The following is a 43,852-nucleotide window of genomic DNA, read 5'->3' on the forward strand; positions in this document are numbered from 1 at the left end:
TCACCCCCACTGATAATCGTCTGCCCATCCGGGCTAATGGCGACAGAATAGACCCTACCCCAATCACTACCGAAGGGTTCAGCCAAGGGTTGACCTTGGAAATTCCACAACCGCACTCTGCCGTTTTCACCCCCACTGACAATCGTCTGCCCATCCGGGCTAATGGCGACAGAATTGACCCCACGCTGATGACTACCGAAGGGTTCAGCCAAGGGTTGACCTTGGAAATTCCACAACCGTATTCTGCCGTCACTACCCCCACTGACAATCGTCTGCCCATCCGGGCTAATGGCGACAGAATTGACCCCACCCTGATGACCACCAAAGGGTTCAGCCAAGGGCTGACCTTGGAAATTCCACAACCGCACTGTGCCGTCTTCACCACCACTGACAATCGTCTGCCCATCCGGGCTAATAGCGACAGAATAGACACCACGCTGATGACCACCAAAGGGTTTAGGCCTTGGCTGACCTGGGAAATCCCACAACCGTACTCTGCCGTCTTCACCCCCACTGATAATCGTCTGCCCATCTGGGCTAATGGCGACAGAATAGACCCTACCCTGATGACCACCAAAGGGTTCAGCCAAGGGCTGACCTTGGAAATTCCACAACCGCACTGTGCCGTCTTCACCCCCACTGACAATCGTCTGCCCATCCGGGCTAATGGCGACAGAAGTGACCCCACCCTGATGACCACCAAAGGGTTCAGCCAAGGGCAGACCTTGGAAATTCCACAACCGCACTGTGCGGTCATCACCCCCACTGACAATCGTCTGCCCATCCGGGCTAATGGCGACAGAAGTGACCCCACCCTGATGACCACCAAAGGGTTCAGCCAAGGGCAGACCTTGGAAATTCCACAACCGCACTGTGCGGTCATCACCCCCACTGACAATCGTCTGCCCATCCGGGCTAATGGCGACAGACAAGACCATACCCCGATCGCCACCGAAGGGTTCAGCCAAAAGCTGACCTTGGAAATTCCACAACCGCACTCTGCCGTCTTCACCGCCACTGACAATCGTCTGCCCATCCGAGCTAATGGCGACAGAATTAACCTTACCCTGATCGCCACTGAAGGGTTCAGCTAAGGGCAGACCTTGGAAATTCCACAACCGCACTCTGCCGTCACTACCCCCACTGACAATCGTCTGCCCATCCGGGCTAATGGCGACAGAATTGACCCCACGCTGATGACCACCGAAGGGTTCAGCCAAAAGCTGACCTTGGAAATTCCACAACCGCACTGTGCGGTCATCACCCCCACTGACAATCGTCTGCCCATCCGGGCTAATGGCGACAGACAAGACCATACCCTGATGACCACCGAAGGGAGTTAAGACCTGCATCGCTTGTTGCAGGCTATTCTGAACTGGAGTGAGAATTTGCTCTGGCATTTTCTCCAGATTCTCACCTATGACTTGTATTGCCATAACCGAAGCTTTGAGAGGTTGGACAGGGAGTATCTTCTTGATAGTTGCTGTTTTCTCTTGCAAAAGGGCTCTGAGAGCAAATTGCCGTTCGGCACTCCGTTGTTCTTCATAAGCAAGGCTGCGCTGATAAAAGTCCTTGGTTTGAGATGATAAATCAGGCTTTAACTTTTCCCAGTTGTTCTGCACCTCGGCTAACAATCCTCTTGGCATAAGGTATTTTTCATCTTCTTCCTTGTGCAACCATTCTCGCAAAGCATCGGCGAATTTATCATGTAACCGCCGTAAGTCTCGGTCTTGTTGTCGCCATTGGGCAAACCTCTCCCAACCCTCAATTAAAGCTTCATGGGCTAAATCAATCCACGCTTTTTCTTGTTCATCTTGACCAGCTACCAACAAACGTCCTTTCACCAATCCTTCATCTAGCAATTCACTTAATGCTTCCTGCTTTTCTTGGTCATTACCAGCAATGGCTAATAGCTCAGTTTTTGCTTGGCGTTGTCGCGTATCCTTTTCTCCCTCTCCCGTTCGCACTAATCGCAGGAAAATTTGCTTAATCCAGTCCTTCTGTTGTTCATTTCGTTCTTGAGTCGGGCAATCCTGCTGATAATCTTCGTAAAAATAAACATTTTCTGCATGAAAATTCAGCGCCCCTGTCAATCCTTGGAAGTTTTCATACTGTTCTAGGGTGAGTTGATGCTTTTGTTGGTTGCGTTTTTCCCAGAGTCTAGTTAAAGCAAACTCCATCAACGGCAAGTATCCCGGTTCTTTACCAACATCTTCTAAAATTTTCAGTAATAGTCCTTCTTCAACACTATGACCTTGAAGTTTAGCAGGTTCGGTTATTGTCTCTTTTAAATCAACTCCAGTTATACGCGGCATTAAAACAAGCTGATTTTCAATTAATTTATTTAAAGAGGGATAATCTGAACATGGTTCGAGAAAATCCGATCGCATGGTAATCACAACTTTCAACCGCGAATCGGTCATCTCTACTACCTGAGTCAGCAATTCAATAAATCTCTGCTTTTCTTCAGCAACAGAGACAGTAAATAATTCCTCAAACTGATCTACTACCAATAAAAATTTGTCTGCACCTGTGAGATGCTCTAAAATTACAGGTAAAGGATTCGCTTCATTAGTAATCAACTCCCAAAGCAATTTTTCTTTTCTCGTCCCTGGAAAAAATGCTTTCAAAACTGCTCTCAATTCCTGCAACGGCTGAAATCCTGGCTTGATTAGCGGTAAAATTTGCCAGACTTTATCATCTAATTCTGGAATTAAACCCGCCTGAACTACAGAAGATTTACCACTCCCGGAAGCGCCAATAATCGGGACAAAGGGCTTTTGTGCCAGTTTCCCTAGAATCTTCCTTACAACCTGCTTGCGCCCAAAGAAAAACTGTTTTTGTTCCGCTTCAAAGGCTTTTAAACCTTGGTAAGGACATTCTTCTTTTACCTCAAAGGTTTGAGCTTGGGTTTGAATGTTGTAGTTAATTAGAGTAATGGAACGCCCCCAACCCATGCGGATTGGTTCTTGTCCACTACCTTTGAGTTCTGTAGCAAGTATATCGAAGAGGCGATCGCCTGTCACCTGTCCGCGATCGTTAGTGTTCTCTGCTGATAACCCAGCCAGCAAAGCTGTTGTAAAAATACTGTGTTCTTCGCTTTTTTTGGCATAAGCTTGTTGAAAACCTCTGCAAGCAGCAATAAAGTAGTAATCGCGCTGTGAAATAAAGGCAGTCAGAGTTTTTTCGATGAGATTGCGTTCTAAAAATTCACCGCTATGACAGCAATCTAACAGCACTACTAAACTACTCAAGTCGGAGTCTCTAATTAAATTGTTGAGACTTAAAAGACTAATCCCGCCTGTTTGTTCAATAATTTGCTTGCCTTGAGTGACAATTGTCAAGTCAGAGGTTGCTAGATATGCTTGTTGTGTTCCTAAGCTGTCAGAAACGGTGATGCCATGCCCTGTAAAGTAAATTAGCGCTTCGTTTTTAACTGCTTGTTGTTGCAAAAGTGTTTTGAAAGCTTCAGCCAACTTATTTGTACTAACTTTCCCTTTGAGAACAACGATATCCTCAAAATCACCATGCGCCTTTAGTACCTGCGCGACTGCTTCGGCATCCGTAGCTGGTTTTGTGAGGTTGGAAAGCTGATTTATATAATCTGTAATGCCAACTACAAGCGCGTAACGAGCCATCTATACGTATTTAAATTGTCTGTTACAGAATAAGATAACTTAAATACACCTAAACTCTGAGGGCTTGATGTCGAACATAGAACGTTTAGTCTTTGAAGAAGACGGAGAAATCTATACAATTCTGTTCGAGTCCAAGGAAACACCAACTGTTCCAGAAATAGTCACACCGGAAGTTGATGAGGAGAAAGAATCCTACGGCTTTCGAGAAGAGGCATTTGTCAAAATTGAAGAAGTTCACCATCAAATTCGAGCTTATACCAAATATGCCATTGGCGCTTTTAAAAATTTAGGTGCTGCTGAAGTCGAAGAGGTAACTCTGAAGTTTGGCTTGAAGATAGGCGGAAAAACTGGTATCCCGTTCGTAACTGAAGGTTCGGCGGAGAGCAATTTTGAAATTGAGGTGAAGTGTAAGTTTCCTGAAAACAAGCAAAATTCCAGCACTTAAAGTTTTGCTTTGCCAAAGATAAGCTTTGTACCTTCAACTCTGCTAAGAATTATGGAAGCGATGTTTCCAACGGGCTACGCCTACACCTTTCACTCACCATAATTCACCCTTGAATCTCGGCTGTTGCAGTTCAAAACACGAAGTTCCGAGTTCAAAGGGAGAGCGATCGCCTTTTTTTCACCATCATTTACCTTTGGATCTCAGATGTTGCTGTTATAAGCATGAAACTCCGAGTTCTGAGGTTGAACCTTTGAGTTCAGAACTCGGAACGCCGAGCAATTTACTCCAACATCCGAGTTCTTAGCCTCAACATTGCACCTTAGAAGTGCGTAGGCGTAGCCCGTCGTAGACATCGCAAAGCTATTTTCTACAACGCTGCGGCTTGAGGCTTGGACTTCCGAGATTTACGGGCGAACCTTTGCCCCATTTCCTCAACTACCCCATCTAAACCAGCGCCTTGTCCACTAGCTTTGGCATAGTTATACACCTGCAACGCGGCTGCATAAGCTTCACTACCCACTGCTATAGATGTATCATCCAGCAACTCTTGTAATTGTGACAAAGACAGCAGTACTGGATACAAAGCTTCAAATAATTGTACGTCTTTCCGCATCTCATTAAGGTCAAACGATCGCGGTAAAAACTCTGGGTTCTGTGTCGCCACCTCCAATGCTTTACTGACAAAGGCGCGGCTTTTATCTCCCATCTTGGGTAAAGCTTTCCGCTCCTCGTTACTTAAATCAATCAAAAATGGTAATTTGTCTTTAATGGTGGCGATCGCTTGCAACACAGCATCTCTATCTGATTGCGCTAGTGTTGCACTAATTGGGGCTGTGGACATAGAAATTAGTCTCCAGTATGTTGTTTAATTTTAGAGTGCCCACATATACAAACTAAATTTCAATAACACCAATAAAAATTCCAAGGTCAAAAGGTGAGCGTTGTCAAAGTGCGGGTTACGCCTAAGCCTTTCGCTCACCATAATTTATACCAATTTGAAAAAAGAATGCGACAAATAGACCACTTGTAGAGACGCGATTCATCGCGTCTTTACCCAAAGATGTGTTACTACTGCCTTGATAGCCGTTTGCAATTGAGTCGAGTGCAGACCTTCTGAGAGGCACAGCAATGCCGTGTTTTTACCCGCTTACTTTACTCCAAACATATTTTTGGCAGGTTTCGCAGGCGGCTTTTGCTTCCTCTGTTTGCGGATTGGTGAAGACAGGATGGTAACGTAACCTGTCACAACAAACTTGCAACCATGCACGCCAGTCACCGCGCCACAACCGTACAGTGCCATCTTCACCGCCGCTAACAATCGTCTGCCCATCGGCGCTAATGGCGACAGAATAAACCCAGCCCTCATGACCGCGTAAAGGTTCAGCCAAGGGAAAACCTTGCAGGTTCCACAACCGCACAGTGCCGTCATCACCGCCACTAACAATCGTTTGCCCATCGGCGCTAATGGCGACAGAATAAACCCAACCTTTATGACCGCGCAAAGGTTCAGCCAAGGGCAGACCTTGCAGATTCCACAACCGCACAGTGCCATCAGTACCGCCACTAATAATCGTTTGCCCATCAGCGCTAATGGCCACAGAATTGACAAAACCCTCATGACCACGTAAAGGTTCAGCTAAGGCAAGACCTTGACGATTCCACAACCGCACAGTGCCGTCATCACCGCCACTAACAATCGTCTGCCCATCGGCACTGATGGCGACAGAATTAACGTAACCCTGATGGCCGTGCAAAGGTTCAGCTAAGGCAAGACCTTGCAGGTTCCACAAACGCACCGTACCGTCAGTACCACCACTGACAATCGTCTGACCATCGGTACTGATAGCGACAGAATAGACCCAACCCTGATGACCGCGCAAAGGTTCAGTTAAGGGAAGACCTTGCAGGTTCCACAACCGCACCATGCCGTCAGTACCACCACTGGCAATCGTCTGACCATCGGTACTGATAGCGATAGAATAAACCCAACCCTTATGACCGCGCAAAGGTTCAGTTAAGGGAAGACCTTGGTGGTTCCAAAACCGCACGGTGCCGTCAGTACTACCACTAACAATTGTCTGACCATTAGTGCTGATAGCAACAGACCTAACATTGCCTTCATGACCACGCAAAGGTTCAGCTAAGGCAAGACCTTGGCGATTCCACAACCGCACCGTACCATCAGCACCGCCACTGACAATTGTCTGCCCATCGGTGCTGATGGTTACAGACCTCAGATTACCCTCATGACCGCGCAAAGGTTCAGCTAAGGAAAGACCTTGGCGATTCCACAACCGCACCGTACCATCAGCACCGCCACTGACAATCGTCTGTCCATTGGCGCTAATGGCTACAGACCTCACATTACCCTCATGACCATACAAAGGTTCAGCCAAGAGAAGACCTTGGGAATTCCACAACCGCACCATACCGTCGGCACCACCACTGACAATCGTCTGCCCATCGGCACTAATAGCCACAGAAGAGACATCATTTTTATCCCCACGCAATGGTTTAGCTAAGGGAAGACCTTGGTAATTCCACACCCGCACAGTACCGTCAGCACCGCCACTGATAATCGTCTGTCCATCGGCACTGATGGCGACAGAAGAGACATTACCCCGATGACCGCGCAAAGGTTCAGCTAAGAGAAGACCTTGGTAATTCCACACCCGCACAGTACCGTCAGCACCGCCACTGACAAGCGTCTGCCCATCGGCGCTAATAGCGACAGAAGAGACATTACCCTGATGACCGCGCAAAGGTTCAGCTAAGGGAAGACCTTGGTAATTCCACAACCGTACAGTGCCGTCAGCACTGCCACTGACAATCGTCTGCCCATCGGCGCTAATGGCGACAGAAGAGACATTACCCTGATGACCGCGCAAAGGTTCAGCTAAGGGAAGACCTTGGTAATTCCACAACCGCACAATGCCGTCAGCACCGCCACTGACAATCGTCTGCCCATCGGCGCTAATAGCCACAGAAGAGACATTACCTTCATGACCACTAAAGGGAATCGAGACTCTTGCTTTATTCACTACCCGATTCAAACTGTTCTGAACTGATGCAAGAATCTGCTGGGGTAGTTTCTCTTGATTCTCCCCCATAGCTTGAATTGCCAAAACTAGACTATCTAGAGGTTGTAAGGGCAATAAATCGTCTACTCTAGCCGCTTTTTCTCGCAACTGGGATTCAGTAAGCGCTCTTTCCATCTCCGCAATCCGGTCTTTGTCGTTGGCATCGCTACGCTGGTAAAAATCCTCATCTTGTTGGAGTGATTGCAAATCGGGCTGCAACTGTTGCCAGCTATCCTTAACTTGGGCCAGCAATCCCTTTTGGATTAAATATTTGTCATCCGGCCTTTCGTTCAACCATTCCCGTCGCGTATTTTCTAATGACTCGCTCAACGGTCGCAAGTCTCGGTCTTGTTGTCGCCACTGGGCAAACTGCTGCCAACTTTCAATTAAAGCTTCATGGGCTAAATAAATCCAGACTTCTCCTTTTTCATCTTTCTCAGAAACTAATAAGCGTCCCTTAACCAATCCTGTTTCACCATCTAGCAACTCACTAAGTTGTTGCCGTTGATTGGCATCATCACCTGCAATATTTAATAATGTGGCTTTGGGTTGGCGCTGTCGGGTATCCTTTTCTCCCTCTCCCGTTCCCACTAACCGCAGAAAAATCTGCTTAATCCATTCCTTTTCTTGCTGAGTGCGTTCTTGAGTTGGATATTCTTTCTCATAATCTTGGTAGTGATAAACATTTTCTGCATGGAGATTTAACACCGCAGTTAATCCTCCCAAATTTTCATACTCTTCTTGGGTAAGTTGATATTTCTTTTGCTCGCGTTTCTCCCAGAGTTTAGTTAAGGCAAACTCTAACAATGGCAAATTCCCTGGGTCTTGTTGAAGATTTTGGAGAATTTTTAATGCTCCTGCTTCTTCAACACTGTGAACCTGAAGCTGGGCAGGTTTGGCGATTGTCTCCTTGAAATCAACTCCAGTTAAAGGCGGTATAACAACTACTGGGGTTTGAATCAGGTGAGTCAGAGAAGGATTATCTAAACAGGATTGAAGAAAATCACCTCGCATAGTAATTACAACAGCTAACCGCGAATCATGAATTTCTACTACCCCAGTCAGTAGTTCAATAAATCCCTGCTGTTCTTCTTTATTTATACAAACTGTAAATACTTTCTCAAACTCATCTACCACCAGCAAAAATTTTTCTGTGTTAACCACAGCCTCTGCATCATCAATAGGTTTAGTCAGGCTGCCGAAACTGTTGTCATTCTGAGCAATTTCAACCACAAGGGCGTATTGTGTCATCTTGTTTTATTAAAACTATTGAGAAAATTACCTCTGTGCTTTAAAATACCCAAATTAACGAGTTATTTACCCATTAGAGTTAAAAACTCTAGATTTAAAGTTCAAGTAGCAGTTGAGTAACACGCAGTAAAAGCACAATATTAAAGTCTTAGTGACTGGGATAAGCTCTATACCTTGTAGTTCAGTAGTAATTACGGCAGCAATGTCTAAGGGCGGGCTACGACCAGTTAGAAAATTTCAGCTTAAGTAGACACCAATGGGCATACCGTGCTACTACCTTGAGAAAAATCTCACATCGCGCTAGTCTTCATTGACGTAACTGCACGCTGTAACATTAGGCGATGACAAATCAACTCTCTCTAAAAATTCCCTCTTGCACTTGGAGCCGTCCCATCGGCTTAGGCTGGGATAAACCTTATACCGTCCGCTATGCAAGTAATATTGATGATGGCCCTTGGCATGGTATGCCTTTAGGCGGCTTTGGTGCAGGTTGCATCGGTCGTTCTTCACGGGGAGATTTTAACTTGTGGCACATCGATGGCGGTGAGCATACCTTCAAAAACGTTCCCGCTTGTCAATTTAGTGTGTTTGAATCCAATAGCACATCTTCCCAAGCCTACGCTTTATCTACCCAAGCGCCCGATGATGGTACTCTCAAAGGGTGGCAATGGTATCCGACAACTCCCAACACAGAGGGGACGGGCAATTATCACGCGCTATATCCACGTAGCTGGTTTGTATATGAAAATGTATTTCAAGCACAGTTGACTTGTGAGCAATTTTCCCCTGTCTGGGCAGGTAATTACCAAGAAACTAGCTACCCTGTGGCAACATTCCTCTGGAATGCCCACAACCCGACAGATACACCGATTACTCTCAGCATTATGCTCACTTGGCAAAATATGGTGGGCTGGTTTACAAATGCTCTCAAATCTCCCGAAGTGCGGGTGCGTGATGATGGTAGTCCGGTTTACGAATATCAACCGCGCTGGGGCGAAAGTCAAGGAAACTACAATCAAATAGTTGAAAATACACAACAGTTTGGCTGTGTTTTAGATCGGGTTGGTAGTCATGAACCTTTGCAAGAAGGCGACGGAACTTGGTGTATTGCGACGCTGAAACATCCACAGGTGGAAGTATTTCATCATAGCCGCTGGAATCCTGAAGGTACGGGTGAGGAAATATGGCAAAGTTTTGCTAAAGATGGTTCTCTGCCTAATTATGTTGATACTACTCCAGCAACAGAGAATACACAATTAGGGTCTGCGATCGCAATCCGTTTCACTCTCCAACCAGGCGAAACTCTGGAAATTCCCTTTGTCGTCGCTTGGGATTTGCCAATCGTAGAATTTGCGGCTGGAGTCAACTACTACCGCAGATATACAGATTTTTTTGGTAAAAATGGCAACAACGCCTGGGCGATCGCATCCACTGCATTACAAGAATACCAAACCTGGCGATCGCAAATTCAAAGTTGGCAAAAACCCATTCTCGACCGGGAAGATTTACCCAACTGGTTTAAAATGGCTCTATTTAATGAGCTTTACGACCTTACTAGCGGCGGTACTCTCTGGAGTGCTGCATCAGAACTTGACCCCATCGGTCAGTTTGCGGTGCTGGAGTGCTTAGATTACCGTTGGTATGAAAGTCTAGATGTACGGTTGTATGGCTCTTTTGCGCTGCTGATGCTGTTTCCAGAATTAGAAAAGTCGGTGATTCGGGCATTTGCACGGGCAATTCCTCAAAGTGATGATACTCCCCGAATAATTGGCTATTACATGACAATTAAGGCCGAAAGCCCGATTGCAGTTCGCAAAGTTGCAGGTGCAACACCCCACGATTTAGGCGCACCGAACGAACACGTTTGGGAGAAAACTAACTACACCAGCTATCAAGACTGTAATTTATGGAAAGATTTAGGTAGTGATTTCGTCTTGCAAGTATACCGTGATTTTTTACTCACGGGTGCTGACGATGTGGAATTCTTGGCAGATTGCTGGAATGCGATCGTTCAAACCCTCGATTACTTGAAAACTTTTGACCTCGACGGCGATGGGATTCCTGAAAATTCTGGCGCACCCGACCAAACTTTTGATGATTGGCGATTACAAGGTGTTAGCGCCTATTGTGGTGGGTTGTGGTTGGCGGCGTTAGAAGCTGCGATCGCAATCAGCGATATCTTATTAACTTACCAGACAGGTAACACAACAGAGTTGGCAGCGCAAAAATCCACTTATGAAACTTGGTTACAACAATCTCTTCCTATTTACCAAGAAAAACTTTGGAATGGAGAATATTACCGACTTGATAGCAAAAGTGGTTCCGATGTGGTGATGGCAGATCAATTGTGCGGACAATTCTACGCCCGTCTGCTGGACTTACCTGATATTGTACCAAGCGATCGCGCCCTCTCTGCCCTGAAAACTGTTTATGATGCTTGCTTTTTGAAATTCTGTAATGGTGAGTTTGGTGCTGCTAATGGTGTTCGTCGTGATGGTTCACCAGAAAATCCCAAAGCTACTCATCCCTTAGAAGTTTGGACGGGGATAAACTTTGGGCTAGCGGCTTTTCTCGTGCAGATGGGAATGAAGGATGAAGCGTTGAGGTTGACGCAAGCTGTGGTGCAGCAAATTTATGAAAATGGTCTGCAATTTCGCACGCCAGAAGCTATCACCGCAACTGGTACTTTTCGCGCTAGCACTTACCTGCGGCCAATGGCGATTTGGGGAATTTACTTAGTTATTAATTGATTGAGTATTAAAGCGATTCTCGTTTTGATCCAACACACGTAGATGTCATGGGTGTCAACTTAACGTGAGTTCGATGAACCTCTCCCTCCCAACCTCCTTTTCCCCGTGGGAAAGGGAGAAGCAACGAGAAATTAGGGTTTTGGCTCCCCTCTCCGATGCGGAGAGGGGTTGGGGGAGAGGTCAAAAAAGGGCTTGTCGAACTCAGGTCAACTTAAGCTGAAATCTTCTGACTGTATAAGTTTTGTCCTAACCCTCAGCCCCTCGCTCATATTGGGAAAGAGAGGAGCGAATTCTCTAGTTCCCCTTCTCCCATATTGGGAGAAGGGGTTAGGGGATGAGGGCATAGAACCCTTACTCTTACCTAACTTCTACCTTAAGTTGACACCTATGACAGATGTGCGTCCCTACCAAATTTAACCTACCTTCATCTGGAAAAGCAAAATTTAGATTTGCGATTTTATTTTCCGAGTGTTTCCGGAAGCGAAGGAAAATTTCAGTAATGGTAAGAGTTGAAGCATTGAGAATTTAAGACTAATGTTTCAAAAAATGCAAATATTACTAGCTTTAGCAATAAATATTGCTGATAGTTCCTAAACTACGTTCACAATCAAAAGCTAGATTATGACGTGCCTATTAGTTTACTCAACAGCAAAGTTCATCAGATTGTGGCGCTTTGTGTTTGGCAATGATTAGCCAACACTGGTGCATACGCTTAAACCCCTACAGCTTACGTAACTTAACGCCAGTAAATTTCACAGGTGTATTTCATCAGCCTTTATTAGAAGCAGCCCAAACTTTGAGGATGTGAAGCGTTATCAGTGAGGACTAGTTTTAAGTAAGGTGGACTCATACTATAACCCTTGGATAGCTCGTTGTCAAGTAATTCATTGTGTAGTTGTCTGGAGAGATAAAGGCGATCGCATATTGATTTTTGATCTTGTACCACCATTTAGCCCAATTGTTACTACCTTTGTAATCTCAATTTTTTAAATCTGCTATAGGACTCGCATTTAATTTTTGCAAAAACTTCCCTGTTCCCTGTTCTCTGCCTACGCAAATAATTTCTCCGAATCAGAACGGATTTCTATAGATATTCAGACATTAGAGAAATCACTGCTAAATCAACTTCATAATATTCTTTGTTAATTAGCTTTATCTCTATTCTCAAATTTTCTAATTTTGTACAAAATTAGACCACTAATTTTTTAATACAAGTATCCATTTGCAGATATTTTTATTAATTCCGCTAACGAACATTAGAATTATCTATATATATTATTAGCCAAAACTTATATTTGAAGTCTGGGCTATTTTAAGATGACTATCCAAGCATGATGAAATATTCACGCTCGGTTTACAGCAATTTTCTTGAGATACGCTAAAGCTGTAGCTTTTGCAAACCAATCAAGACCAGGTTAATAAGTATTATTATCCAATTGAACTTATTTAAATAATAGGTTCAATCCTATGGCTGGCAATGGTTTTATAACTGATTTACTAATATTTTTATCGAGTTGTTTTACATTCTAGTTAATGGTACTATTTTCTAGTGACTCGATAATAATAAAGGTTTTAAAATAATATCGGGTGAGGGGTAACACCCCTCAAAAATTAACCTAAGGGGACAAAACTAAAAGCTGCACAATCCACAAGTAAGTATCTGAATACATTCAGTAAATTTAACCTATAAATAGACTAAATTAGCAGATGACACGAACGACAAAAAATAGTATAAATACGAATGGTGCTAGTACCGCTCAAAGATAAATATATTTTTTCTGTTAGTCTAAAAAAATATGCAAACTTCCCGGAAATTGCCTAATTCAACAGTAGTAAGAAATATAAGCGTGTGAACCAAGAAAATTCATTTACTTATGGATTTTTATCTTTTGTAAACATCTCACACCGCTCTATTGCTAATAATTGACCACAAGCAATTCAACCTTTTCAAAAAGGCTAGTGCAGTCTGTACGCCTCAATTGAAACACCAACAATCGCAAAAAAAGAAAATAGTTTACTTCATCCAGGATAACTAAAACTATGATGAATCAAGACATTGCTGGTATTAGTAGTAACTTAGATAAGACAGTAAAAGCTCAACAATTTGACAAAGTAGTTGAGGCAATTCTTGCTGGAAAGTATTCCTGGGCATGTGTTTTAATGCTGCGATTTGGTGGTTATAATCCTCTCCATTACATTCCATATCGCACCTACAATCGATTGCTCAAAGAAAATTCTCAAGCCGATAGGACAAAACAACAGCAAACTGAAAATCTAAAAATGCTGAAACACGCTCATGATTCTCGGTCTGAGAATAATGTGTCATCAAGCTGCTTAAGCAAAATTAAAGACCTAGCTTATCTAGAAGTAGCTAGAAAGCAAAAAGCATAAATCCTTGGTGGGAGTTTAGACCAGAGATTGACATAGCAAATTAACGAACATCAATCAAGCACATCGCCATTAAAACCAGAAAATGTTCAAGACGTTTCCTTGAAATCCTGTGGATTCAATTAAAAAGTATTTGGAATCAATAGATTCTGCTCTAAAGCTGATTGATTATCTGAAAGCCTGCGATGCTAATTTAAAATTTATAGCATGGCAGGTTTTCTATCGCTGTCATTAATTTTATAGATTTGGCAAAAATCTGCCAAAATGGCAAATATATACTAATGATATTGGTAAACTAATAACAACTACAACTTCAACCAAAATAGAGGTGATTTGGCAAGCAAGTTAATTTAAAAAATAAAATCAACGATTAGTTCTAACTATGAAATAAATCAAACTGATTACAAAAGTAGTCAGCATTTCATGGAGTTATTTACTCCATGACCAAGACCAATAATCCAACTGTTACTACTGGTGGTTCTTTTTCTGAGGAAGTCTGAGCAAAGAGAATTTGGGGAGGTGGATTCCCCCAAGCCAAATTTTACACAGCTTTCACTGACTGCAGACGGTGCGAGTAATGCTCATAAAACTTTCTATCCTGTGATTGGTGTTGCTTTAGTTAATAAAGCAAACGCTTAACATCAATTCCAGGAACGGAAATAGAAAAGTTACGGTGAAATTGTTGTCCTTGGCTGATAGAACTAGTAGCTTATACGCTTCTCTTTCGGCTATTGTAATCCTAGTCCTCCCAACCGGGATTATCTTTAGTTTCTAAACTTTCAATTTATATAACACTACTGGAAGTTCAAAACTTGAATAGCTTCCAGTTTTTTATCTGTATATAAAAAAAATAAGCTAGGCAAATTGCCCACCTTATTTTTTGTGAAGACTAGACATCTGGTGAAATTCATCTAGAATCCTTGTAGAGACCTAGCACAGCTACGTCTCTACATTCTTTTTGACTTCCATATTTAATAATTGGTTAATTCAAAAAGGAATTAAACCTTAGCTAATTCGGGAGTAGGACTCTTGCTGTTGCGAATTGCTGTAATAGCCTCAGCATAATCTTTAGCATTAAACACAGCTGAACCAGCGACGATCGCATTGGCTCCCGCTTCCAAAACTTGCCAGGTATTATTTGCCTTCAGCCCCCCATCCACTTCAATCCAGGGATCGAGACCGCGTTCATCACACATTTGGCGTAGCTTGCGGATTTTGGGTAACACACCAGGGATAAAGCTTTGACCACCAAAACCAGGGTTGACGCTCATAATTAGTACTAAATCGCACAAATCTAGAACATATTCAATTAGCTCTAGAGGGCTACCAGGATTAAGTACAACTCCAGCTTTCTTACCAAGCTCTTTTATTTGCCCCAAGGTGCGGTGTAGGTGTGGAGAGGCATTATGCTCGCAGTGTACGGAGATAATATCGGCACCCGCTTTAGCAAATCCTTCTACATACTTTTCTGGCTCCACAATCATCAAATGGACATCCAGAGGCTTAGTTGTAACCGGACGAATCGCCTCCACAATCAGAGGGCCTATCGTAATATTAGGTACAAAACGACCGTCCATTACATCAACATGAATCCAATCTGCTCCGGCTGCGTCTACGGCGCGAATTTCGTCACCCAGACGGCTAAAATCGGCTGATAGGATAGATGGAGAAATTACAATGGGCTTTTGAGATAGGTTTTGGGTCATGGCTAGTGGGTTTTTAAGCGTCCTCGTCTGTAAGCATTGTAACAAAGCATTGAGCAAGACTCATAAGTTTGATCCCGGTCTTTTGGGGAGTAGGGACTGGGAGGCAAGGGAGACAAGGGGGACAAGGGGGACAAGGGGGACAAGTCTCCCCCCTCTTCTTGGTCTACCTTGTCTCTTCACCATGCCCAATGCCCAATGCCCAATGCCCCATACCCAATGCCCAATGACCAATGACTAATGACAAATAACAAATGACTAAAAAACTAACCTGGATAATTTGGGGATTAACTGCTTCTTGTCTGAGTGCGCCGGTAATTGCTTCGGCTTTAGAGTCTGCTTTGGGAACTAACGGTATTGATGCTTTGAAGCTACACCAAGCTCCTTATAATTTAATCGGTCGCAAAATTGCTATTGGTCAAGTGGAAATTGGTCGGCCGGGAATGTTTGGGTGGGATAAGGCGGTGTCTAAAAATCGTGCCATATCTTTAGCAGCGGTTTTCTTACGCAATGGCCCAGCTAAGTCTAATACTGGTGTTGATCCCCATGCCTACAATGTCGCTGGTGTGATGGTGAGTCAAGACAAAGCTTTGCCAGGAGTTGCGCCGGGAGCGCGATTGTATTCATCAGCAGTGGGTTCCACTAAAAACATGGGTCAGCCAGAAGAGTGTTTATCGGCACAGCACATAGCGCTGCAAAATGGTGGCGATGTCCGTGCGATTAACTTTAGCTTTGGGGAACCTCTAAGCCGCGATCCTCGACCGGAAGCTACTTTAGACGGTAATGCTTTACTAACTTTATGTGTTGACTGGTCTAGTCGCGCTCATGATGTTTTGTATGCGATCGCAGGCAACCAGGGCAAAGGCGGCATTCCTATTCCTACAGATAATTTTAATGCAATCAACGTGGCTTTTTCATCCCGCCGAGGGGGAGTTTTTAACAAAGTAGACGTGGCTAATCTGGCGGGTGTTAACCAAGGGGTGAATCAAAGACTAGCTGGAAAAGAATTTGACCTTGATGGGCGTCGCGCTATCAGTTTAGTTGCTCCTGGTAATAATATTCCTTTGCTCAATCCAGATGGCAAATTGAACAAGGTTACAGGTACTAGTTTTGCCGCGCCTCAAGTTACAGCTACCGTTGCTCTGTTGCAGGAACTTGCAGACCGACAGATGCGGACAAAACAACCCCACTGGAGCATTGATTCTCGGCGTCATCAAGTGATGAAAGCTGTATTGCTGAATTCAGCAGACAAACTTCTAGATAGCGGCGATGGCTTAAGGTTGGGAATGACTCGGACGCTAATTGATAAGCAAAATCAAAACTGGCTAGATTCTGATGCTTATAAAGATCCAAAGATTCCCTTGGATGCCCAAATGGGAGCGGGTCATTTGAATGTATTTCGCGCTTATCAGCAATTTAGTGCTGGTCAATGGCAAGCATCAGCTGCGGTACCGGCTAATGGTTGGGATTATCGCACAGTTGATGTTGGAGCATCTGTTGACTATATATTAGCAAAACCGTTGAAGCAGGGAAGTTTTGTTGCTGTCACCCTGAGTTGGGATCGATTGGTAGAACTCAATGATAAAAATAAAAACCAGCAATATGATGTAGGCGAAAATTTTCGCGATCGCGGCTTAAATAATCTCGACCTATACTTAGTAAAAGCTGATGCTCAAAATTCGGAAGCTGGTGCTGTTTGCTCCTCAATCAGCCAAATTGATAGTGTAGAACATATTTTCTGCCCCGTTACTGCTACTGGCAATTACAAAATCCGCGTCCAATTTCGTCAAAAGCTCAATGAAGCGACTCAACCCTACAGTTTAGCTTGGTGGAGTGTACCTATTAATTGAAATAGGTTAGCACAAATATCTGTGTAAAATTACAGCGTTTTTCTCGTTTCCATGCTCCGTATGGGAACGAGATTTCCAGCCTCTGATAAATTTGATTCGATCTATAAAAACCTCACAGAAGTGCTTATTTTTCGAGCGCGTAGCTTACAATACGTTTATACGTAAAGATAAAAATTCTTACAAATAAAAATTTTTTATAAGTCGTCTGTATAGCCGTCTCAATCAAGAATTAGCAACTCCACAAGTTGTGTTTAATTACTCTAAGCTACTAATTTGCTGTTACGAAAACTGTAACAGTCCCATTTTTCTATTGGAGTAAATGCAATAGTTAATCATTGACACAGGATCTGCGTCAACTCTGAGCACAAATCGGGAATTTTTGGCAAGTGAGGTAGCAGAATGAATCGCCATAAATTGAGTGATGCGAAAGAAAATTTCTTGCAAAGACGTTACGGTGTTAGTCTAGGCAGACGTTATGCTTTGGCAGCTGCAAGCGTTGTTCTATTCAGTGTATTAGGGTGTTCTCAAGTCGATAGTAATAAAAGTGCCATTGCCCAATCTAGTTTACCTCAGCCAGAAACTCCATTGCAAAAAAAAACAGCCAACACTGATACAAAAATTGTTGAGTCTAGCAATAAGTTTGGCTTCAAACTATTTTCAGAAGTTCTGAAAAACGATCGGGGTGAGAAAAATATTTTTATCTCACCTTCGAGTGTTGCGATCGCTCTTGCTATGACTTATAACGGCGCTAGCGGTTCGACTCAACAAGCAATGGCAAAAACCCTAGAATTACAGGGGATGAATCTACCAGAAATCAACTCTTCTTACGCGGCGGTATTAAAACAGCTTTTAGACAATTCGGATACGAAAGTGCAATTGAAAATTGCTAACTCACTTTGGGCAAATCAAAAGGTTAGCTTTGCACCAGACTTTCTCAAGAGAACCCAGGACTTCTATCAAGCCAAAGTCAGCAATTTAAACTTTCAAGATGCCGCCGCATCTAGTATTATCAATAACTGGGTCAAAGAAAATACTAACGGCAAAATTACTAAAATAATTGAAACCATTGAACCAAATCAGGTATTATTTCTGATTAATGCCATATATTTTAAAGGTAATTGGAGTAACGAGTTTGACAAGAAAGAAACTGCTTCATACCCTTTTTACATCACATCTAACAGGCCAAAACAACACCCAATGATGTCACAAGAGGGTGATTATAAATACTATGAAAGCGAAAAATTTCAGGCAGTTAGTTTACCTTATGGAAAAGATAGTAAGATAAGTTTTTATATATTCTTACCCAAAAAGAATTCCAACCTCAAAGCATTTTATCAAAACTTGAATGTTGAGAACTGGGAAAAATGGATGACTCAGTTCAACAATCAAAAAGGGTTTATTCGCCTACCCCGCTTCAAAACAGATTACGAGATTACACTTAATGATGCTTTAAAAACTTTAGGTATGGGGGAGGCTTTCAGCAACAAGGCCAATTTTTCTGGCATGGGTAAAAATTTTGCCATTAGCCAAGTTAAGCATAAAACTTTTGTCGAAGTAAACGAAGAAGGCACTGAAGCGGCCGCGGCTACTTCAGTGGGAATAGTAGCAACATCTGCAAGACAAGAACCAGAACCATTCCGAATGATTGTCGATCGTCCCTTCTTCTGCGCCATCAGGGATAATCAGACGGGAAACATTTTGTTTATGGGTTCAATTATCGAACCACAATGAGGATGTAGGAGGGATTGAAGACTTCATATTTTAAAAAAAACTTCCAAAAAATAAAATTTTCAGTGAATATAAATAATTAATTTACATTCATTGTATATGCGGATAGTAATTTTTATAAATCATTATCTGTAAAAGGAACTATCGATGGTGAAAATATTTTTAGTGATGGGGAAAATTCTAACCTTGCGGCATAATCATCTATTTGTGATAGTTCCAGTTCAATTGTTTGCTGCTCTTTTTCATCAAAAAGCAACTGAATTTGATAACTTGTCCAGAATTGTTCGCCTAGTTCATCTTCTAAATCAAAAGGCTGTTCTTCATCACCCCATATATTCGACCAAAGGACTATTTGATTAGCCCGAAAATGGTTTTGACCTTTTGTATCTCCAACTACAAAATATACTTCGACATTTAAATTAAATCCCAAATCATCGACTTCTGCCTCTGTTATCTGACAGCTAACGACAATTAAACTATCTGGGTTAATATCTACTACTTGCTGTTGGCGTTGTAATAATTCTTGAAATACAAAACTAGGTAACAACTTTGAACTCTCCTCAAGTAAGTTTTTTTGAGTTTCTGGAGAGTAACGAGTTTTTAATTCTTGCACGATCAAATTTAAAATATCTTTACTAGCTAAATTAACAACTATCTGTTTATTTGCAGGATTAAGGAAACATCCTTGATTAAGATTAATGTGTTTTTTAATTGGCATAGTTCTCTAAAATCCTTTGAATGCAAACGGATAATTCACAAATCAAGCTCAAACAAAGGTAAGGAATAAATATTACTTTAGCTTCTGTTCTATATCTTTAGCAAGATAACAAAACCATGACTAAAGTCACAGATCAAACATACACAAGATAAACAATAATTGTTAAATTAGTAATGATTTGCAATAATTGTCCAGTTAAAAGGTTCGATTTCTATCGGGACTTGTGACTGATTTTTCTTACTCTTTCAGCAACATCGTTTTTTTATGTGTAGATTAATTGGCTATCTTGGTAACGCCATCCTCTTAGATGAGTTGCTGTATAAACAAGAGCATTCGCTCTACAAACAAAGTTACAGTCCTTTGGAATTAAAATCAGGAGTAGTTTGTGGAGACGGAGTAGGTGTAGGCTGGTACGACGAAGTGGGTAAACCTTTTATTTACCGAAATACTATCCCGTTGTGGAACGAACCGAATCTGGAAGAGTTGAGTAACTATGTACAATCCAGTTGTACTGTAGGCTATGTCCGATTAGCTGGGACAGGTGAATCGCTCGACATTAGCAATTGTCAGCCATTTCGTAGTGGGAAACTTTTGTTTGTGCATAATGGCGAGATATCAAACTTTCAACAAACTCTTTGTAGACCAATACGTGAGAGCCTTTCTGATTCCACATACCGCCTGATTAAGGGCACGACTGACTCTGAACACATTTTCGCCCTACTAATGGAAATATGGCAGTCGTCTCCAGACAGCACTCTGTTGTCAGCATTAAGTAAAACAGTTCAAAAATTGACTAAGTTGGCATCAGAACACGACACCAGCTTTAGTGCCAATGTAATTGTCAGTGATGGTCAAGCAGTTGCAGCAATTCGCTATGCTTATCGCACACAAGCCCCTACTCTTTATTGGTCTTGCGATCAACTCAAGCAGCCAAACCAAGTTATTGTTGCTTCTGAGCCTTTATCCAATCACCAAAATTGGACTGCTTTTGGTGAGCAAAGTGCGCTATTTGTTGAAGCCCAATCATTACAACCAACAATTAGCCTGTTGGAGAGATTTGTTCCGATTGGGGTTTAAAAAAGCATTGCGATTTTGTGGAAATTGAGTTTTTCTCTCTAAAGTTGATGCGATGGTAGACAAGCAACAGCAATGCTTGTGCCAAAAGACAACAGTTGGAGGCAAGTCAGAGAGACAACATACGTCTTTCAACTCTTTTGGGAGCTAGACGCGAGTGCGTCTTGTAGAGTTGCGTCACCGATGATATCATGTCCGCCAAATTACCCATAATAAAAGAACCCCACCCCCAACCCCTCCCGAAAAGCGGGGAGGGGAGACAAAGCACAGCTTTGGCGGGGTGGGGTTCTTCGGGTTTAATAAGCAATCAAGCGGACATAATATCATCGGTGACGCAATCATCATTCCTCTATGGCTCGAATGGCACTAAGTTAAGATACAGCCCTTATCGTGACTGGTTCCCAGCCTGGAGGCTGGGAACTCATTCTGGGAGGCTCCGCCTCCATAGCTTGACAAGAGGTAGAACCTCTTTTGAATACATTCCCAGCCTGGAGGCTGGGAACGAGTCTAAACAAGCTTTTGGGCTTTACAAGCGTGCCATTCGGTCATGCATTAATTTTCGGAGATGTCTCTTGTACTCTGTCCACCACTATACTCATGCAAGCTAGAGCGATCGCATACTTACTTATAATTCGTAAGGAATGCCCTGTTGCCTGATTCAATCCAATTTTAGTTACCCTGAATGACCCAAATAGTTTTATGATTCTCTACGAAAGTATATTTGAAATTATTTTAGGTCTACCACCAAAATATTCTCAAGCTGATTCTGGAACATGATAAATCACCTTTAAGTGATTCGTGCAATACTGGTTTTGAACCTTCTTCCAGGGTCAAATAAAGTACAGGGAGATGCAAAAGTATGGCTGAACACTCATTTCACGACCAACTGAGTTTAGAGGAACAAGCTGAAAAACTCGGCAAGCAAGCATTAAGCTTGGGTTTGATTCCCAGCTTTGTAGTGCATTACTTTCCTGATACTTGGGTATTTTATATACCCAATGAAACTAAATCGGAACCGCTGACACCAGAAGAGGCATACTTTCGTTTAAAGCAACTGGTTAAACAGTAGATATTTTGACGACAAATTTTTGAAGACAACGGCTAGACACTGCAATTGTTAAGTAACAGTAGTTATGGCGAAACCAGCAATTTTAACCGTCGATGACGATCCAGAAGTATTGCAAGCGGTGTCACGAGACTTGCGTCATCAGTATGGCGATCGCTTCCGCATTGTTCGGGCAGATTCCGGGATCGCGGCTCTGGATGTGGTGCAGCAACTAAAATTGCGGAATGACCCAGTTGCTCTATTTCTAGTGGATCAACGTATGCCCCAAATGGGAGGCGTGGAGTTCTTAGAACGAGCAAAAAGTATTTTTCCCGATGCGAAACGTGCCTTGTTGACGGCTTATGCAGATACGGATGCTGCTATTAAATCGATTAATAGTGCCAAACTTGATTATTACTTACTCAAGCCTTGGAATCCACCAGAAGAGAGATTATATCCGGTTTTAGATGATTTGCTAGATGACTGGCTAGCAGGATTTCGCCCACCCTTTGAAGGCATTCGAGTCATTGGTAATCGCTGGTCGCCTTTTTCACATCAGGTGAAAGACTTCCTAGCACGTAACCAGATTCCATTTAAGTGGTTAGATGTTGAACTGGAGCCGGATGCAGAAAAATTAGTGGAATTCGCCCAAGCTGATTGTAGACAACAATTACCCTTAGTGCTATTTCCCGATGGTTCCCGATTAATTCAACCATCTAATTTAGAAATTGCCGCCAAAATTGGGCTGCAAACTCAGGCAGAGCGTCCCTTTTATGACTTAGCGATCGTCGGTGCTGGCCCTGCCGGATTAGCAGCCGCCGTTTATGGCGCTTCTGAGGGATTGAGTACTGTCTTAATTGAGCGGGAAGCGCCAGGAGGACAAGCAGGTACGAGTTCGCGGATTGAGAACTATTTGGGGTTTCCGATTGGCTTGAGTGGCAACGATTTGGCAAGGCGGGGAGTCACCCAAGCGCGGCGATTTGGAGTAGAAATTCTCACTCCTCAAGTAGTAACTGGGGTTCGATTGGAAGATCCTTATCGGGTTCTGCAATTAGCAGATGGTAGCGAGATTAGTTGCCATGCACTTCTAGTTGCAACCGGTGTTTCCTACCGTTGGCTCAATGTTCCAGGAGCCGAGAAGCTTACAGGAGCAGGAATTTATTACGGTGCTGCCATGACTGAGGCGATCGCCTGCACCAATGAAGAGGTTTACTTGGTAGGCGGGGCAAACTCTGCTGGACAGGCAGCAATGCACTTTTCTAAGTATGCCAGCAAAGTGATTATGTTAGTACGGGGTCAGTCACTAGCATCAAGTATGTCTCAATATTTGATTGACCAAATTGCTGCAACTGAAAATATCCAAGTTTGCACGGGTTGCAGCGTCGTGGAAGTCAAGGGAGAAGAATATTTAGAAGCAATTACGATCGCCCATGCTAACACTGGACAAATCGAAACCGTGCCAGCGCGATCGCTGTTTATTTTCATCGGTGCTAGCCCCAAAACTGATTGGCTCGATGGCGTTATTCAACGCGATACTCAGGGGTTTATCATCACAGGGCCGGACTTAGCGCATAATGGCAAATCTCCTCGTGGTTGGTCTTTAGAACGCTCTCCTTTTTTATTAGAAACCAACATTCCCGGAATCTTCGCAGCCGGAGATGTCCGCTATGGCTCAATTAAACGGGTAGCATCCGGTGTGGGAGAAGGTTCGATCGCCATTCAATTCGTTCACCGCTACCTAAGTAATGTTTAGCTAAAGCAGCCAATACTAAGCTGTATAAAATAGACCTGCCTTAAAAATAGGGACTGGGGACTGGGGACTGGGGACTGGGGACTGGGGACTGGGGACTGGGGACTGGGGAAGAGATATTTTTAAGGAAAATAACAAACCTTTCCCCCTTTCCCCCGCCCCTTATCCCGACAAATGCCAAGAAGTCTAATCTGCAAACCCTCTCCCCTGCTCCCCTGCTCCCCTGCCCCCTGCCTCCTGCCTCCTGCCTCCTGCCTCCTTCATTGACTTGCGTTGATCCCAATTACCCCGATGATGATTAAGGCGATCGACACAAGTTTGATGAATGTGGCAGATTCCCGAAACCAAATAATCCCAATAAGAGCTACTAGAATAGTTCCTAATCCAGCCCAGACAGAATAGGCGACACTTACTTCAAGTTTCTTGAGAGCAAAGGTCAAAAAAGTAAAACAAAGTCCATAGAAGACAAATATTAATACTGAAGGAACTATTTTAGTAAATCCCTGTGATAATTTCATGCAAGTTGTGCCTGAAACCTCAAAGAGGATTGCTAATATAAGGTAAATCCAACTTGTTGACATATTTTTTGTAAGTGGTTAGTTAAGAGCAACTGCCCTAAAAATAGAATAAACACTCCTGAAGTAACTCATTAAAAATTTTTACAAGTGTAATATCAATTCTCGATAAAGATGCTTTGGAGGGAAGGCGTAGCCGAGAGATAAATATATGCAGCTTCATAAAGAAACAGTATAGGTATTCCAACATTTAAAACCAAACGTGCAGTAGTATAATTGAGGCTGATTCCGGGGCTTTATAGCGATGAAATTGCTCAAGCATTCGAGCAACATCTGCTGTAGTGTGATTGTGTTTTTGTCCTACTAATGGTACAAGAGATGACGGCTCAATTTGAATACAGCACTCTTGCCGATCCACAGGATATTCAACAGCTGATATATATCCTTGAGCAGTGTTTTATCAGCGGAGTTGGTGGTGAAGAAGCTTATATCAATCTCATTGGCGTAGAAAATTTCCGTATTATTCGGGGATTTGGGCAATTAGTTGGTGGATTGGCAACTCTGGATATGGGTCAATGGTGGGGTGGTGTGCGCGTACCAATGACAGGAATTGCCGTTGTGGGTATTGCTCCAGAGTATCGCGGTTCGGGAGCTGCGATCGCTCTCATGCAGCAGACGCTCAAGGAACTTTATGCTAGAGGTATACCGCTCTCTGCTCTTTATCCAGCAGTTCAAGGCTTGTATCGAAAAGTCGGGTATGAGCAGGGGGGTAGCTGGTGTAATTGGGAAGTTGCAACTAAAAGTATCCAACTGCGGGAGCAACCTCTACCTTTACAACCAATAGTAAATATCAATCATCAAGTATTTCACGAACTATATCAGCAGCAGGCGAAACTAACGCATGGATATTTAGACCGACATCGAGCAATCTGGGAGCGCTTAATTCAACCAGATGAGAAGGAAACATTTTATGCATATTTTATTGGTACCAAAGAGAAACCCGAAGGTTACATCCTCTTCAGTCAACATTCAAAAGAAGATGGCGCAATCCTGCGAATCAAAGATTGGGTAATTCTCACAACTGCGGCTGCACAAACATTCTGGTCTTTTCTTGCCAGTCATCGCTCCCAAATTGAACGCGTGCGATGGAGGAGTTCTGCAATTGATTCTTTGACATTGCTGCTACCAGAGCAAACTGCCAAGCTTAAGAATACGATGCGTTGGATGCTCCGAGTAGTAGATTTAGTCAAGGCGCTGGAGATGCGGGGTTATCCTTCGGGAATTGAAACTGAATTGCACCTAGATATTCAAGATAATTTGCTAGATGCAAACAATGGTAAATTCATCCTTTCTGTTGCCAATGGACGCGGTGAAGTTACAAAAGGTGGAAAAGGTGAGTTGCAGTTAGATATCCGAGAACTAGCACCACTATATACAAATTTGTTCGCTCCCTACCATTTGCAAATAGCCGGAAAACTGCATGGGACAGAAACCGCTATTTCAGCAGCTACGCAAATCTTTGCAGGTAGTTCTCCTTGGATAGCTGATTTCTTTTAACCTGAGTTGTCAACGAACCTTTCTTTAGTTGAACTAAAGTTCTCATAGTTCTCGTTTAACTGAGGTACACCCGTAGGGGCACGACGACACTGCCCATAGGTGTTAACCTTAAGCTCAAATGCGTGTCCTACAGGCGTTTTACCCCCTTAATCCCCCCGATGTATTGGCTACGGTGTACACACAAGTCTGAAGTTGTTCAATAATCTGGGTTTTACCCCACCCTAACCACTGCTTGAATTCAATAAACGACCACCCGAATTCAATAAATGACTGCCCGAATTCAATAAACGACTGCCCGAATTTAATAAACTACTGCCCGAATTCAATAAACAACCACCCGAATTTAATAAACAACCACCCGAATTTAATAAACAACCACCCGAATTTAATAAACAACCACCCGAAATCAATATATTTATTGCATAAATTCTCAAAACCTCACCTGAAACCTGATTTACTTAGGTTTTAGCTTTAGTTTTACCCCACCCAACCATCACTGCGATTAAGTAGGTAAGTAAGTCGGTGCAATAAAACCAAACTGTGTAAAGAAAAGTAAATAAGCCTCAAACTCTTTCTCCCCCTGCGTTCTTAATGATAAGTCTTTCACCAGACATGATATCAAGGGGGGAAACAGGAAATTTGTTCCCTCCCCTTGACAAGGGGAGGGTTAGGGTGGGGTGAAGCGGATGGTGATGGGAAGCCAGAAAACTGAATATCACGTCATTACAAGGGTTTCACCTTAAGTGAACACCTATGGGCAATGCCGTGCCCCTACGCGAACAAATCTATATATATGTATAAGGGTTTTAGTGAATGGGTTTTACTTTCTCTCTATACAAAACATCAGCTGGAAACATAATTAATCCTTCGCTCGTCCTTCCGCTAGATTAACAATTTCTGTTGTTGTCAACTCACACACAAATTAAACTGTCAGCGATTTACTTTTAATAAGTAATGATGATTTATCGTGCTTATTTAATCCCAAACCTCATCTGGTAAAAATAACTCAACGGGATTTATGAATTTTTCTCCGGAAGTTCAGCACAGTCATCAGAAAACAATCTAAGTAAACCTGATTAGTTTCTCCTTACTTGCACACCCACATTCACAACATGAAATCACATCTACTGGCGATTGGTTTAAGCAGTTTGGTTCTAGTTGCAGGACAAGCTAAAGCCTCACAATTACAGTCTTGGTACTATGATTCTAGCCAAAACCAATTAGACCTAACTACCACTTCGGGAATAGAACCAAAAGCCTTTTTATTAGATAATCCGAATCGATTAGTGATTGACTTACCTGGAACTAATTTTAATTCCGATACTGTAAAACAAAGTTTTGGTAAGGCGGTGAAAGAAATTCGCCTCGGCAAACCAGACTCTCAAACTACTCGTTTTGTCGTCGAGTTAGCTCCGGGTTATGATGTTACTTCCCAAAATATATCAGTTAAAGGAGATTCCCGTTCTCATTGGATTTTCAAATTCAATTCATTTAATCGCCAAAGTAATCCCATTGTTGGGGAAAATCGAGAAGATATTGCCATCAAATCCACAGATGCATCGACATTTGCCGGAGTTGTAAATCTTGGTCAAGAAATGGTTGGTATCACTTCTCAGATTCGTAGTTTGTTAGCAAGTTATAAAACATTAAATCCGGGAATATTTTTCTTGGATTTAGATACAGGAAACTATATAGATATTAATGGCGAAAAAAGATTTGCTGCTGCCAGTACAATCAAATTCCCCTTATTAGTGGCTCTTTTCCAAGAAATAGATGCAGGTAGAATTAAACTTACCGATAAATTAGTGATGCGGCGCGATTTAAAGGTGGGCGAATCTGGAATAATGCAATACAAACCCATCGGCACTAAATTTAGTGTCCTGGAAACTGCTACTTTGATGATGACAATCAGCGATAATACCGCCACAAATTTAGTTCTCGATCGCTTGGGTGGTGCCGCAAAAGTTAGTCAACGTTTTCGTAGCTGGGGATTGCAAAATACAGCACTTCGCAATTTACTTCCAGATATCGGTGGCACAAATACAACTAGTTCTAAAGATTTAGTCAGATTAGCGGCGTTAGTTTCTAATAATCGTTTGCTATCCCCAACTAGCCGCGATCGAGTTTTAGGCATTATGCGTCATGTGAAAACCAATAGTTTACTACCAGCTGGTATCGGTCAAGGAGCTACTATTGCCCACAAAACTGGTACATTGAGATTTATCATTGGTGATGCGGGTATTATTCAAATGCCCAACGGCAAAAGCTATTTAGCAGGTGTTTTGGTGCAAAGACCAAACTACGATCGCAGAGCTGGAGATTTTGTCCGTGAAGTTTCCAGAAGAGTCTATAATTACCTAGACAATACCAAAGTTAGCAATATACAACCCAAATTTGGCGATGCCTCCAACGGGCTACGCCTACGCATTCGTTAGTCAAGCGATCGCAACTACTAGTCCACCACATCAATTTTGAAGAGTACTGTTAGCGGTAGCGGGGCGTTTAGCCCGTGCTGAGTATTGAGTAATTTACTCTCAGCCAAGGTACTCACTACTCAGCATTGAGTAGGGTGAATAAGTTTGTAGTAAAGGCTAAAGTCCTTACTACGAACTCCGCAATTGCACCAAATCGCAAAAATAGGGACGTACATTTGTACGTCCCTACATATCTATCTGTATTCAGGTATTTCGTCGTGAAATGAGATTAACTCAGAAAATTTGGTGTACCACCATTACCACTCCTACCAACAGCAGGAATTTCCACTGTGTCATCTGTAGCTTTACCAGTGCCGTCATTGACAACGTAATTAGTGTTACCCACATGTCCATTAGGGATAAACAATTGTGGATGGTCAAAGGGCGCTTTATCAAACCGAACTCGGTCATCAGTCAGTCCTTTTAAAAAGGCAACCAAATCCTGTTTTTCTGCTGGTGAAAGATTTAGCGGTGGAAGTACTCCATAATCACCACCACGATTGTAAAAATCAATCACTTGCTCTAGAGTCGCCTGACCTCCATTGTGGAAGTAGGGAGCAGTTAGTTCCACATTGCGAAGTCCGGGTGCTTTGAAAGCTCCATTTGCAAACACAGGTTCACTGGAATTCAACGGTGGATTGAGGGTTGGGGGATTTTCGCCAAGGAGATCCTTAAATTTACCCAACTGAGCCAATCGTGCCTCTGAAAGCGGACTACGTTGACCTTTACTCTGCAAACCGTCATAACCACCCAAACCGGGGTCTTCTGTGGCTGGTCTGACACCGATATTGAAGAAACCATTGTCTTCGGGAGATTGTGAGCCAAACGGCGCACGTTTGATTCGTCCCTCTTTAGCCACGCTGCTGACTGAAGCCGCAGTTAATTCTACTCCAGTGTGGCAACTAATACACAGACCTTTGCCCTCAAACAGTCCTTTCCCTCGTTGCTGCTGCGCGGTTAGGGCGCTGGTGTTTCCTTCCAAATAGCGATCGTAGGGCGTATCATAGGAAATGAGCGTAGACTCGTACAATTGAACTGCCAGCCCAAAGAATAGCGAGAAGTTGTACTCTAGCAATGTGTACTCATTAGTTGTCAAGGAGCGATCGGGCCTTTTAACAATAGTCCGTTTACCGTCAGAGTCAACTTGGATGAGACGAGTAGAATTCCACCACTCCGGCTTGAAGGCATCTTGAATCATCTGCTCGTATGTTTTATCTTTAAGTCCAGGTTTAGGCGATCTACTATCTTTACCTAAAACGCTGTCTTGCGGATGCACAATCTGTTTAGCTAGCGGTTTTAGAGGTAATAACTTTTTCGCAAGTTTTCGGGGGAGCTTTTTACCCTTACCAGAGGTGAAAGATATTCTGTCAATTAGCCCCAACTTATCACTCCCGAACTTATCACCAATTTCTTCAAAAGTGCGACCATCTGCGGATGACTCAAAGGAACTGAGTGGCGGCCCGACAGCTTGAGATGCCAAAGACGAGTTTTTGAGGCTGACTTTGACAAATTCTGCCCTAATTGGGTTTATAGCCTTGACAACAGTGGCGTTAGGATCTCTTAAACCGAAGGGATTCACCCCATTAAAGATATCTTGTGCCCTTCCGTCCCAAAAGTTGCGGAAGTTGAATGCAGCATTAATCACGGTTGGCGTGTTACGCGGCTCAACGCGCCGCACATTGATACCTTTTATGTTAAACACCGGATCTGGCTCGGTTGTAACTTTGTCTTCTGCATTACCAAGTGTGACATCCACAAACTTCGTATTGAAGATCCCCTGAGAAGAACTGACATCGTTACGGTCAGATACAACAGTCTTAGGATCGTTGGGGTTTGACAGCTTGTGGAAGGGAAAATCTCCTGGTTTAAGCTGATAGTTTGGTAGTCCGCCGACATTGAAAACTGAATCTGGATTCTCTGTACCATCGGCATTGACCCGCAAAAGCCCAGGAGCAATCTGATTTTTGGATCTATTGTCGGCTCCAGCATGAAAGTGACAACTAGCGCAGGAGGTCTTTCCATCGCTCCCAATCTGCATATCCCAAAAAAGAGTCTTTCCTAACTTGATTGCAGCTGTTTTGTCTGCTACAAAGTCTCCAAGATTGTCAGGTTCTGGAACCGATACGCTTTTGAGCGAAACTGGAGACGGGCCTGTAACTGCTGATACAGTATTTCCAGCTATTACCGCTGCCAGAATAATGGCAGCAATGGTTATAGTCCTTGAAAATCTCGATCTCAAGTAGTTAGGCTTGCCATATCTGAATCTCCACTCTTGCCCCTTTATTTTTGTCACCAAAGATTTGAGCAAAAATCGACCTCTTGAGGTCAGCAATAAGTAACATGATAAAGCGGTGGCGAAGATTACTAAGCTGATTATGGGTATAATCCCCATAGTTTTTTTCTAAAGTAACACCGAGATAAAGTATACATTTACGAAGAAGTTTTTAATTTAATATTCATGTAAAATGAACACGCAAATTACGAATTTTACGTGAACAAAAAAATACACCCTCTTCGGGCTACGAATCATAAATTAATTTGGATAAATTGATGATTATTTTATATTGAATTTGCATTAACTAAACTATTAATATATTTTATCGATAAGAGTTTGATAAAATGTTCAGATATTTAAATTAGATATAACTTACTTATCAGTCCTAATTTTTGGATATTTTAATGTTACTACATCAAAGTTCTGGTCGGTGGCGCTTAGGGCTAGCATTATCGCTATTGACAGTCTTCTTATGGGGAATTTTACCTATTGCTCTTGCAGTAATTCTACAAGTACTTGATGTCTATACCGTTATTTGGTTTCGTTTTTTAGTATCATTTGTATTACTTGCTATGTATTTAGGGATACGCGGTAAATTACCAAAATTAGAACAATTGCGCTCTGCTTCTGGAAAATTATTAGCGATCGCAACAATATTTTTAGGGATTAATTACTTCTCGTTTACCCAAGGTTTAGCATTAACATCGCCTGCTAACGCTGAAGTTTTGATTCAATTATCTAGCCTTTTATTAGGTTTTGGAGGGTTAGTAATTTTTAAAGAACGTTATCGACTGTCTCAATGGATTGGCGTTAGTGTCATGATTTGTGGTTATCTTTTATTTTTTCGCGAACAACTAACGAATTTAATTACAGCGTATGGTACATATATACTAGGTAGTGTTTTAATCGCGCTAGGAGCAACGGCTTGGGCTATTTATGCTTTGGCACAAAAGCAGTTATTACAATCTTTATCTTCCACCAACATCATGTTGATCATTTATGGGGGCTGTACTTTATTATTCACTCCTCTAGCTAAATTTAAATCACTTTTTATACTCGATAGTTTCCATTTAGTAATGTTAATTTTTTGTGCCTTGAATACCTTAATCGCTTACGGTGCTTTTTCTGAATCATTACAACATTGGGAAGCATCACGAGTAAGTGCAGTAATAGCTTTAGCTCCCATTGTGACATTAATAGCAGTCGCAGTTGTATCAGTTATTGCATCTGATTGGATACCACCAGAACACTTCACCCTTATAGCAATATTGGGAGCAGGTTTAGTAGTTACAGGTTCAGTAGCGATCGCACTTGGGAAAAGCTGATTAATCGCCATATTTTTCAGAAATTTTACTGGATTTTTCAGCTAGTGAATTTGTGCAATATTCAAAGCTACAACATAAATACTGAGGCAGACTATTTTTTATTTGTTATGATTTAATAGTGAAGGCAAACTACTGAAGTCATCTAGATACTTTACTCATCTGCGTGACTTTGTAGGATTTGATTGTTGACTTTATAGCCGAAATATCCTTGAAAAAGAATTCAAAAATCAGAATTCAGGAGTCAGAGTAAATTACTAGAGTATTGGGTATCGCTACTTTTTTTGACTACTAAATCTCAGATTTAATGGAGATTTTAAACCCATTTATACTCATTGTTTTCAGCCAGCTACATTCGCAAGTCATACATTAATTCATCCTGAATTATAATTACTGACTCCTAAATTCTGTTTTGAGAAAATTGAGGCTAATAACTTTAACTAAACCAAGCAGGGCGCCCGAATAACTACCAAAGCCAACACCTGATAAAACCAGACCACCGAAACAGTTGAGCGATGAATAGTTTGTTTGGTAATTGGGCCAGCACCCTCAGAAAAAATTCTTTATTGCTGGTTCTTTCAATGGTGCTGCCAACGTTTGGAATTAGTAATTCTGTGTTGGCAGCAGAGCGGATTTATGCATCTTATTCAGCTTTAGAGCTTTCCATTTCAGTCAGGACTTTAGAGAACTACGCCAAAACAGGTGTAATTAACGAAGACTTAGCAGCCTATCAGCGATATCTGCCTTTAGAACAGTTTCAAGAATTGCGGCGGATTTTACTTAATCGTGTGAAAGTTAGTCCGGTAGTAGTTTCGCAACTTCTCTACACACCCCAAGGAGAATTTTTACTGCATCGATTGGCGCAAGTGATTAAAACCAATCAGCCAGAACCAGGATTGAGTACTTTGCGTTCGGCGCTAATTTTAGCCTCTGGTGAATCGGGAGGCTTGACACTTTTAAATGTGTTGCGTAAATATCCCACCAGCAGCATTCGCCTTGATGTCGCCGAGACTTTTGAAATAGCTACGGAATTGGAGAAACTTGTTAACCAAACCCATCAAGCGATCGCAGTTGTTTCTCAAAAGTCTAAAATAGAAGCTGAGAGCATTTCTCAACCAAATTTCTCGCAATTGCCCGATTTAAAGGTTCCAGGAAAATTTAAGTCGCAAAAATACATCCTGAAGTTTTTTGACTCAACCCGCAATCGACTTTTATTGACTGATGTTTACATTCCCAATGTCCAAAAGGCTGCACCGGTAATTGTCATTTCTCACGGCTTGGGTTTAGACAGCAGTAACTTTCAATATTTAGCCACTCACTTAGCTTCTTACGGATTTGCTGTCGTTGTTCCCAATCACCCTGGTAGTGATGCGAAACAATTACGTTCTCTCTTAAAAGGACGCGCTATTGAAGTAGCAGAACCAAGCGAATTTCAAGACCGACCTTTGGACATAACATATATACTGAATCAATTGCAAAAAGGTAATCAATCTGATTCACGGTTTAAAGGTCGCCTAAATCTGCAACAAGTCGGAGTATTTGGTCAATCTTTGGGAGGCTACACAGCCTTAGCCCTAGCAGGCGCTAAAATCAACTTTGAGCAGCTAAAACAAGACTGTCAACCAGCAGCACTCCAAAATACCTGGAATATGTCTTTACTGCTCCAGTGTCGCGCTTTAGAATTGAGCATCAGCAAGTCTGGCAAAGATTATAACCTGCGGGATGAGAGAGTAAAAGCTGCGATCGCAGTTAATCCCATTACTAGTTCTATTTTCGGCAAAGCTGGCTTAAGTCAAATCAAAACTCCAGTGATGATTGTCAGCAGTAGTGATGATACTGTTGCACCAGCTTTATCCGAGCAAATTTTACCTTTTTCCTGGTTAACGAATCCTCAAAAGTATCTCGTCACGCTTGAAGGTGGCACACACTTCTCCACCATTGGTAATGCAAACCCTGCAAATCAACAAGTAGCATTACCTGCTGATATGATTGGTGATGCTTCTCAAGCGCGTCGTTACATGAATGTTTTAAGTTTACCTTTCTTCCAAACATACATTGCAGGCAGGCCGCAATACACACCCTACCTAAACGCCGCTTACACTCAAAGCATTTCTAGTAAGCCTCTTGGCTTGAGTCTCGTTAAGTCATTGAATACAACTGAATTAGCACAATTATTGGATATCAAAGCAGCCAAACTCGTTCAAAAAAAAGTTCCCAACACCATAGTCAGCTTCGGATTTTGGATGTTGGATATTGGTGTTGCGTTGCTGCATGTAATGATTTTTATTTGATTTGTACAGACGTAATTAATTACGTCTGTAGAGTTGATTTTCACCTTTAGAAAATCAGAGGCTCAATTTTTGCTACGGAAGCCTTGCCACGTTATTAGACCATCCTCTAATTATTTTCACTTACATTAGTAACTGTAAAAAGCGTAACAAGCACAGATAGATGCGATCGCATTCATACTTATCAGCATATACTTTAAAGAAATATGACATTTAATTACGCTATTTTAAAACTAGCTTTACATAAGTTCAGTTATGAGCCAGCCGGAATATACTACAGCCCAAGCTACTGCCCTGACTAACCACGATCGCAAACCCATTCACATACCTGGCTCTATTCAACCTCATGGCATTCTCCTGGCACTCAGTAATCAGTTAGAGATACTGCAAGTTAGTAACAATACCCAAGTGTATTTGTGTAAAGCTCCAGAAGATTTGCTCAGTAAACCTTTGAGCTATTTACTTGAACCTCAGCCAGTGGAAATTGTCAAGCAGTGCTTAGTAAAAAAGGTTGGCAGCGCTAATGCGTTTAAAGTATTAATAAATACTTTATATGGGGAAATATACTTTGATGCTATTGCTCATCGTACAGAAGAAGCTGTGATTCTGGAGCTAGAACCAACTGACTCGGAATTTGAGATGAGTTTCTTAAACTTTCATAGTTTTGCGAGTGAAGCGATCGCTAAAATGCAAAAGACATCCAATTTGGGAGAATTTTTGCATTTAGTAGCTGAAGAAGTTCAAAAAATCATCGGTTTCGATCGGGTGATGGTTTATCAATTTGACGAGTCAGAAGCGGGTTCTGTGGTTGCAGAAGTTAAACGGGAAGATTTATCACCTTATTTAGGACTTCACTATCCCGCTACAGATATTCCAGCGCAGGCTAGGGAGTTATACACGCGCTGCTTTCTGAGATTTCTCCCCGATTTGACTGCCGAACCTGTCAAACTAGTTCCAACGGAAAATCCGACAACACATCAGCATCTTGACTTAAGCTACTGTCTGCTACGGAGTTTTGATTGGTGTTGTACTGAATATCATCAAAATATGGGAGTGAAGGCTCTTTTAGTGATTTCAATTATTCAAGAGCAGAAACTTTGGGGATTAATATCCTGTCACCATCAAACACCAAAGTATATTTCTTACGAAGTCCGCAAGATGTGCGAATTTTTGGGACAGATTGCATCTTCAGAATTAGCACACAAAATTAGTAACTCGGAATGGGATTATAAAGTAAAACTCAAATCGCTACAGTCTGAGTTTCTAGAATCTATTTCCCAAGCAGACAATTTTATCGATGCCCTCATCAAACCGGAAATCCGCTTGCTCGATCTTGTTAGTGCTTCAGGAGCGGCGGTTTGTCTGGATAATGAAATTACCCTTGTGGGAACAACACCGAATATTGATGAAGTTCGGGCACTCATTGAATGGGCGAATACCCAAGTTAGTGACAATCTGTTTGCTACTGATTCTCTGCCGAAGCTTTACCAAGAGGCACTAGTATTTAAAGATACTGCTAGTGGCTTGTTGCTACTGCGGATTTCTAAAATTCGGCGCTATTATATCCTTTGGTTTCGCCCTGAAGTTCTTCAAACGGTACACTGGGCAGGAAATCCACAAGAATCCATGCAAGCACAGGCAGACGGTAGCTATACCCTGTCTCCCCGAAAATCCTTTGAACAATGGCAAGAAACGGTTAGATTAACTTCTCTACCCTGGAAACCTTGCGAACTTGACAGTGCGATCGCTTTGAATAATGCGATCGTTGGTATTGTACTCTCGAAAGCGGATGAATTAGCTAAAATCAACCTGGAGTTAGAGCGCAGCAATCAAGAACTAGCATCCTTTGCCTACGCCGCTTCTCATGACCTGAAGGAACCTTTGCGGGGCATTTATAACTTCTCGACAGTACTGTTAGAAGACTATGCCCAAGTATTAGATGATGACGGAATGGAGTGCTTGCAAACAGTAGTATCCTTGTCTGTACGCATGGAAACTCTGATTAATGCTCTGCTGCGGTTATCGCAGTTAGGACAAGCACAACTGCGCTTGCAAGCAACTGACCTCAACGAATTACTCAACCAAGTAATCGACATTTTTCGTGCTAGTCGCCAAGACTCTGGGCTTGTGGATATTCGCATTCCTCGACCTTTACCAACAGTTTTGTGCGATCGAGTGCTGGTTAATGAAGTCTTCAGTAATCTGCTTGGTAATGCGTTCAAATATAACGATAAGACAGAGCAATGGGTTGAGATTGGCTACTTTTCTCAAGAAGAGGCAGAGGGGCAGAGGGGCAGGGGAGCAGAGGAGCAGGGGGAGACAAGGGGAATAACTCATACCCAATGCCCCATGCCCCATGCCCCATGCCCAATATTTTATATCCGAGATAACGGCATTGGAATTCCCCAGCATCACCTAGAAACTATCTTTAGATTATTTAAGCGGCTCCATTCCCAGCAAAAGTACGGTGGAGGAGCAGGTGCAGGATTAGCTATTGTTAAGAAGATTGTTGAGCTTCATAACGGTCACATTTGGGTTGAATCTACCGTAGGCGTTGGCTCAATTTTTTATTTTACGCTGGAATAGTTTAAGATAATGACTAAATATATATTTTTGTTAAGCTCTTTTAATACCACGAATGACAAAAAAACTTCATGAACCGCTGCTCGTTGTTGAGGACAGCAATGAAGATTTTCGGATGCTGCAACGTCTGATGCGGCGTATGTCCGTCCAGAACCCCATACACCGTTGTACGAATGGGGATGAGGTTTTAGAGTTCCTTTATCAACAGGGAAACGATGCCTACGCTAAGGACGAAGACCTACCCAACTCAAAAGTAGCATTACGACCCTCTGTAATCTTGCTCGATCTCAATTTGCCAGGTATTGATGGGCGTGACATTTTAGATCGGCTCAAGCAAGATAAGAGTTTCAAGGGAATTCCCATCGTTGTTTTTACCACATCATCTAACCCCAAGGATATTGAATTGTGCTACCAAAAGGGCGCAAATGGATATCTGGTAAAACCGATGGATGCTCAAGAACTAAAAAAGACGATCCAGGCATTTGTAGACTACTGGCTTGAAGCTAATACGCCGCCTGTGTTGGATTAATTTATTTATTTTTTGTCGATCTAGCAGTAGGGAAAAAAGGATAATAAAAAAGACGGCTCAGAGGACACAGAGACATTTTCCTCTTTGAGTCACTGTGTCTGTTTGTCTCTGTTAGATTCCTTTTCCCGATTTTTCTATTTTTTGACTATTTGGTATTTCTTTAGGATTACTAAAGAATTTAGATTTTATTTACACTTATTTTATATTATTTTTAGAATTATGCAAGAAAACACAATCTGGATAAAAGGGATCTATATAGCTCCCTGATCCTCATAACCTTATGTTGGACACATGGACGCTACTTATCATCGATGATTGTGCCGCAGATCGGAAAATCTATCGTCGATATCTTTTGAAAGATCCGCACCAGTCCTACCAGATTTTAGAGGCAGACTGTGCAGAAGAAGGACTTGCTTTGTGCCAAAAAGTACGCTGTGATGTCATTTTGCTGGATTTTTGCCTACCTGATATGAGTGGGTTAGAATTTTTCGATCGCATCCAGCAGGAGATATTTAAGACTTCTGTCCCCGTGATTATGTTGACAGGGCGCGGTGATGAAGAAATCGCTGTGCAGGTAATGAAACGGGGTGCTTTGGATTACTTAGTCAAGCAAAATCTGACACAGGATGTGCTGCAACTAGCAGTCCGCAACGCCATTAAGCAGTCGTGCTTGCAAGCCCAATTGCTCAAAACTCAGGAGAGACAACGCCTAATTGCCACAACTGCTTTACGAATTCGCCAGTCTCTTAACTTAGAGCAAATTTTGAATACGGCTGTAGCTGAGGTTCAGCAACTTCTGAAGTGCGATCGCGTGATGGTTTATCAGTTTGCCCCAGATACAGATGGTAAGATAGTCGCCTCATCAGTTGAGTCATACCGCACTGTGGCATTGTGCGATCGCGTTGGGGCTGGGACTGTGGAGCAGGGGAGCAGGGGAACAGGGGAGCAGGGGAGCAGAGGAGAAGTTGCAGTAGGTCTTTCCCCTCTGCCCCTCTGCCCCTCCGCCCCTCTGCCTTTCGTGCCTAATTCCCAATCCCCAATCCCTTATATCTATGAGCTTGGCTTGTGTAATTGTGTCAACCTAAAAGAGCAATTTAATACTAAGGCAAATCTGGTAGTTCCGATTAATCTGAGCAACAATGGGAACCCAACACCCAAGCTTTGGGGTTTATTGATTGCTCACCATAATTCCGGGGAACGACATTGGCAAACTGATGATGCAGAAATGCTCAATGAAGTATCAGTACAGTTAGCGATCGCTATTCAACAGGCGGAATTGTTAGCCCAAACTCAAGCAGCGCTTGCCAAAGAAAAGCAACTCAATGTATTTAAATCTCAAATAATTACAACGGTTTCCCATGAGTATCGAACGCCGCTAACTTCAATTCTGGCTGCGGCATCAACTTTGGTAAAACATAGCCAGCAATTAGATGAGTCCAAACAACAGAGGTTCTTGGGAATCATTGAGCAGAAAGCCAGATATATGTCCAAACTTGTGGATAATATGCTTCTGGTTAACCAACTTGAACTGGAAAAACCCAAGTTTCAACCAATCTCAGTCGATTTATTACAATTTTTTTCTGACCTTTTAGAACAAGAGCGAGAAACAGCAGGCGATCGCCACGAATTGATTTTTAAAATTACTGGTAATCATCATGGATTTTGGGGCGATCGCGGGCTTTTGCAGCAAATTTTTATTAACTTAATATCCAATGCAATTAAGTACTCTCCAGATGGAGGTAGTGTAGAATTCCACCTGATCGGCAAAGAATCAGAAGCAAGTTTTTACATTAAAGACTGTGGAATTGGTATCCCGATGGCAGATCGGGAAAATTTGTTTCAATCCTTCAGTCGTGGAAGTAACGTTGATACAATTCCTGGTACAGGCTTAGGGCTAGCGATCGCTAAAGCTTGTGTCGAGTTACATAGTGGCAATATTGCCTTGTCGAGTGAAGTGGGACAAGGAACTAAAGTTACAGTTAGCTTACCGAAATTATTCCCAATGGGTCAAAATAATTCGTAATTCGTAATTCGTAATTCGTAATTATTACCCCACACCTAAGAGGTTGTTTTAAAAGTAGTTGGCTGTAATTTTAATCACATTATTACCCCCCTTAATCCCCCCGATGTATTAGGGGGAAACAAGAAAAATCCGGTTCCCTCCCCAATACATACGGGGAGGGTTAGGGTGGGGTAAAAAATATCTGATACATCAATCATGACTTTTCAAACAACCTCTAAAGGTGGGGGCTTAAATAATGAATAAATTTATTTTTTCATTAATAATACCAATTTGAAAAAAGAATGCGACAAATAGACCATTTGTAGAAACGCGATTCATCGCGTCTCTACCGAAGGATGTGTTGCAATCATTAATTAAATTGGTATAAATTAAGTGGCTTGTACCCTTAATGAATTAATTATTAATTACGAATTACGAATTACGAATTACGAATTATTCGGTCAAGTATCTCCATCATCAACTTGACGTTTTAAGCATCTTAGTTGTGTTCTAGCAGGTTTACAATCTTCCTCACTAACTCCTCTGGTTCTAATGGCTTGCTAATATGAGCTTGAAACCCGGCAGTTAAGGCTTTTTGTTGGTCAATATCTGCGGCATAGGCAGTTAATGCGATCGCTAAAATCGTTCCTCCTTGATTGGGTGGGCGCGAACGAATTTGCTGGATCAGCATATAGCCATCCATATCAGCCATGCCGACATCACTCACAATTACATCAGGAATGAAACTATCAAGTACTTGCAATGCTTCTAGCCCAGACGCTACGGCTGTCACTTTTGCGCCATTTTGTTCTAGCAAAAATGCTTGAAACTCACGAGTATCACTATCATCATCCACTACCAAAATTTGCAGGTTGCTTAAGGGAGTCTGGGCGCTTGATGTTTCGGCGTCGGCTGAGTCAAGTACAATTTGTGCAGATTGGTTCAAGATCGGTATTTGAACTGTAAAGGTTGCGCCTTGATTCTCACCCAAGCTTTCTGCCTTGACTGTGCCACCGTGCAGTTCTACAATTTGGCGGACGATCGCTAGCCCCAAACCCAAGCCACCAAATCTGCGTGTCGTTGAGCTGTCCTCTTGCTGGAAATACTCAAACACATGTGGTAGAAATTCCGGTTGAATGCCAATGCCTGTATCGATCGCCCGGATTTGAGCCTGCCCTGCAATTTGCCTTAATTCAATGATTACTTGTCCGTCATCTGGTGTGAATTTGACGGCATTGGTAAGCAAGTTCCACACCACTTGCTGCAAGCGGGCAGCGTCACCAGAGATAGGTGCAGTAGGTTCGAGATCGATCTGTAAGTTAATATTCTTTGCTTCTGCTGCTAAACGCACCGTTTCCAGGGCAGCAGAAATAACAGGGATTAAATTAAGGGGAGCCACTGTTAAAGACAGCTTGCCCCGCATAATCCGCGAAACGTCGAGTAAGTCTTCAATTAATTGTGATTGCAATTTGGCGTTGCGCTCAATCGTTAGTAGTGCTTCGCTTTGACGGGCGGGATTGAGCTTGCCTTTTTGCAGCAGTTGTGCCCAGCCCAAGATCGGGTTGAGGGGCGATCGCAACTCATGAGACAGCACCGCTAAAAACTCGTCTTTAATTTGGTTAGCTCGTTGCAACTGTTCTGCCTGTTGCTGAATCGAAACAATTAGGTTGGCTCGGTCGAGGGCGATCGCTATCTGCTCAGACATCAATTGCAGCAAATCAATTTCTTCTGAGGTAAAGCGAGTGCGGGTGCAGCTAGCAAAGCAGATAGTTCCTAATAACCGTTCTTGGACAATTAACGGTTGACCGACATAAGCGGTGGCACCCAGGTCGCGGTGGGTTTGGGCATGAGGATGAGTGGCAATTTGGGCGCGATCGAGAACGAGTTGCTGTCGTTCTTGAGCTACCCATCCACAAAGGTCTTCACCGAACTCAAGCCACTCGATCGTCTCTGCTATCTCTTGACTAATGCCCTCATAGTTTTGCAAATGCAGTCTGGGGCGATTGTCTTTTGACTCGACGATGTAGCTGTAGTAATAGTCCAACCCTAGCGGGGGTGAGAGTTTGCTAAATAAATTGTGCATCAGCGTCATCGGTTGCTCAACCGCAAGTAAATTGCTGGTAATCTCATAGAGCAACTGCAAGCGTTCATCGGCTTGCCGCTGTGAGGTGACATCGCGCATGATTTTGATAAATCCTTGCACGTCGTCGGCTTCATCGCGTAAGGGCATCACAAAGCCACTACCCCAAAAGCGGCTACCGTCCTTTCGCATATGCCAGCACTCATTTTCTGCCTGTCCTTGAGTTTGGGCGGTCTGTAATTCCCTTCCAGCGCGGTCTTGGGCGTTGTCTTCGGGGGTGTAAAGGCAGCGACTATCACAGCCAATTATTTCTGCCTCTGAATACTCCAACAAGCTTTCCGCACCAGCATTCCAGCTTGTAATCACACCGTTGAGATCGAGGGTGAAAATGGCATATTCTTTTGCACTTGCCACCATTAACCGAAAGCGAGCTTCACTTTGTTTGAGGGCAATTTCGATTTGTTTGCGAGCGGTAATGTCGTAGGACATTGCCAGCACAGCATCAACTTCACCGCGATCGTTGCGTAAGGGTGTGCCATGAGAGATATAGTAGCGATCGTGGCTGTTGTGTTCTAAAGTAAATGATTCGCCATTGAGAGCTTGGTGGTAGTAGGGTTCGTAGCTGGCTGCTAGGGCGGGTTCGAGGGCTTCCCAGAGTGTTTTGCCGACAAAGTTTTCAGTAGTCATACCGACCCACTCCAGCGCTTCGCCTTCTGCCAGCTGGTAGCGCAAATCTCGATCCACAATGAACACAGCGCCATGAGGCAGTTTGGCCGCAACTTGACGCAGGCGAGCTTCGGCAAGTTGGCGATCGCGCTTTTCTTGGGCTTCTCGCAGCGCTCGTTGGACACAAGGAACCAACCGCCGTAAGTTGCGCTTTAGCACATAGTCGGTGGCTCCCAGTTTCAGCGCTTCAATCGCCAATTCTTCGCCCATACTGCCAGAGACGAAAATAAAAGGCGTGTCAGGACAGAGGTTTTGGGCAATTTTCAAGGCGGAAATGCCATCAAAACCAGGCAAGGCATAGTCTGCCAAAATCAAGTCAAACGCATTGGTTTCTAATGCCCTCACAAACTCAGCGCGAGTTTCTACCCGGAGCAGTTCAAAATTAGCACCGCCATCGGTCAGGGTGACATTTATCACCTCTGCATCAAGGGGATTGTCTTCCAGCAAAAGAAAGCGCAGTGCTGTCAACATAATTCGTAATTGATAATTCGTAATTCGTAATTGTTACACCACGGGCTTTGTCGGGGGCTTGAAATATTGATGCTATGCATTTTACTTCTCCATTAGATAAATCAAGTGGCTTGTACGCTTCTTTAATTACGAATTACGAATTACGAATTAGTAATTATTCGGTCATAATGCCTCATGTTTCGGGAGCGAAAAGTAGAACGTTGCGCCCTGGCCGATTGCGCCTTCTGCCCAGATGCGTCCGCCATGTCGATGAACGATCCGCCGTGCAGTGGCAAGCCCGACTCCCGTGCCAGAAAACTCTTCCTGGGGATGCAGCCGTTGAAACATGCTAAATAATCGATCGCAGTATTTCATGTCGAACCCTGCACCATTATCTCTGACAAAGAAAATCACTTCTTGCTCCTGTTCAATCCTACCAATTTTGATGGCGGCTTCGGTGTTATTGCGCGTGTACTTGACGGCATTCGACAGCAAGTTTTGCAGTACTAACCGCAGCAGTACTGGGTCAGCCTCTACCGTTGCCAATGGCTCGATTTCCCAGTGGAGCGATCGCCCGATTAGTTCCGGCTGCAATTGTTCTCGCACCTGCTGCACCAATTGACTGATATTAACAGTAGTCAAATGAATTTCTGTCTGCCCCAGGCGAGAAAATTCCAGCAGGTCGTCTACCATTTTTTCTGCCTCAAGAGCAGATTTGGTGATAATGTTGAGACTTTGCAAACTGGATGCATCAACGAGGGTTGCATTGAGCTTGCCTTGCAATCGTTCGGCAAAGCTGCTGATGTAGCGTAGCGGCGTTCGTAAGTCGTGGGATACCGAGGAAGAGAACGCCTCCAGTTCTTGGTTGATGGCTTCTAGTTGAGCAGTCCGCGCTTTCACCTGTTGCTCCAAGCGATCGTTGAGTGTTTGTACTGCCTGCATTACCTGTTCGCGGTAGACTGCTTCGCGTCGCAGTTGTGCTAATTGGAGGTTGGCATTGACTCGCGCTAACAATTCCCGTGCCGAGAAGGGTTTAATTAAGTAGTCATCTGCGCCAGTTTCTAAACCCTCCACCCGTGATTTTTCGCCAGCACGAGCAGAGAGCAAAATAATCGGGATTGTCTGGGTATTTGGTGAAGCCCGTAGCGATCGCAGTAACTCAAATCCATCCATTCTAGGCATCATCACATCTGCTAACACCAAGTCATAGATGGCACTTCCACCAGAGCGAATCGCATTCAGTGCGGCTAACCCATCATTTACAGCTTCTACCTCGTAGTAATGGTTTAACAACCGCCTGAGATAGCCGCGCATATCGGCGTTGTCATCCACTAGGAGAATACGCGCCCTCTTGGAGCTTTGAGCATGAACTTCCGAGTTTTGAGCATGAACTTCCGAGTTCTGAGCATGAACTTCCGAGTTCTGAACTTGAACTTCCGAGTTCTGAGCATGAACTTCCGAGTTCTGAACTTGAACTTCCGAGTTCTGAGCTTGAACTTCCGAGTTCTGAACTTGAACTTCCGAGTTCTGAGCATGAACTTCCGAGTTCTGAACTTGAACTTCCGAGTTCTGAGCTTGAACTTCCGAGTTCTGAACTTGAACTTCCGAGTTCTGAGCATGAACTTCCGAGT

At 43.0% G+C, this 43,852-nt stretch carries 26 protein-coding genes; 16 read left to right on the plus strand and 10 right to left on the minus strand.

From position 1 onward, the window contains the following. The coding region (locus RM049_RS16400; protein WP_322704939.1) for a caspase family protein at positions 1-3,638 on the minus strand (3,638 nt) is incomplete at its 3' end. Positions 3,639-3,705: 67 nt separating this feature from the next. Between RM049_RS16400 and RM049_RS16405 the strand changes: the two genes are divergently transcribed. After that, positions 3,706-4,083 (plus strand): CU044_2847 family protein, encoded by a 378-nt coding sequence (locus RM049_RS16405; protein ID WP_322671208.1) that lies wholly within the window; start codon positions 3,706-3,708, stop codon positions 4,081-4,083. A gap of 367 nt (positions 4,084-4,450) precedes the next feature. On the opposite strand, the gene RM049_RS16410 is transcribed toward RM049_RS16405, so the two are convergent. Both RM049_RS16410 and RM049_RS16415 read right to left on the minus strand, forming a co-directional pair. Beyond that, positions 4,451-4,924, minus strand: a complete 474-nt coding sequence (locus tag RM049_RS16410) for a hypothetical protein (protein ID WP_292863455.1) — start codon at positions 4,922-4,924, stop codon at positions 4,451-4,453. Positions 4,925-5,222: 298 nt separating this feature from the next. Continuing rightward, a complete protein-coding gene (locus RM049_RS16415; RefSeq protein WP_322704940.1) occupies positions 5,223-8,414 on the minus strand; it encodes a WD40 repeat domain-containing protein in 3,192 nt (1,063 codons plus the stop codon). A 341-nt stretch (positions 8,415-8,755) separates the two neighbouring features. Between RM049_RS16415 and RM049_RS16420 the strand changes: the two genes are divergently transcribed. After that, a complete protein-coding gene (locus RM049_RS16420; protein ID WP_322704941.1) occupies positions 8,756-11,164 on the plus strand; it encodes a GH116 family glycosyl hydrolase in 2,409 nt (802 codons plus the stop codon). A 685-nt stretch (positions 11,165-11,849) separates the two neighbouring features. After that, complete coding sequence (locus RM049_RS16425; protein WP_322704942.1) at positions 11,850-11,972, plus strand: hypothetical protein; 123 nt, start codon at positions 11,850-11,852, stop codon at positions 11,970-11,972. Here the strand turns inward: RM049_RS16425 and RM049_RS16430 are convergent. After that, positions 11,943-12,113, minus strand: a complete 171-nt coding sequence (locus RM049_RS16430) for a hypothetical protein (RefSeq protein WP_322704998.1) — start codon at positions 12,111-12,113, stop codon at positions 11,943-11,945. The genes RM049_RS16425 and RM049_RS16430 overlap by 30 nt on opposite strands. A gap of 1,091 nt (positions 12,114-13,204) precedes the next feature. Between RM049_RS16430 and RM049_RS16435 the strand changes: the two genes are divergently transcribed. Next, positions 13,205-13,555 (plus strand): HetP family heterocyst commitment protein, encoded by a 351-nt coding sequence (locus RM049_RS16435; RefSeq protein ID WP_322691704.1) that lies wholly within the window; start codon positions 13,205-13,207, stop codon positions 13,553-13,555. Positions 13,556-14,550: 995 nt separating this feature from the next. Here the strand turns inward: RM049_RS16435 and rpe are convergent. After that, a complete protein-coding gene (rpe, locus tag RM049_RS16440; protein ID WP_322684187.1) occupies positions 14,551-15,258 on the minus strand; it encodes a ribulose-phosphate 3-epimerase in 708 nt (235 codons plus the stop codon). A gap of 251 nt (positions 15,259-15,509) precedes the next feature. On the opposite strand from rpe, the gene RM049_RS16445 reads away from it, so the two are divergent. Then, a complete protein-coding gene (locus RM049_RS16445) occupies positions 15,510-17,105 on the plus strand; it encodes a S8 family serine peptidase (protein WP_322704943.1) in 1,596 nt (531 codons plus the stop codon). Between the two features lie 399 nt (positions 17,106-17,504). Beyond that, the gene (locus tag RM049_RS16450) at positions 17,505-18,836 is read left to right on the plus strand and encodes a serpin family protein (RefSeq protein ID WP_322704944.1); all 1,332 of its coding nucleotides are present in this window, start codon (positions 17,505-17,507) and stop codon (positions 18,834-18,836) included. Positions 18,837-18,948: 112 nt separating this feature from the next. On the opposite strand, the gene RM049_RS16455 is transcribed toward RM049_RS16450, so the two are convergent. Continuing rightward, positions 18,949-19,551 (minus strand): hypothetical protein, encoded by a 603-nt coding sequence (locus tag RM049_RS16455; RefSeq protein WP_322691708.1) that lies wholly within the window; start codon positions 19,549-19,551, stop codon positions 18,949-18,951. 264 nt (positions 19,552-19,815) lie between these two features. Here RM049_RS16455 and egtC point away from each other — a divergent pair, with 264 nt between their 5' ends. From egtC to RM049_RS16470, 3 genes are all read left to right on the plus strand, one after another. Beyond that, a complete protein-coding gene (gene egtC / locus RM049_RS16460) occupies positions 19,816-20,628 on the plus strand; it encodes an ergothioneine biosynthesis protein EgtC (protein ID WP_322671202.1) in 813 nt (270 codons plus the stop codon). A gap of 856 nt (positions 20,629-21,484) precedes the next feature. Continuing rightward, positions 21,485-21,694 (plus strand): hypothetical protein, encoded by a 210-nt coding sequence (locus RM049_RS16465; RefSeq protein ID WP_322671201.1) that lies wholly within the window; start codon positions 21,485-21,487, stop codon positions 21,692-21,694. A gap of 64 nt (positions 21,695-21,758) precedes the next feature. Then, a complete protein-coding gene (locus RM049_RS16470; protein ID WP_322671200.1) occupies positions 21,759-23,423 on the plus strand; it encodes an FAD-dependent oxidoreductase in 1,665 nt (554 codons plus the stop codon). Positions 23,424-23,680: 257 nt separating this feature from the next. Here RM049_RS16470 and RM049_RS16475 read toward each other — a convergent pair whose 3' ends face one another. Continuing rightward, positions 23,681-24,001 carry a multidrug efflux SMR transporter gene (locus tag RM049_RS16475; RefSeq protein ID WP_322671199.1) on the minus strand — a complete coding sequence of 107 codons (321 nt, stop codon included), beginning with the start codon at positions 23,999-24,001 and terminating at the stop codon, positions 23,681-23,683. A 312-nt stretch (positions 24,002-24,313) separates the two neighbouring features. Between RM049_RS16475 and eis the strand changes: the two genes are divergently transcribed. Both eis and RM049_RS16485 read left to right on the plus strand, forming a co-directional pair. Further along, positions 24,314-25,492, plus strand: coding sequence for a GNAT family N-acetyltransferase (gene eis / locus RM049_RS16480; protein WP_322704945.1), 1,179 nt, complete (start codon positions 24,314-24,316; stop codon positions 25,490-25,492). Between the two features lie 1,112 nt (positions 25,493-26,604). Beyond that, on the plus strand, positions 26,605-27,927 hold the full coding sequence (locus tag RM049_RS16485; RefSeq protein WP_322704946.1) for a serine hydrolase: 1,323 nt from the start codon (positions 26,605-26,607) through the stop codon (positions 27,925-27,927). A 268-nt stretch (positions 27,928-28,195) separates the two neighbouring features. On the opposite strand, the gene RM049_RS16490 is transcribed toward RM049_RS16485, so the two are convergent. After that, entirely contained in the window at positions 28,196-30,205 is a 2,010-nt protein-coding gene (locus RM049_RS16490) for a cytochrome-c peroxidase (RefSeq protein WP_416212642.1), read from the minus strand. A 440-nt stretch (positions 30,206-30,645) separates the two neighbouring features. On the opposite strand from RM049_RS16490, the gene RM049_RS16495 reads away from it, so the two are divergent. From RM049_RS16495 to RM049_RS16515, 5 genes are all read left to right on the plus strand, one after another. Then, positions 30,646-31,566 carry a DMT family transporter gene (locus RM049_RS16495; RefSeq protein WP_322704948.1) on the plus strand — a complete coding sequence of 307 codons (921 nt, stop codon included), beginning with the start codon at positions 30,646-30,648 and terminating at the stop codon, positions 31,564-31,566. Positions 31,567-32,078: 512 nt separating this feature from the next. After that, the gene (locus RM049_RS16500) at positions 32,079-33,854 is read left to right on the plus strand and encodes an alpha/beta hydrolase (protein ID WP_322704949.1); all 1,776 of its coding nucleotides are present in this window, start codon (positions 32,079-32,081) and stop codon (positions 33,852-33,854) included. A gap of 252 nt (positions 33,855-34,106) precedes the next feature. Continuing rightward, on the plus strand, positions 34,107-36,437 hold the full coding sequence (locus RM049_RS16505; protein WP_322704950.1) for an ATP-binding protein: 2,331 nt from the start codon (positions 34,107-34,109) through the stop codon (positions 36,435-36,437). A gap of 52 nt (positions 36,438-36,489) precedes the next feature. Continuing rightward, on the plus strand, positions 36,490-36,963 hold the full coding sequence (locus RM049_RS16510; protein ID WP_322671192.1) for a response regulator: 474 nt from the start codon (positions 36,490-36,492) through the stop codon (positions 36,961-36,963). A 280-nt stretch (positions 36,964-37,243) separates the two neighbouring features. Next, the gene (locus RM049_RS16515) at positions 37,244-38,986 is read left to right on the plus strand and encodes an ATP-binding protein (RefSeq protein ID WP_322704951.1); all 1,743 of its coding nucleotides are present in this window, start codon (positions 37,244-37,246) and stop codon (positions 38,984-38,986) included. Positions 38,987-39,464: 478 nt separating this feature from the next. Here RM049_RS16515 and RM049_RS16520 read toward each other — a convergent pair whose 3' ends face one another. Then, positions 39,465-42,242 carry a response regulator gene (locus tag RM049_RS16520; RefSeq protein WP_322704952.1) on the minus strand — a complete coding sequence of 926 codons (2,778 nt, stop codon included), beginning with the start codon at positions 42,240-42,242 and terminating at the stop codon, positions 39,465-39,467. Positions 42,243-42,404: 162 nt separating this feature from the next. Continuing rightward, on the minus strand, positions 42,405-43,852 hold a 1,448-nt coding region (locus RM049_RS16525; protein WP_322704953.1), incomplete at its 5' end, for a sensor histidine kinase.

Origin of the sequence: Nostoc sp. DedQUE04, assembly GCF_034530995.1 — a bacterium.
Taxonomy (GTDB): domain Bacteria; phylum Cyanobacteriota; class Cyanobacteriia; order Cyanobacteriales; family Nostocaceae; genus Nostoc.

Excerpts from the sequence above, each read along its gene's own strand:
- RM049_RS16415 (WP_322704940.1), bottom strand. The coding sequence starts at position 8,414 with ATGACACAATACGCCCTTGTGGTTGAAATTGCTCAGAATGACAACAGT.
- RM049_RS16510 (WP_322671192.1), top strand. The coding sequence starts at position 36,490 with ATGACAAAAAAACTTCATGAACCGCTGCTCGTTGTTGAGGACAGCAAT.
- RM049_RS16445 (WP_322704943.1), top strand. The coding sequence starts at position 15,510 with ATGACTAAAAAACTAACCTGGATAATTTGGGGATTAACTGCTTCTTGT.
- RM049_RS16410 (WP_292863455.1), bottom strand. The coding sequence starts at position 4,924 with ATGTCCACAGCCCCAATTAGTGCAACACTAGCGCAATCAGATAGAGAT.
- RM049_RS16505 (WP_322704950.1), top strand. The coding sequence starts at position 34,107 with ATGAGCCAGCCGGAATATACTACAGCCCAAGCTACTGCCCTGACTAAC.
- RM049_RS16475 (WP_322671199.1), bottom strand. The coding sequence starts at position 24,001 with ATGTCAACAAGTTGGATTTACCTTATATTAGCAATCCTCTTTGAGGTT.
- egtC (WP_322671202.1), top strand. The coding sequence starts at position 19,816 with ATGTGTAGATTAATTGGCTATCTTGGTAACGCCATCCTCTTAGATGAG.
- RM049_RS16470 (WP_322671200.1), top strand. The coding sequence starts at position 21,759 with ATGGCGAAACCAGCAATTTTAACCGTCGATGACGATCCAGAAGTATTG.
- RM049_RS16430 (WP_322704998.1), bottom strand. The coding sequence starts at position 12,113 with ATGGTGGTACAAGATCAAAAATCAATATGCGATCGCCTTTATCTCTCC.
- RM049_RS16520 (WP_322704952.1), bottom strand. The coding sequence starts at position 42,242 with ATGTTGACAGCACTGCGCTTTCTTTTGCTGGAAGACAATCCCCTTGAT.
- RM049_RS16515 (WP_322704951.1), top strand. The coding sequence starts at position 37,244 with ATGTTGGACACATGGACGCTACTTATCATCGATGATTGTGCCGCAGAT.
- RM049_RS16485 (WP_322704946.1), top strand. The coding sequence starts at position 26,605 with ATGAAATCACATCTACTGGCGATTGGTTTAAGCAGTTTGGTTCTAGTT.
- RM049_RS16455 (WP_322691708.1), bottom strand. The coding sequence starts at position 19,551 with ATGCCAATTAAAAAACACATTAATCTTAATCAAGGATGTTTCCTTAAT.
- eis (WP_322704945.1), top strand. The coding sequence starts at position 24,314 with ATGACGGCTCAATTTGAATACAGCACTCTTGCCGATCCACAGGATATT.
- rpe (WP_322684187.1), bottom strand. The coding sequence starts at position 15,258 with ATGACCCAAAACCTATCTCAAAAGCCCATTGTAATTTCTCCATCTATC.
- RM049_RS16500 (WP_322704949.1), top strand. The coding sequence starts at position 32,079 with ATGAATAGTTTGTTTGGTAATTGGGCCAGCACCCTCAGAAAAAATTCT.
- RM049_RS16465 (WP_322671201.1), top strand. The coding sequence starts at position 21,485 with ATGGCTGAACACTCATTTCACGACCAACTGAGTTTAGAGGAACAAGCT.
- RM049_RS16450 (WP_322704944.1), top strand. The coding sequence starts at position 17,505 with ATGAATCGCCATAAATTGAGTGATGCGAAAGAAAATTTCTTGCAAAGA.
- RM049_RS16435 (WP_322691704.1), top strand. The coding sequence starts at position 13,205 with ATGATGAATCAAGACATTGCTGGTATTAGTAGTAACTTAGATAAGACA.
- RM049_RS16420 (WP_322704941.1), top strand. The coding sequence starts at position 8,756 with ATGACAAATCAACTCTCTCTAAAAATTCCCTCTTGCACTTGGAGCCGT.
- RM049_RS16495 (WP_322704948.1), top strand. The coding sequence starts at position 30,646 with ATGTTACTACATCAAAGTTCTGGTCGGTGGCGCTTAGGGCTAGCATTA.
- RM049_RS16405 (WP_322671208.1), top strand. The coding sequence starts at position 3,706 with ATGTCGAACATAGAACGTTTAGTCTTTGAAGAAGACGGAGAAATCTAT.
- RM049_RS16425 (WP_322704942.1), top strand. The coding sequence starts at position 11,850 with ATGATTAGCCAACACTGGTGCATACGCTTAAACCCCTACAGCTTACGT.